Here is a 57,671-nt window from a genome sequence, read left to right as displayed (position 1 = left end):
TTTTCTTCGGCTGGTGGCTGTGCATCATGCATATTTTTGCCGGTATTGCACAGTGCATCACGATTATTGGTATTCCGGTGGGGATCGCGAACTTTAAGATCGCCGCTATCGCCCTTTGGCCCGTCGGTCGCAGGGTTGTTCCGGTAGAAGTGGCCCAGGCGGCGCGTGAAGCAAACGCTCGTCGTCGTTTTCAGTAAAATAAGGACTGGCCGCGTTTATGCTAAGCCCACTGCTTCGCCGTTATACCTGGAACAGCACCTGGCTTTATAACGTCAGGATATTCATCGCGCTTTGCGGCACGGTTGCTCTGCCCTGGTGGCTGAATGATGTCAAACTCACTATTCCGCTCACGCTGGGAGTGGTGGCCGGGGCGCTGGCGGACCTGGACGATCGTCTGGCCGGGCGTTTGCGTAATCTGGTCATTACGCTTGTCTGCTTTTTTATTGCGTCAGCGTCCGTTGAGCTGCTTTTCCCCTGGCCCTGGCTGTTTGCCCTGGGTCTTACCCTCTCAACCAGCGGGTTTATTTTGCTGGGTGGCCTTGGGCAGCGCTATGCCACCATCGCTTTTGGTGCATTGCTGATCGCCATCTACACTATGCTGGGCGTTTCCCTGTACGACCAGTGGTACCAGCAGCCGGTTCTGCTGTTGCTGGGTGCCATCTGGTATAACCTGCTGACGCTAACCGGTCATCTGATCTTCCCGGTTCGCCCTCTGCAGGATAATCTTGCCCGCAGCTTTGAGCAGTTAGCCCACTATCTGGAACTGAAATCCCGGCTGTTCGACCCGGATATCGAGGAAGAAAGCCAGGCGCCGCTCTACGATCTGGCGCTGGCAAACGGCCAGCTGGTTGCCACCCTTAACCAGACAAAAGCCTCTCTGCTTACCCGTCTGCGCGGCGATCGCGGTCAGCGCGGAACGCGAAGGACCTTACACTACTATTTTGCCGCCCAGGATATTCATGAACGCGCCAGCTCCTCGCACGTTCAGTATGCCGCCCTGCGCGAGAGGTTCCGCTACAGCGACGTGATGTTCCGCTTCCAGCGCCTGCTCTCCATGCAGTCTCAGGCGTGTCAGCGGCTCTCGCGCTCCATTCTGCTGCGCACGCCCTATCAGCATGATCCCCGCTTTGAACGCGTATTCAGCCACCTTGATGCGGCGCTCGACCGCGTTCAGGCCAGCGGAACGTCACCGGAACACATCAAAGCGCTGGGCTTTCTGCTGAACAACCTGCGGGCGATTGATGCACAGCTGGCAACCATTGAGTCCGAACAGGCGATGGCACTGCCGGGCAGTGAGGTGGACAATCAGCTTGCTGATGACAGCGTGCACAGCGTTAGCGATATGTGGCTACGCCTGAGCCGCAACTTTACGCCGGAGTCGGCTCTCTTTCGCCACGCGGTGAGAATGTCGCTGGTGCTGTGCGTGGGGTATGCCTTTATCCAGATAACCGGACTGCACCATGGCTACTGGATCCTGCTCACCAGCCTGTTCGTCTGCCAGCCGAACTATAACGCCACCCGACACCGACTTGCGCTGCGTATTATCGGTACGCTGGTTGGCGTCGCGATCGGCCTTCCGGTGCTCTATTTCGTGCCTTCCGTCGAAGGTCAATTGATTCTGATCGTCATTACCGGCGTGCTGTTCTTCGCGTTTCGCAACGTGCAGTATGCCCACGCCACCATGTTCATCACGCTGCTGGTACTGCTCTGCTTTAACCTGCTGGGTGAAGGCTTTGAAGTCGCCCTGCCCCGCGTGATCGATACCCTGATAGGCTGCGCGATTGCCTGGGCCGCGGTCAGCTTTATCTGGCCGGACTGGCGTTTCCGCAATTTGCCGCGGGTGGTCGACAGGGCGATGAACGCCAACTGTCGATACCTTGACGCTATCCTGGAGCAGTATCACCAGGGGCGCGATAACCGCCTGGCTTACCGGATAGCCCGTCGTGATGCGCACAACAGTGATGCAGAACTGGCCTCCGTTGTCTCTAACATGTCAACGGAGCCTCGCGCCACGGCGGAAATTCGTGAGACCGCGTTCCGCCTGCTCTGCCTGAACCATACGTTTACCAGCTATATTTCGACGCTGGGTGCCCACCGCGAGAAACTCACCAACCCGGGTATTCTCAACCTGCTCGATGACGCCGTCTGTTATGTCGATGACGCGCTTCATCACCGCCCAGCCGATGAACCGCGCGTACAACAGGCGCTGAATGAACTGGCGCAACGCATTGCGCATCTTGACCCGGGAAACGACAGCAAAGCGCCGCTGGTTCTTCAGCAGATAGGCCTGCTTATCGCTCTGCTGCCTGAAATTTGCCGGCTGCAACAGCAAATCGCTACCTGGAGGAGTGATTCTCCTGTGGCTCAGGCAGCGCATTAAACCACTCCGTTAGCTCCCGGCGAATGCCTGCCGGGAGTGCCGCCTCATGCAGCCCTTCAATAGCCCCTTCGAGCGCGAAGAGGACTTTAATACTGAGCGCTTTATTTTTCGCCCGCATCTTCAGCCAGCTGGCTCTGGCGCCCAGCGTCCGGAGTGTTTCTTCATTGGTAATTCCGGCTTCAAAGAGCAAGACTTCAAGCTGAAAGGTCAGGTTTGGCAGATCCTTGAGTCGATTTCGTTGATGGCGCTGATAGCGCTCTTTTCTTGCCGCACTGAGTGCAAACGAAGAGAGCTGAAGCAACCGCTCCCTGTCCTGCCATAATCCGTCATCCACACGATAATAGTTGAGCAGCACCGGGCGGCCTCGCTTCATCAATGTCAAAAATGAGGAGGCATTCTTTACGCAGTATTTCGCACTCTCCTCACAAGCCCGAAGATAAAGCTCGCCATCAGACACCATGGCAAAAACCGCATCATCCACCGCCAGGGTGTAGCCTCCAAACAGCGCACGATGATGAATCTCGCCCAACGGGGAGAGGTATTCCTGGGATTTATAAATCCGTTCATAAGATATCTTTTTCATGATATTTCCCTTCAAAATCATAAAGTAACAACGAAATTTCTTACTAGCGGATCCGTTAGCAGGAAAATAGGCAACTTATCGCCGTTGAGCAAGATGATTTTTCCAGGGGCATCAAGATTGAATGAATTTTGCGAGTCGCTTTCCGAAAATGAGGTTGATCTTTATGCATACAGGGGTTACTGTATATCCATACAGTAACTACAGGGCTGGAATGAATATGCACACTTCAGGCTATGCAAATCGCGCAATCTCTCTCTCTTCTGCCGCAGGCAATGTCGCGCAGAATTCCGTCGAGCGTGTTTCCACAGGGCTTATCAGTGAAGTGGTTTATCGTGAAGACCAGCCCCTGTTGACGCAACTTCTGTTGTTGCCGTTATTACAACAGCTTGGTCAGCAATCGCGCTGGCAGCTTTGGCTCACGCCTCAACAAAAACTGAGCCGTGAGTGGGTTCAGTCCGCTGGCCTTCCGCTGACCAAGGTCATGCAGATTAATCAGCTCTCGCCGTGCGATACCGTTGAGTCGATGATCCGCGCGTTACGCACCGGAAATTACAGCGTGGTAATTGGATGGTTACCCGAAGAATTGACGGAAGAGGAACATTTCCGTCTGACTGAAGCCGCTGAAGAAGGGAGTGCGATCGGGTTCATTATGCGTCCGGTTCGATCGGATTCTTACCGCAGAGGACAACTTTCTGGGCTAAAAATTCACTCAAATTTGTATCATTGAGTGAAATTAAGATTTTTCCTGGAATTTTTTTCGACCACAAGATGGCATTAAAGTTCCCGGTCTGAAAATTGCGGCAAGGCTTGTCTGGTGCGGTTCTCCTTCATTTTATTGCACAAAATTCGTTCTAAAAATGTTAAATAATCGGTATACGGAACTTTTTTTTTCATATGCCTGACAGACTTCACACTTGTAAGTTTTCAGCTACGTTGTAGACTTTACATCGCCAGGGGTGCTCGGCCTAAGCCGAAGATATCGGTAGATTTATATTTGACCACGCCCCCCGGTGAAGGATTTAACCGTGATTCTCTCTTGAGACTTTCATGGCGAATTTTGGATGATAACGAGGCGCAAAAAATGAAAAAGACAGCTATCGCGATTGCAGTGGCACTGGCTGGCTTCGCTACCGTAGCGCAGGCCGCTCCGAAAGATAATACCTGGTATGCAGGTGGTAAACTGGGCTGGTCTCAGTTCCACGACACCGGCTGGTACAACAAAGACCTGAACAACGATGGCCCGACTCACGAGAGCCAGCTTGGTGCAGGTGCGTTCGGTGGCTATCAGGTTAACCCGTATGTTGGTTTTGAAATGGGTTACGACTGGTTAGGTCGTATGCCATACAAAGGCGACACCGTAAACGGCGCTTTCAAAGCACAGGGCGTTCAGCTGACCGCTAAACTGGGTTACCCAGTAACTGACGATCTGGACGTGTACACCCGTCTGGGCGGCATGGTATGGCGCGCTGACTCCAGCAACAACCAGGTTGGTAGCGACCATGACACCGGTGTTTCCCCAGTATTCGCTGGTGGCGTTGAGTGGGCTATGACCCGTGACATCGCTACCCGTCTGGAATACCAGTGGGTTAACAACATCGGCGACGGCAACACCGTTGGTGTTCGTCCAGACAACGGCATGCTGAGCGTAGGTGTTTCCTACCGTTTCGGCCAGCAGGAAGAAGCAGCACCAGTTGTTGCTCCAGCGCCGGCTCCAGCTCCAGAAGTACAGACCAAGCACTTCACTCTGAAGTCTGACGTTCTGTTCAACTTCAACAAAGCAACTCTGAAACCAGAAGGTCAGCAGGCACTGGATCAGCTGTACTCTCAGCTGAGCAACCTGGATCCTAAAGACGGTTCTGTAGTGGTTCTGGGCTTCACCGACCGTATCGGTTCTGACGCTTACAACCAGAAACTGTCTGAGAAACGTGCTCAGTCTGTTGTTGATTACCTGATCTCTAAAGGTATCCCAGCTAACAAGATCTCCCCACGTGGTATGGGCGAATCTAACCCAGTTACTGGCAACACCTGTGACAACGTGAAAGCTCGCGCTGCACTGATCGACTGCCTGGCTCCAGATCGTCGCGTAGAGATCGAAGTTAAAGGCATCAAAGACGTTGTAACTCAGCCAGCGGCATAAGTTATCGTCTTATAAAAAAACCCCGCCATGCGGGGTTTTTTATTGTCTGAAGAAAAGTAAAAAAATCTACTTTTTACCCAACAGCGCCTGAAGGTCGTTCTTCAGCGTCGACATCTGGTTGGCGTACTTCTCTTTATGTTCGGCATCCTCAATCAACTGCACGATGGTTTCCGAAAGCGTTTTACCCCGTCGTTGTGCCAGCCCAGCCAGACGTTGCCAGACAACGAACTCAAGGTCGATTGATTTTTTGCGAGTGTGCTGATGCTCAGCATTAAAATGCCGTTTGCGTCGCGCACGGATAGTTTGCTTCATCCGGTTTAACAAGGCAGGATTGATGTGTTTCTCAATCCAGCCGTTAACCTGTACCGGTTCATTTTCGAGGGTCAGCAAAATATCCACGGCTTCTTGTGCAGCGCTGGCTTCGATGTAGCAGGTGATCAGCTCCCCTTCACGGTGCTTTTTGACCAGGTACTTCCATTTCCAGCCGCTTTCGAGATTTTCCAGTTGTTGATATTTCATTGCGATCTCAGTGTTACCACGTAACTCTGTTCAGAATATCAGTTTTTTAGCAATCTGCTGAAAAGAAATCATATCCTGTGAGTGAATGCAGCCAATCGCCCTGTCGAAATACCCGATCCTGCTTGGGTACAGCCCCCCGCTTACGGTATACTCCACGCTTTTACATCTGACTAAAAAACATCAACTTTGACCATTACGAAACTTGCATGGCGTGACCTTGTTCCGGATACCGAAAGTTATCAGGAACTGTTTGCACAGCCCGAACTCGCAAAAGAACACGAATTCATCCTTAGCGATACGCAGCCCCGTTTGCATTACGCGCTGGAGCAGGTCTTAAGCCCATGGGCAACTGCGCCTTTCATGCTGCTCAAAGCCCCGGAAGAAGCGGAATACCTGACGTTGTTCGGGGATGCCGTGCGTCAGTTAAAGCCGGAAGCGAACGCCGTTTTTGGCGGCCAGTATCGTATCGCGGGACACGATGTCACTTTCGAACCGGCGGCACAGGCCGACGGCCATTTTGCCGCTAAGGGTGAGGTGATTACCGCTAACTGGGTCGAGGCTGAACAACTCTTTGGTTGTCTGCGCCAGTTTAACGGCGAGCTTTCGCTGCAGCCTGGGCTGGTACATCGCGCAAATGGCGGTGTTCTGATCATCTCACTGCGCACCCTGCTCTCGCAGCCGCTGCTGTGGATGCGTCTGAAAACCATCGTGCACCAGCAGCGTTTCGACTGGGTCGGCTACGATGAGTCTCGTCCTCTGCCCGTCTCTGTTCCGTCTATGCCGCTGTCGCTGACCGTCGTGCTGACGGGCGACCGTGAATCGCTGGCGGACTTCCAGGAAATGGAGCCGGAACTGGCTGAGCAGGCCGTGTATAGCGAATACGAAGACAACATCCAGATTGCTGATGCCGACGATATGGCGCAGTGGTGCCAGTGGGTGATGGCCGTTGCTGAGCGTTCTGCGCTGCCAACCCCTGCGGCTGACGCATGGCCGGGCTTAATCCGCGAAGCGGTACGCTACACCGGTGACCAGGAAACGCTGCCGCTTTGCCCGCTCTGGATCGGCAAACAGCTGCGTGAAGTGGGGGTGATCAGCGGTGACGGGGCGTTCACCGGTGAACAGCTCACTCAGATGCTGGCTCAGCGTGAGTGGCGAGAAGGCTATCTTGCTGACCGTATGCAGGATGAAATTCTGCTCGAACAAATTCTGGTGGAAACCGAAGGCGAACGCGTCGGGCAGATTAACGCCCTGTCTGTGATTGAATTTCCAGGCCATCCGCGCGCATTCGGGGAGCCGTCCCGTATCAGCTGCGTTGTGCACATTGGCGATGGCGAGTTTACCGATATTGAACGGAAAGCCGAGCTGGGCGGCAACATACACGCCAAAGGCATGATGATCATGCAGGCGTTTTTGATGTCAGAGCTGCAGCTTGAGCAACAGATCCCCTTCTCCGCCTCGCTGACGTTTGAGCAGTCCTACAGCGAAGTGGATGGCGACAGCGCCTCTATGGCCGAGCTGTGCGCCTTAATCAGCGCCCTGGCGGAAGTGCCCATCAATCAGAACATCGCGATCACCGGTTCGGTGGACCAGTTTGGCCGCGCCCAGCCAGTGGGAGGCCTCAACGAGAAAATTGAAGGCTTCTTCTCTATCTGTCAGCAGCGCGGTTTAAACGGCAAGCAGGGTGTGATTATCCCGGCTCCCAACGCACGCCATTTAAGCCTCAGTCAGGAGATTCTGGATGCGGTGGAACAAGAGCAGTTCGCTATCTGGGCCATCGAAGGGATTGAGGATGCACTACCCTTACTGACAAACCTGGTATGGGACGGCGAAGGGCAAACCACCCTGATGCAGACTATCCAGGAGCGTATTGCTCAGGCGACACAGCAGGATGCTCGTCATCGTTATCCATGGCCGTTACGCTGGCTGGGCTGGTTTAGTTCGAACTGATCGGACTTGTTCAGCGTACACGTGTTAGCTATCCTGCGTCCTTCACTAAAATAAGGCTTACTGAGAACATGGTAGATAAACGCGAATCCTATACAAAAGAAGATCTTCTTGCCTCTGGTCGCGGTGAACTGTTTGGCGCGAAAGGCCCACAGTTACCGGCCCCGAACATGCTGATGATGGACCGTGTCGTGAAAATGACCGAAACCGGCGGCAACTTCGATAAGGGTTACGTAGAAGCAGAACTCGATATCAACCCGGACCTGTGGTTCTTCGGTTGCCACTTTATCGGCGATCCGGTAATGCCTGGCTGTCTGGGTCTGGATGCGATGTGGCAGCTGGTTGGCTTCTATCTGGGCTGGCTGGGTGGTGAAGGTAAAGGCCGCGCACTGGGCGTGGGCGAAGTCAAATTCACTGGCCAGGTTCTGCCTACAGCGAAGAAAGTGACCTATCGTATTCACTTCAAGCGCATCGTTAACCGCCGCCTGATTATGGGCCTGGCAGATGGCGAAGTGCTGGTAGACGGCCGTCTGATCTATAGCGCAAGCGACCTGAAAGTTGGCCTGTTCCAGGATACTTCTGCGTTCTGATTGTGCTTTTCGCACTCCCGGAAAGGCGAAACCTCCGCATTGCGGAGGTTTCTTTTTTGAAAGAGACGTTATCAGGCTATGAGTGCCCTGTCGCCGATGGCTTCTCGCCAGCCTCCAAGCCATTGTGACCTTTGATTTATCGTCTGATAAGGACACATTTCTTTAGAACGTCCAGCGATGCCGGCCTGATAACCACGTTGATGAGCCCGTTCCAGGCGATCTCGTTTCTGTCTCTTCATGCCTCGTTTCCCTCATTCTTTTGTCTGGTGGAAAGAAAACAGTGTCTGCACTCAATGTACAGGCACAGATAACGAATACCCCGAATTAGCCCCATCGTCAATGTTCAAAATTCATACGGGTGTCATATTTGTGAGCTACCTGGAAGTTCATTTGTACAAAAATTGTGACGCAGCACAAGTAACAAACTGAAGTGAAAACGAAAAAAAAACCGCAATCAGCGAGAGGCCAACTGCGGTTTTTGATGATGAATTTTACTTATGGCAGCCGGGAGATTTCCCTCGCGATGCTGGCCGACTCCTGTGCCCACCCCTGAGCCAGGACTTTCACCATTTCGTCATAGCCATCTTTCTGCTGCTTGAGCTCCAGATGGAAAGGACGCTTAATCAGCTGCCCCTGATGATTCAGCAACCACTCCCCGCTGATCACGACCGCACCATCATAACGGCCGTGGAAGCCCGTTACGGTGACGTTCAGCGTATCCTGGTCGTTACCCAACGGCTGCGACGCGACAACCCAACCCGGTAGCTGACTGCCCAGATTGGCCACCAGCGTGTTGCGCAGCTGTTGATCCAACGGGCTGGCCCACAGGTTGTTCGTCGCAATCACGTATTTAACGTCGCTGGTCTGATAGACCACGCCGTTTCCTGCCAGATAATCCGGCACCGCAACCTGCTCAACCCACAGCTGACGGTTTCCCTGACTGGCCGTGCTTTGCCCACCGCTGTGGGTCGCCACAGGCAGCTGATAGTAGCTTTTATTATCTACTCCTGAACTGCACGCCGTTAACAGCAGAGCACCAACCATCAATAGCCACTTTTTCATTCTTTTGCCCTCTTCGGCTCAGGATCCTTTTTATCTTTCGCTTCGAACACCAGCGCATTGCTCTTCTCGTTGAGCGTTTTCAGCACCGGCTGCAGTTCACGTAAGACCTGATCAAGACGCTGCATATCTGCCACCATCTTGTTGTAGGCCGCTGAACCCGGCTGGAAGCCCTGCATACTGCGGTTCAGCTCACGCAGCGTTTTCTGCATGTCCTGCGGAAGCTGCTGCATGCTCTGGCTCGCCGTAATCTTATTGATGTTATCCAGCGTGGTTTGCAGACGACGCATCGTTGCCTGGCTTTCGCTCAAAGAGTTCGTCGCCGCTTCAATCATCGGATTCAGTGGCAGATTGTTGATCTTATCCAGCGTCTCCATCAGACGCTGCTGGATCTGCGCCAGGCCGCTACTCACCGTTGGGATGATCTTATATCCACCGAATTCACGGATACCGGTAATCGGCGGTGCTTTCGGGTAGAAGTCCATATCCACATACAGCGCACCGGTCACCAGGTTACCCGTCTTCAACGATCCACGCAGGCCGCGTTCCATCAGTTGAGAGATATGGGCAGCAATATCCTGATTTTCGCCAATCTGGTTTAGCAGACGCTCCGGTTCGATGCGGATCAGCACCGGAATACGATAGTCATCATCCAGCATCTGGCTCAGGCCCGGGACGAAGAACGGAACTTGTCCAACCGTACCGAGACGAATACCGCGGAACTCAACAGGTGCCCCCGGCTGCAGACCGCGGACAGAATCTTTGAAGAACATCAGGAAGTCGACGTGATCGGTATAGAGCGCATCCTGAATACTTTTTTGATCGTCAAAGAGACGGAAAGCGGTGTTCTCTGCGACCGGCTGCCCTAAATCCAGGCCTTCCGGCACGTCAAAACTTACGCCGCCGCCAAACAGCGTGGTCAGCGACCCCATTTCAACGCGCATACCTGCCGAGGTCAGATCCACCGCGATCCCGCTGTCTTTCCAGAAACGGACATTGCTGGTGACCAGCCGATCGTTTGGCGCATTGATAAAGAGCTGATAGCTGATCGCGCGTTTCTGCGGATCAAACGTGCTTTTCTCAACCGATCCCACGCGGTAGCCGCGGAACAGGACCGGGTCGCCCGCCGTAAGCTGACCTGCTTTTTTACTGTCGAGGATCACGCGGATACCCTTGGCATCAGGTGGTGCAAGCGGCGGTGAATCCAGAAGCTGGTATTTGGCTGGCTGGTTACCCTTAGCGCCAGGCTGCAGCTCAATGTAGGCGCCCGAAAGCAGCGTCCCTAAGCCGCTGATTCCCTCACGCCCCACCTGCGGCTTAACGACCCAGAAAACGGAATCGCCGTGCAGCAGTTTTTCCATGCCGGCATTAAGGCGCGCCTTGATCTCCACATGGGTTAAATCGTCGGTCAGGGTTGCACTTTCCACCACGCCCACATCCACACTTCGGCTTTTGATAGTCGTTTTACCGCCCTCAATCCCCTCGGCATTGGTGGTTATCAGCGTGACTTCCGGTCCCTGATGGCTGTAATGATAAAACAGGATCCATGCACCGATCAGCGCAGTCACGATGGGAAAAATCCACACCGGCGACCAGTTTTTGACCTTCTGCACTTTCGCCTCTCCACTCTTATTTTCCATGCTCTTACTCTTCCTCATGGCTTGATTCAGGCTCACGATCCCACGATAAACGAGGGTCGAAGGTCATGGCCGCAAACATGGTCATAATCACGACCAGTGCAAACATTAAAGCCCCCATCGCGGGATAAATACTCATCAAACCGCCCATCCGCACCAGTGCAGAGAGAACGGCGATGACAAACACGTCAATCATTGACCAGCGTCCGACAAACTCGACCACTTCATAAATCAGGTGCATGCGTTCGCTATCGCGTTTTCCATGCCCTTTCGCATCCCAACAGAGCCAGGCAATGGCAATCATTTTTAAGGTGGGCACCATAATACTGGCGATAAAGATGACGCCGGCGACCGGATAAGAACCTTCGCCCCAGAGCAGTATCACCCCGGCGAGGATCGTCGAGGGCATTTTGTCACCGAGCAAATCGGTGATCATGATCGGCAGAATATTGGCTGGCAGATACAGCATGATGGATGTGACCAGCAGCGCCATCGTCCACTGAAGGCTATTTTTACGGCGTACGTGCCCTTTCGTTTCGCAGCGCGGACAAACGTCGAGATCGGCGGGCAGCACGGCGGTACAGCACGGGCACGAGCGAAGCCCCTGACGAATACCGGGCACCCCGACCTTCACCGTCTGTGCAAGCGTCGGCGCTGGCGCGATATCGTCCCACGCCCAGCGCCTGTCCACACACTGGAAGGCGCGCAGCTGCAGAACGCAGTACAGACACCAGGGAATAAAGCTGCTGCCAATCCCCACGTCGCCATATGCCATGAGCTTCACGAAGCTGACCAGAATCCCCGCCAGAAAGATCTCGGCCATCCCCCAGCTTTTGAGCTGAAAAAGGATACGCGCCAGTCGGATTTTCAGCGGTGCCGGCATCCTGACGCGGTTGACCAGCAAAAGGATAACGACCAGGCAAAAAGCCGGGACTATCTGGACAAACAGGAGAAAAAAGGTACCGAGGCTGGCGTAATCTTCCGAGAACATCACGCCCGGAATTTCAAGCAAATCTACCTGGCTGGTGATCCCCCCCACCTTCATATAGATGAAGGGGAAGAGATTGGAGAGCAGCAGCATGAACAATGCTGCCAGAGCGTAAGCAGTGGGACGCTGCCGCGGCGCGTCCCACTCGGTTGTCAACGTCGCACCGCAACGTGGACACAGGGCTTTATGTCCGTGACCAAGCTCTGGCAACGCCACGAGCATATCGCATTGCGAGCATAAAATATGCCTGTCGGCATGGTGCTGGTCACACATATGTTATCCCTGTTTATGCGCCGTTTTTCAGAGACTCAAGGTACTCCCAGCGCTCAAATGCTTCTTCCAGGGCTTTTTCAGCCGCGGACATTTCTGACAGTACTTTCTGAGTATAGTCATGCGATTGAGTAAAGAATGACGCATCAGCAACCTGTTTTTGCAGATCCTCAAGCGCGGCTTCCAGCTCTTCAAGACGCTGCGGTAGCCCCTCCAGTTCGCGCTGCAGGTTATAGCTTAGTTTAGCCGAGGTTTTCTTGACAGTTTCTGCTTTTGTTACAGCAGGTTCAGAACTTATTTTGGACTTTGACTGTTTCTGCGCCAGAGACTGCAATTGCTGCCCTTTTGCATCATGATAACCGCCTACGTATTGCCCAATTCGCCCTTCACCTTCGAAGATCCAGCACTCGGTCACGGTGTTATCCACGAACTGGCGATCGTGGCTGACCAGCATCACGGTACCCTGATAGCCGTCAATCAGTTCTTCGAGCAATTCCAGCGTTTCGACATCGAGGTCGTTCGTCGGTTCATCGAGGATCAGCAGGTTGCTTGGCTTAAGGAACAGGCGAGCCAGCAGCAGACGATTTCGCTCACCGCCGGACAGCGCGCGCACCGGCGTCATGGCGCGTTTCGGATGGAACAGGAAGTCCTGCAGGTAGCCCAGCACGTGACGCGGCTTGCCGTTTACCATCACCTCCTGCTTACCTTCGGCGAGGTTGTCCATCACCGTACGGTCCGGATCCAGCTCCGCGCGGTGCTGGTCGAAGTAGGCGACCTCCAGCTTGGTCCCGCAGTGAATACGTCCGCTGTCGGCCTTCAGCTGGCCCAGCATCAGTTTCAGCAGCGTGGTTTTACCGCAGCCGTTCGGGCCGATGAGCGCAATTTTGTCGCCACGCTGCACCTGCGCGGAGAAATCGTTCACCAGCACTTTACCGTCGACCTGATAGTTGACGTTTTCCATTTCGAAGACAATCTTGCCGGAACGGGACGCCTCTTCCACCTGCATTTTGGCGCTGCCCATCACTTCACGGCGTTCGCTGCGCTCGCGACGCATCGCCTTCAGGGCACGCACGCGGCCTTCGTTACGGGTACGGCGGGCTTTGATGCCCTGGCGGATCCAGACCTCTTCCTGCGCCAGCTTGCGGTCGAACTCGGCATTCTGCAGCTCTTCCACGCGCAGGTTTTCTTCTTTCTCCAGCAGATACGTATCGTAATCGCCGGGATAGGTCACCAGCTTGCCGCGGTCGAGGTCAACAATGCGCGTCGCCATATTGCGAATAAACGAACGGTCGTGCGAGATAAAGATGATGGTGCCGCTGAAGGTTTTCAGGAAACCTTCCAGCCAGTCGATCGCTTCGATATCCAGGTGGTTGGTCGGTTCGTCCAGCAGCAGCACCTTCGGTCCGCTGACCAGCGCGCGGCCCAGGGCCGCTTTACGCAGCCAGCCGCCGGAGAGCGCCGACAGTTCCATATCGGGTTCCAGACCGAGCTGCGCCAGTACTTCATTAATGCGGTTTTCAAGCTGCCACAGACCGTGGTGATCGAGCATCTCCTGCACTTTCGCCAGTTCGTTGAGGTTTTTGTCGCTCGGATCGGTCATCACCAGATGCGAAATCTCGTGATAGCGCTTCAGGTATTCAGCCTGCTCGGAGATCCCTTCCGCCACGAAATCGTAAACGCTGCCGGTCACGTGACGCGGTGGATCCTGCTGCAGGCGGGAGACAATCAGATCCTGCTCGTAAACAATACGCCCGTCATCCAGACCCTGTTCACGGTTGAGGATTTTCATCAGCGTGGATTTACCCGCGCCGTTACGGCCCACCAGACAGACGCGCTCGTTATCTTCGATATGCAGTTCTGCATTGTCGAGAAGCGGTGAGTCGCTGAAAGAGAGCCACGCGCCGTGCATACTAATTAAAGACATTTATTTTTCCTTTCAGACCGCGGTAATCAACCAGCAGTTATGGATTTGACGGTTACGGGCAAAGTCCTGAGACAGCGTTTTTTGGCTGATTTCTTGTGCTTTCAGTCCCAGGGCTGCTAAGCCGTCATGATCCATACGGAAGCCGCGTTTGTTGTTCGAGAACATAATGGTGCCGCCTTTGCGCAGCAGGCGCTTCAGGTCGGTCATCAGGCGCAGGTGATCGCGTTGTACATCAAAGCTATCTTCCATACGCTTGGAGTTGGAGAAGGTCGGCGGATCGATAAAGATCAGGTCAAACTGCTCGTCGGTGTCGCGCAGCCAGCCCAGCACGTCAGCCTGCATCAGGCGATGCTGACGTCCGGTTAAGCCGTTAAGACGAAGGTTGCGCTCCGCCCATTCCAGATAGGTGCGGGACATATCCACCGTGGTGGTGCTGCGCGCGCCCCCCAGACCGGCATGTACGCTGGCGCTGCCGGTATAGGAGAAGAGATTCAGGAAGTCCTTGCCTTTACTCATCTGGCCCAGCATGCGTCGGGCGATACGGTGGTCGAGGAACAGACCGGTATCCAGATAGTCGGTCAGGTTGACCCACAGGCGCGCGTTGTATTCGCCCACTTCGATAAAGTCGCCCTTCTCGCCCATCTTCTGATACTGGTTTTTCCCTTTCTGACGCTCGCGGGTTTTCAGCACCAGCTTGTTCGGCGCAATGCCGAGCACGGCGATGGTGGCCGCGATAACGTCCAGCATGCGCTGACGCGCTTTTTGCGCATCAATGGTTTTCGGTGGCGCATATTCCTGAATCACCACCCAGTCCGCGTAGCGGTCAACCGCCACGTTGTATTCCGGCAGGTCGGCATCGTACAGGCGATAGCATTCAATGCCCTCCTGCTTCGCCCACTTCTCAAATTTCTTCAGGTTCTTGCGCAGGCGGTTGGCGTAATCTTCCGCCACGCCGGACGGCTTGCTGTCGGCCGCCTTCTCCGCCAGATGGTAGTTCTTCTGCACGCAGTCCAGCGGGCCGTTTTTGGCCTTAAACTGGCGATCGGCGCGCAGCTGGAGGCAGCTCAGCAGCTCCGGCGAGGCGCTAAACAGAGACAGGTTCCAGCCGCCGAAGTGGTCCTTCATATTGCGGCCCAGCAGGCTGTGCAGGGCAATCAGCGCAGGCTCGCTGTCCAGACGCTCGCCGTATGGCGGGTTGCTGATCACGGTACCGTACGGGCCTTTTGGCAACGGGTTGGTCAGGTTCGCCACGTCTTTCACTTCGAAGGTGACCAGCTCGCCGATACCAGCGCGACGGGCGTTGCTGCGCGCGCGTTCAATGACGCGCGGGTCGCTGTCCGAACCATAAAAGTGGGAGGTGTACTCTGCCAGGCCTTTGCGTGCGCGGGTTTGCGCGTCGTCTTTGACCTCTTTCCAGAGCGCTTCATCGTGCTGTGCCCAGCCTTTAAAGCCCCAGTGACCGCGATGCAGGCCCGGCGCGCGATCGGTTGCCAGCATGGCCGCCTCAATCAGCAACGTACCGGAACCACACATCGGATCGAGCAGCGGCGTGCCCGGCTGCCAGCCGGAGCGCATGACAATGGCAGCCGCCAGCGTTTCTTTAATTGGCGCCATACCGGTACGATCGCGGTAGCCGCGCAGATGCAGGCCTGCACCGCTCAAATCAAGAGAGATGCTCGCCGTGTCACCGTTCAGCCAGACGTTAATACGCAGATCGGGGTTTTCACGATCGACGTTCGGACGTTCCTTATTTTTACGCGTGAAGCAGTCCACAATGGCGTCTTTTACGCGCAGGGCACCGTACTGGCTGTTGCGGATCTCGTCGTTCACGCCGTTAAAATGCACCGCAAAGGTGGCATTCGGGGTGAAGATCTCTGTCCAGTCGATCATCTGTACGCCGGTATAGAGGTCAAGGTCGCTATAAACCTTGCACTCCTTCATCGGCAGCATGATGCGCGACGCCAGACGGCTCCACATCAGGCTCTGGTAAATAAGCCGCGTGTCGCCCTCAAAATGGACACCACCCTGAACCACCTGGCACTCTTGTGCGCCCAGGCTTTCCAGTTCAGTTTTTAACAGCTCTTCCAGCCCACGGGCCGTACTGGCAAACAGAGAATTCATATCGTCACTTTTACTCTTAGAAAATTGTCGCGCATTATAGCTAATATGGCGTGTATGTCATAAAGTTGAAGGCTTATTTTCATTCGAGGGAGTGTGCAGTGGCGACGTTATCCAGGCTTTTTATTCATCCGGTGAAATCCATGCGCGGCATCGGCGTCTCTCACGCGCTGGCCGACATGAGCGGATTTGCATTCGATCGTATTTTTATGGTCACCGAGCCTGACGGTACGTTCATTACCGCACGCCAGTTCCCTCAGATGGTTCGCTTTACCCCTTCCCCGCTTCACGACGGTTTGCACCTTACCGCGCCGGACGGTTCCAGCGCGGTGATTCGCTTTGCTGATTTTGCGCCCGTCGATGCGCCAACGGAAGTGTGGGGTAACCATTTTACCGCGCGCATCGCCCCGGATGAGATTAACCGCTGGCTGAGCGGCTTCTTTTCCCGGGACGTGCAGTTGCGCTGGGTTGGGCCTGAACTGACGCGTCGCGTGAAGCGCCACGATGCCGTTCCCCTCTCCTTCGCCGATGGCTTCCCGTTCCTGCTGACCAACGAAGCCTCGCTGCGTGATCTACAAGCCCGCTGCAAAGCCAGCGTTCAGATGGAACAGTTCCGTCCGAACCTGGTGGTGACGGGTGCAGAGGCCTGGGACGAAGATACCTGGAAAGTGATCCGCATTGGCAGCGTCATTTTTGACGTGGTGAAGCCGTGCAGCCGCTGCATTTTCACGACGGTCAGCCCGGAGAAAGGCCAGAAGCACCCTTCCGGCGAACCGTTGAAGACGCTGCAGTCATTCCGCACCGCGCAGGATAACGGTGATGTCGATTTCGGCCAGAACCTGATCCCGCGCTCCAGCGGCGCGATCCGCGTTGGTGATGAGGTAGAAGTGCTCGCCCGTGGGCCAGCAAGGGTGTACGGCTCGGGTCAGGAAGAGGAGTTTGTCGACGTTGAGACAAACGTCGCCGCTGCGGTAGAGATTCACTGGCAGGGCAACGTGATCCGGGGTAATAACCAGCAGGTATTGCTTGAGCAGCTGGAACAAGCAGGGATCCGCATCCCCTATTCCTGTCGCGCGGGAATTTGCGGATGCTGCCGCATCAGGCTGGTGGATGGCGAAGTGAGTGCGTTGAAAAAATCGGCAATTGGAAATGACGGCACAATTCTGTGCTGTAGCTGCGTCCCGAAAACGTCCGTACAGCTGGAAGCTTAAACCGCCTGCTCGAGGCTGAAGGCATCCACGCGAAGCTGGGGCTTCAGCCTGTCGTTCATAACCTTAATGGCATCCCCAAGCTGCATTGTCCGCCCGGCAATCGTCACGCCGGGCTGGGCCAGCAAACAGAGCGCGGCATTTTCGCCGGGCTCCACCACCAGCAGGCTCACCTCTTCTGCGGTATCGCTCAGATTGACGCTGGCCGCATCAGCCGTTGCCGGGGTCCAGTTCATACCGTGCGGCAGGAAATGCCAGCTTTTCGGCATTTGCGGTTTCAGGAAGCGGATAGCCACCAGCGCATTTAATACCAGCTCGGCACGCTGCTCTTTAGAAAGCACCAGATCGCGGCATTTTTCTTCGAAAGAGAAATAAAGCGCCGCATCGTCAACGCAAAAGCCCGACGGGGAAAACGCGTCCGGGGTTAACATTCGGCGGGCGAAACGAGAGCGAAACAACATGCCATTGGCTAAATCGAGCATCATTCGATCATGCTCGTCGCAAAAATACCAGCGCCAGTTATCGTCAGGTTTAATTCGCATGTTTCTCTCCTGTCCCCGAAACGTCCTGTACTAAAAATGTCCTGATCGCCGCTTCGTTTATAACACCATTAATAAAAGACTATAATGTCTAAATAAGCAACAGTGACGGAATATAAAACAACCAGGGCTGGAAATAAAGCCCTGGTTGTCTGATTAAGAGAAAAGATTAGATATGAGTAACGATTTCTTTAATCAGCGGCGGTCCTTTAAAAATAAAGCCGGAATAGATTTGCACCAGTGACGCACCCGCCGCCATCTTCTCGCGCGCAGCAATCACGGAGTCGATGCCACCGACGCCAATAATCGGCAGGCGTCCTTTTAATTCCGCAGACAGGGCGCGAATAATCTCGGTGCTTTTTAATTGTACCGGACGTCCGCTTAACCCACCCGCTTCGTCACAGTTTTTCATTCCCTGCACGAGGGAGCGATCGAGGGTGGTATTGGTTGCAATCACACCATCAATATTATGGCGAACTAAACTGTCGGCAACCTGGATCAATTCTTCGACAGAAAGATCCGGGGCGATCTTAACCGCGACCGGAACATATTTATGGTGGATCGTCTGGAGTTCATTTTGCTTATTTTTAATGGCACTCAGAAGATCGTCCAGCGCTTCGCCATATTGTAAGGAGCGCAACCCCGGAGTATTGGGTGAAGAAATATTCACCGCAATATAACCGGCATAGGCGTAGACTTTTTCCATACAAATCAGATAGTCATCTTTACCCTGATCGACCGGCGTGTCTTTATTTTTGCCGATATTGATGCCCAGAATTCCGTCAAAGTGGGCTTTTTTAACGTTCTCAACAAGGTGATCAACGCCAAGGTTATTAAAGCCCATGCGGTTGATCAGCCCTTCGGCTTCAACCAGGCGGAACAGGCGCGGCTTGTCATTTCCCGGCTGCGGGCGCGGCGTGACGGTCCCGATTTCAATGGAGCCAAAGCCCATCGCGCCCAGGGCATCAATACACTCGCCATTTTTGTCCAGACCAGCCGCCAGACCCAGCGGATTTTTAAAGGTCAGACCCATGCACTGCACAGGTTTTTCCGGCACATTCTGACGCACAAGAGCGGCCAGCGGCGTTCCGGTAATACGACGTAATTGCTGCATTGTAAATTCATGAGCGCGCTCAGGGTCGAGCTGGAAAAGAGCTTTACGAACGAAGGGGTAGTACATGAACTCTCCTGGATTCCCGGTGTGCAAACCGGGAGGGGATTATGGGCGATCCACGCGCGAAAGGGAATTGACCTGCGGCAAAAAATCAGCGTAAAACGCAATCGTTTACCTCCCTGTCTATTTCTTATGCACTTTTTCGCATTTTAATTGCAGATAAATCATTTAGTGGAATAACCGCGCGGTGTCACACTCCTTAAAATTGTTATGAATGTTAGATAAAAGCAAACAATTAGTTATAAGGAGGAAGTATGCGCGTCATTACCCTGGCCGGAAGTCCACGATTCCCTTCGCGCTCCAGCGCCCTGCTGGAATATGCCCGCGAAAAACTCAATGCCCTGGATGTGGAAGTGTGCCACTGGAACCTGCATAACTTCGAACCTGAAGATCTGCTTTATGCCCGTTTCGACAGCCCTGCGCTTAAAACGCTCATCGAGCAGCTTAACGGCGCTGACGGCCTAATTGTGGCAACGCCCATTTATAAAGCCTCTTTTTCCGGGGCGCTGAAAACCCTGCTCGATCTGCTTCCGGAACGTGCCCTGGACGGCAAAGTCGTACTGCCGCTGGCAACGGGCGGTACGGTTGCCCATCTACTGGCCGTGGATTATGCCCTGAAGCCGGTGCTGAACGCGCTGAAAGCGCAGGAGATCCTCCACGGCGTTTTCGCCGATGACTCCCAGGTTATCGATTATCAACATAAACCTCATTTTACGCCGAACCTGCAAACCCGCCTCGATACTGCCCTGGAAACCTTCTGGCATGCTCTGCACCGCAGGGATATCCAGGCGCCGGCGTTTGGTCAGGCTCAAGGAGTCGCACATGTTTAAAACATTAACCCGTATCGGCCTGGCAGGTCTGATGGCGCTTTCCTCGCTGGCCCATGCCGCAGAAACGGCTCCGGAAAGTTTACGCATTGGCTATCAGAAAGGCAGCGTCAGCATGGTGCTGGCGAAAAGCCACCAGCTTCTGGAAAAACGCTTCCCGGACACCAAATTCTCCTGGGTGGAGTTCCCGGCTGGCCCGCAGATGCTGGAGGCCCTGAACGTCGGCAGTATCGATCTCGGCAGTACGGGTGATATTCCGCCGATATTCGCCCAGGCGGCGGGAGCGGATCTCGTCTATGTTGGCGTTGAGCCGCCCAAGCCGAAGGCCGAGGTGATCCTGGTGCCTGAAAACAGCGATATCAAAAGCGTCGCCGATCTTAAAGGGCATAAGGTCGCATTCCAGAAGGGTTCCAGCTCACACAACCTGCTGCTGCGTGCCCTGCAAGAAGCCGGACTCAAGTTCACTGACATTCAACCTGTTTACCTGACGCCTGCCGACGCGCGCGCCGCGTTCCAGCAGAAGAACGTTGATGCCTGGGCCATCTGGGATCCGTACTACTCCGCCGCATTGCTGCAGGGCGGCGTTCGCGTGCTGAAAGACGGCACCACGCTGAAGCAGACCGGTTCGTTCTATCTGGCCGCGCGTCCTTATGCGGAAAAGAACGGCGCATTTATTCAGGGCGTACTGGATACCTTTACCCAGGCCGATGCGCTGACCCAGACCCAGCGCCAGGAGAGCATTACCCTGCTGGCGAAAACCATGGGCTTACCTGAACCGGTGATCGCGAGCTATCTCAACCACCGTCCACCGACCACCATCACGCCCGTGGACGCCCACGTCGCCGCGCTTCAGCAACAAACGGCTGACCTTTTCTATCAAAACCACCTGGTGCCGAAACAGGTCACTATTCGCGAACGCATCTGGCAGCCCGCAGGCAAAGAAGGAGCTAAATCATGAGTCTGAATCTTTTCTGGTTTTTACCCACCCACGGTGACGGACACTATCTTGGTACAGAAGAGGGTTCGCGCCCGGTTGACCACGGCTACCTGCAGCAGATTGCGCAGGCGGCGGACCGAATCGGTTTCACCGGGGTGCTGATCCCGACCGGACGTTCATGTGAAGATGCCTGGCTCGTGGCCGCGTCGATGATCCCGGTCACCCAGCGTCTGAAGTTCCTGGTTGCGTTACGCCCGAGCGTTGTCTCCCCCACCGTGGCGGCGCGTCAGGCGGCAACGCTGGACAGACTGTCCAACGGCCGCGCCCTGTTTAACCTGGTGACGGGCAGCGATCCGCAGGAGCTGGCGGGCGATGGGGTATTTCTCGACCATACCGAGCGCTATGAAGCCTCCGCCGAGTTCACCCGCGTCTGGCGACGTCTGCTGGAAGGTGAAACCGTTACCTTTGAAGGCAAGCATATCCACGTTCGCGACGCGAAACTCTACTTCCCGCCGGTGCAGCAGCCGCGCCCGCCGCTCTATTTTGGCGGATCGTCGGATGTGGCCCAGGATCTGGCGGCAGAGCAGGTCGATCTCTATCTGACCTGGGGCGAACCGCCTGCGCTGGTGAAAGAAAAAATTGCCCAGGTCCGCGCTAAGGCGGCCGCCCATGGCCGCAAGGTGCGCTTCGGCATTCGCCTGCATGTGATTGTTCGCGAAACCAATGAAGAAGCCTGGCAGGCGGCGGACCGCCTGATTTCGCATCTGGATGATGAAACGATCGCCAGAGCCCAGGCCGCATTTGCCAAAACCGACTCCGTCGGACAGCACCGAATGGCGTCCCTGCACAACGGCAAGCGCGAGAACCTGGAGATCAGCCCGAACCTGTGGGCGGGCGTCGGCCTGGTACGTGGCGGTGCGGGCACAGCGCTGGTCGGCGACGGCCCGACCGTGGCCGCGCGAATTAATGAATACGCCGAGCTGGGCATCGACAGCTTTATTCTCTCCGGCTATCCGCATCTGGAAGAGGCGTACAAGGTGGGCGAGCTGTTATTCCCGCATCTGGATGTCGCGATTCCGGAAATTCCACAGCCGCAGCGGCTTCAGCTTCAGGGCGAAGCCGTGGCGAACGAGTTTATTCCACGCAAAGCCGCACAGAGCTAAGGAGTGACCATGTCTGCCACCTCACAAAAATGGCTGCTGCGCGCCGCGCCGTGGTTTTTACCCGTCGGCATTGTGGCACTCTGGCAGCTCGCGTCATCCACCGGCTGGCTGTCGAGCCGTATTCTGCCCTCCCCGGAGGGCGTCGTAGAAGCGTTCTGGTCGCTGAGCGTGAGCGGTGAGCTGTGGCAGCATCTGGCGATCAGCTCCTGGCGCGCCGTGATTGGGTTTTCCATCGGCGGCGGCATCGGTCTGGTTCTGGGCCTGATCAGTGGCCTTTCCCGCTGGGGCGAGCGGCTGCTGGATACCTCTATTCAGATGCTGCGCAACGTGCCGCATCTGGCGCTGATCCCGCTGGTTATCCTGTGGTTTGGGATTGATGAGAGCGCCAAGATCTTCCTCGTGGCGCTGGGCACATTGTTCCCGATCTACATCAACACCTGGCACGGGATCCGCAATATCGATCGCGGTCTGGTGGAGATGGCGCGCAGCTACGGCTTATCGGGTTTTTCTCTCTTTATACACGTGATCCTGCCGGGTGCCCTGCCCTCCATTATGGTCGGGGTGCGTTTTGCGCTCGGCCTGATGTGGCTGACGCTGATTGTGGCGGAAACCATCTCAGCCAACTCTGGTATTGGCTATCTGGCGATGAACGCCCGCGAATTCCTGCAAACGGACGTGGTGGTGGTTGCCATCATTCTGTATGCCCTGCTCGGCAAACTCGCCGACGTTAGCGCCCAGTGGCTGGAGCGCAGCTGGCTGCGCTGGAACCCGGCCTACACCCTTCAGGAGGCGAAAGCATGAATACTGCACGACTGAACCAGGGAACACCGTTACTGCTGAACGGCGTGACCAAACGCTACGGCGAAAACACCATTCTTAACGGACTGGATCTGCATATTCCCGCCGGACAATTTGTGGCCGTTGTCGGGCGCAGCGGCGGCGGCAAGAGTACCCTGCTAAGGCTGCTGGCCGGACTGGAAGCCCCCAACGGCGGTGACATTCTGGCAGGAACAACGCCGCTTTCGAATATTCAGGACGATACCCGCATGATGTTTCAGGACGCGCGGCTGCTGCCGTGGAAAACGGTTATCGACAATGTCGGGCTCGGTCTTAAGGGCAGCTGGCGGGATGAAGCCCGCCAGGCACTGGCCGCCGTTGGGCTGGAAAATCGAGCCGATGAATGGCCTGCCGCCCTCTCGGGTGGGCAGAAGCAGCGCGTGGCGCTGGCGCGGGCGTTGATTCACCGTCCTGGCCTGCTGCTGCTTGATGAACCGCTCGGCGCGCTGGACGCCCTGACGCGGATCGAAATGCAGGATTTGATTGGATCCCTGTGGCAGGCGCACGGCTTTACGGTACTGCTGGTGACGCATGACGTGAGCGAAGCCGTCGCGATGGCGGACCGGGTGCTGTTAATAGAGGACGGGAAAATCGGTCTGGATCTGACGGTGGATCTTCCGCGGCCTCGTCGCGTGGGCTCGGCAAGACTGGGGGAGCTCGAAGCTGAGGTATTAGATCGAGTGATGAAGCGCGGGAGCACGGAGTTACAGCGAGCTAAGGCTAATGCCTGATGCCCTCACCCCGGCCCTCTCCCACAGGGAGAGGGAGGGTTAACTTATATTACGCTAACGCTTTAGCAATCTTCTCGTACAAATCACCAGACAGATTTTCCAGCCCTTTCAGCTGCTCAAGCGCGGCACGCATCTTCGCCTGACGCTTCGCATCGTAACGCTTCAGACGGATCAGCGGCTCAATCAGGCGCGACGCCACCTGCGGGTTACGGCTGTTCAGCTCGGTCAGCATTTCCACCATGAACTGATAACCGCTGCCGTCTTCGGCGTGGAACGCCGCCGGGTTGCTGCTGGCAAACGCGCCAATCAGCGAACGCACGCGGTTTGGGTTGCTCAGGGTGAAAGAACGATGCTTCAGCAGGCTGCGTACGTTGCTGAGTGCATCGGTCGCCGGGCTGGTCGCCTGCAGGATGAACCACTTGTCCATCACCAGACCATCCTGATGCCACTTGTCGTCGTACTCCTGCATCAGCGCATCGCGGCAAGGCAGTTCAGCAGCAACGCTTGCGCCCAGCGCGGCCAGGGCGTCTGTCATGTTATCCGCCTCGTGATACTGCTTGCTCACCAGGGTGTTCGCCAGCTCGGTTTCACCAAACGCCAGATAGCGCAGGCAGGTGTTGCGCAGAGAACGTTTACCAATGTCCGCGTGCTCAACGCGATAAGCGTCAAGCTTGTTGGCGTTATAAATGGCGAGGAACTCGTCCGCCAGTTCAGTAGCCAGCGTACGGGTCAGCGCTTCACGCACCGCCACGATCGCGATCGGATCGATAATCTCGAACAACTCGGCGATTTCAGTCGCTGACGGCAGAGTCAGAATTTCAGCGGCCAATGCAGGGTCAATCTTCTCATCCAGCAGGATCGCGCGGAACGCGTCAGCCACATGGACAGGCAGCGACAGCGGCTGGCCCTGCTGATGACGGTTTACGTTGAGCTTGATGTAGGTCGCCAGCAGGCTTTGTGCGGCATCCCAGCGGGAGAAGTCGTTACGCGCGTGACGCATCAGGAACGTCAGCTGCTGATCGCTCCACTTGTACTCCAGCTTCACCGGCGCGGAGAATTCACACAGCAGCGCAGGCACCGGCTGGAAGTAGACGTTATCGAAGATAAAGGTCTGCTCGGCCTGGGTCACGTTCAGCACGCTGTGTACCGGGTGGCCGCCCTTCTGCAGCGGGATGACTTTGCCTTCGTTATCGTACAGCTCAATGCTGAACGGAATATGCAGCGGGTATTTCTCTTCCTGCTCTGCCGTCGGCGGCGTGCGCTGGCTGATGGTCAGCGTGTACTGCTCGGTTTCCGGATTATAGTCGTCTTTGACGGTAACAATCGGCGTACCGGCCTGGCTGTACCAGCGGCGGAAGTGAGAGAGATCGACATTAGAGGCATCTTCCATTGCCTGCACAAAATCGTCGCAGGTGGCCGCGCTGCCGTCATGACGCTCGAAGTAGAGCTGCATCCCTTTCTGGAAGTTCTCTTCCCCCAGCAGGGTGTGGATCATGCGGATAATTTCGGCGCCCTTCTCGTACACCGTCAGGGTGTAGAAGTTGTTCATTTCGATGACTTTATCCGGACGGATCGGGTGCGCCATTGGGCTGGCATCTTCCGCAAACTGCAGGCCGCGCATGGTACGCACGTTGTTGATGCGGTTTACCGCGCGTGAACCCAGATCGGAGCTGAACTCCTGGTCACGGAAGACGGTCAGGCCCTCTTTCAGGCTCAGCTGGAACCAGTCGCGGCAGGTGACGCGGTTGCCGGTCCAGTTGTGAAAATATTCGTGGCCGATGACGCGTTCGATATCGAGGTAGTCTTTGTCCGTTGCGGTATCGGTACGCGCCAGCACGTATTTGGAGTTAAAGACGTTCAGGCCTTTATTCTCCATTGCGCCCATGTTGAAGAAATCGACGGCGACAATCATATAGATGTCGAGATCATATTCGAGGCCGAAGCGCTCCTCGTCCCACTTCATGGAGTTGATGAGGGAGGTCATCGCCCACGGCGCGCGGTCAAGGTTGCCGCGGTCAACAAACAGCTCCAGCGCCACCTCACGGCCTGAGCGCGTTTTGAAGGTGTCGCGCAGCACGTCGAAGTCCCCCGCCACCAGCGCAAACAGGTAGCACGGTTTCGGGAACGGATCCTGCCACTGTACCCAGTGACGGCCGTTCTCCAGCTCGCCTTCACCTACGCGGTTACCGTTGGAGAGCAGGAAGGGATAGAGGGTTTTATCGGCGATGATTTTGGTGGTGAAGCGCGCCAGGACGTCCGGGCGGTCGAGATACCACGTAATGTGGCGGAACCCTTCCGCTTCACACTGGGTACACAGCGCCACGCCTGACTGATAAAGCCCTTCCAGCGCGGTGTTGGCAGCCGGGCTGATTTCATTCACGATGCGCAGCGTAAACTGTTCCGGCAGGTTGTCGATGACCAGCTGGTTGTTTTCTTCTTTATAGTCTGACCAGGCTTCATCATTAATATGCAGGGAGACCAGCGTCAGGTCTTCACCATCCAGACGCAGCGGCACCGCAGTTGCGCTGTGGCGCGTCACCTTGCTTACCGCCGTGACAACGGTTTTAGTGGCATCCAGGTCAAAAGTCAGATCGATTTCGCTAATCAGATAATCCGGCGCACGGTAGTCGTGGCGGTATTTGGCTTGTGGCTGTTGTGTCATAGAAAACCTTATGCATCGTTTGTCGAGTAACGTTTCAATATATTCCTGTTGCGCAAAACGCGCTATGCAGAATGTTCATCTTTTCAGGGTCAAAACCTTTTTTTGCTACATTTGTATAACACGGGGCACAAAATGCCCTCGACCATAAAACGCGCTTATGTTGTGATCGGGGTTCAATAAATCACTAAACAAGGTATACTCCGGAGTTGTTTATTGTACTAAACGCTCCTGTGAGAGGATGCTACTGCGCACCTATGACTCAATTCGCTTCTCCAGTTCTGCATACGTTGCTGGATACCGACGCGTATAAACTGCATATGCAGCAAGCCGTTTTCCACCATTACTATGACGTTCATGTCGCGGCGGAATTCCGCTGCCGTGGCGACGACTTGCTCGGTATCTACGCAGACGCCATTCGTGAACAGGTCAATGCTATGCAGCATCTGACGCTGCAGGACGAGGAATATCAGTGGCTTTCTGGCCTGCCTTTCTTCAAAGCCGACTACCTGAACTGGCTGCGCGATTTCCGCTATAAGCCGGAGCAGGTCACCGTGCTTAACGATAACGGCAAGCTGGATATTCGCCTTGAAGGTCCATGGCGGGAAGTGATCATGTGGGAAGTGCCGCTTCTGGCGGTGATCAGCGAACTGGCTCACCGCTACCGTTCGCCGGAAACGGGCGTCGAGCAGGCGGTCGCCGCGCTGGAAAATAAACTAGCTGCCTTCTCCACGCTGACCGAAGGGTTAGACATGTCCCGCTTCCGCCTGATGGACTTTGGCACCCGTCGTCGTTTCTCGCGCGACGTTCAGGAGGCCATCGTTAAACGTCTTCAGCAGGAGCCGTGGTTTGTAGGCACCAGTAACTACGATCTGGCACGTCGCCTTAGCCTGACGCCAATGGGTACCCAGGCGCACGAGTGGTTCCAGGCGCATCAGCAGATCAGCCCCGATCTGGCTAACAGCCAGCGCGCGGCACTGGCCGCATGGCTTGAGGAGTACCCGAATCAACTCGGGATCGCCCTCACCGACTGTATTACGATGGATGCCTTCCTGCGCGACTTTGGTCCCGAGTTCGCTGAACGTTACCAGGGATTACGCCACGACTCCGGGGATCCGGTTGAATGGGGCGAGAAGGCCATTGCCCATTACGAGAAACTCGGCATTGATCCGATGAGCAAGGTGCTGGTCTTCTCCGATAATCTCGACCTGGCGAAAGCGGTCGAACTCTATCGCCATTTCAACACCCGGGTGAACCTGAGCTTCGGGATCGGAACCCGTCTGACCTGCGATATTCCTCAGGTAAAACCTCTGAATATTGTCATCAAACTGGTGGAATGTAACGGCAAGCCGGTGGCGAAGCTCTCCGACAGCCCGGGCAAAACCATCTGCCATGACAAAGCGTTTGTTCGCGCGTTGCGCAAAGCCTTCGATCTTCCTCAGATCAAAAAAGCCAGTTAAGCGCTTACGGGAGCCTTTATGGCTCCCCTCTTCTTATTTATTTCTTAATTCTTCTCTTTTGACTGCGAAATTTACTTGTCTGATAGCGGATGGCAGGTAACATAGATATCCCCCCATAAGGGTGGACAAGTGTTTATTTTTTCCGACTATTAACAGAGAGAATATTATGAGCGTTGTGCCTGTAGCCGACGTACTCCAGGGCCGTGTCGCCGTTGACCAACAGGTCACCGTGCGCGGATGGGTGCGTACCCGCCGAGATTCTAAAGCTGGCATCTCCTTCCTTGCCGTCTATGACGGTTCCTGCTTTGATCCTGTACAGGCCGTCATTAATAATTCTCTGCCCAATTACAATGATGACGTTCTGCGCCTGACGACGGGCTGTTCCGTTATTGTCACCGGCGTGGTTGTGGCATCCCCGGGCCAGGGTCAGAGTTTCGAAATTCAGGCCTCAGCCATTGAAGTCACCGGCTGGGTTGAAGATCCGGATACCTACCCGATGGCAGCAAAACGTCACAGCATTGAATACCTGCGTGAAGTGGCGCACCTGCGTCCACGTACCAACCTGATTGGTGCGGTGGCGCGCGTGCGTCATACGCTGGCGCAGGCGCTGCATCGTTTCTTCGACGAGCAGGGTTACTTCTGGGTGTCTACCCCGCTGATCACCGCGTCCGACACAGAAGGTGCGGGTGAGATGTTCCGCGTCTCGACGCTGGACATGGAAAACCTGCCGCGCACGCCGGAAGGTAAAGTGGACTATGACAAAGACTTCTTTGGTAAAGAAGCTTTCCTGACGGTATCCGGTCAGCTCAACGGCGAAACGTACGCCTGTGCGCTGTCTAAGATCTACACCTTTGGCCCAACCTTCCGTGCCGAAAACTCCAACACCAGCCGTCACCTTGCGGAATTCTGGATGCTGGAGCCGGAAGTGGCGTTCGCCGACCTGGACGATGTTGCAGGTCTGGCGGAAGCGATGCTGAAGTATGTATTCAAAGCGGTGCTGGAAGAGCGTCCTGACGACATGAAATTCTTCGCAGAACGCGTAGACAGCGATGCTGTGGCGCGTCTGGAGCGTTTTGTGTCTGCCGACTTTGCGCAGGTGGACTATACCGACGCGGTGGCGATCCTCGAGAAATGCGGTGAGACGTTCGAGAACCCGGTTTACTGGGGCGTTGACCTGGCGTCTGAACACGAACGCTATCTGGCCGAGAAACATTTCAAAGCGCCGGTTGTCGTTAAAAACTACCCGAAAGACATTAAGGCCTTCTATATGCGCCTTAACGAAGACGGTAAAACCGTGGCAGCGATGGACGTCCTGGCGCCGGGCATCGGTGAAATCATCGGTGGCTCTCAGCGTGAAGAGCGTCTTGACGTGCTGGACGCGCGTATGGAAGAGATGGGGCTCAACCCAGCTGACTACAGCTGGTACCGCGATCTGCGTCGTTACGGTACCGTACCGCACGCCGGTTTTGGTCTCGGCTTCGAGCGTCTGATCGCCTACGTTACCGGTGTTCAGAACGTTCGCGACGTGATTCCATTCCCACGTACACCACGTAACGCCAGCTTCTAATCGGTAAAAACTAAAATGGCCAGCCTGTGCTGGCCATTATTTTATTCTGCATTGTCAGTTTTCGTCAGCGCAAAGTCAGCATCTTTAAACCTTCACCCCGTCACAACCACTACCTGTTACGTTTTGTTTCCGCGAAATATCCAGCCACAAAAAATAAACCCCATTCTTATTGCGATTATTACACCCTCAAGCGATAGCACAAATTTCAACCACTTTTTCAGCCATCCAGAAGTCTTTCTGGAGTCATAAGAAAAACTGAGTCGTTTAGCCTCTGTTTATATGAATCGCCGTTATCTCAATTAATCATAAGGAATTCATATATATAGGATATGTCCTGTCGCTTAATTCGCCAGGGCACTCTGAAGTTTGAGGTGGTTCACAAAGTTCCCAAAAATAAATATTTAGTTACACATATTTTCTTTCGGTTACTTAATCTTGAGAATTGTAGCACTTTCAGGCTAGCGAAACGCTTCGCCGAATGGAAAGATGCCTGTCAGATACATAAAGACACCAAACTCTCATCAATAGTTCCGGAAATATTTATTGACAGAATTTATTGACGGCAGTGGCGAGTGTCATAAAAAAACCAATGAGGGTAATAAATAATGATGAAGCGCAATATTCTGGCAGTGGTTATCCCTGCTCTGCTGGTAGCTGGTGCAGCTAACGCTGCAGAAATCTATAACAAAAACGCTAACAAGCTGGACTTCTACGGTAAAGCTGTAGGTGAGCATCAATGGACTACTAACGGTGCATCTAATAACAACGATACCACCTATGCCCGTATCGGTTTCAAAGGTGAAACCCAGGTTAACGACCAACTGGTAGGTTACGGCCAGTGGGAATACAACATGGACGCTTCCTCTCAGGAAGGTGCTCAGGGTACCAAAACCCGTCTGGCTTTCGCGGGTCTGAAAGCGGGTGAATACGGTTCATTTGATTACGGCCGTAACTACGGTGTGTTCTATGATGCGCTGGCTTCAACCGATATGCTGGTTATCTGGGGTGGCGACTCTCTGGCCGCAACTGATAACTTCATGACCTCACGTAGCACCGGTTTAGCTACCTACCGTAACTCTAACTTCTTCGGTCTGGTTGATGGTCTGGCACTGGGCCTGCAGTACCAGGGTAAAAATGAAAACGGCCACACCACTTCTCGCCAGAACGGCGATGGCGGCAGCTACTCTCTGGGTTATGACTTCGCAGACGGCTTCAACGTAACCGCGGCATACACCAACTCTGACCGTTCCACTAAGCAGACTGCCGATGGTAAAGGTGAACGTGCTGAAGGTTGGGCAACGTCACTGAAATATGATGCGAACAGCGTATACGCATCTGTTATGTACGGTGAATCCCGTAACATGACTCGTGAAAACGATGACGAATTCGCGAACAAAACGCAGAACTTCGAAGCTGTGGTTCAATACCAGTTCGACTTTGGTCTGCGTCCATCCATTGGCTATGTGCAGTCTAAGGGTAAAGACCTGACAGGCCGTACTGCTAACGGTGCTACTTTCGCAGGTGGCGATGCTGATCTGGTTAAATACATCGAAGTGGGTACCTGGTACTACTTCAACAAGAACATGAACGTTTATGCTGCGTACAAGTTCAACTTGCTGGATGAGAATGATTACACCCGTGCAACAGCTCTGTCTACCGACGACCAGGCTGGTGTTGGTATCGTTTACCAGTTCTAATCAGAACACCACTTTGTTATATGCTTAATGAACAGGGCTTCGGCCCTGTTTTTTTATGTGTGATAGAAAATAATGGCGACTTTTGAAAAGCCGCACGCTTTTCGTCGCAAACGGTTGGCATTTTGTAAATCTACCGTTAACCTGATAGCGGATTTCACTTCTGTAATCACAATGGAACTTCGTCATGTTTGAGAACATTACCGCCGCTCCTGCCGACCCGATTCTGGGCCTGGCCGATCTGTTTCGTGCCGACGACCGCCCTGGCAAAATCAACCTGGGTATTGGTGTATATAAAGATGAAACCGGCAAAACTCCGGTACTGACCAGCGTCAAGAAAGCTGAGCAGTATCTGCTGGAAAACGAAACCACCAAAAACTACCTCGGTATTGATGGTATCCCTGAATTTGGTCGCTGCACCCAGGAGCTGCTGTTCGGTAAAGGCAGTGCAATTGTGAGTGACAAACGTGCCCGCACAGCACAGACCCCAGGCGGTACCGGTGCGCTGCGAGTGGCGGCGGATTTCCTGGCGAAAAACACCTCTGTTAAGCGTGTCTGGGTGAGCAACCCAAGCTGGCCGAACCACAAGAGCGTGTTTAACTCTGCGGGTCTGGAAGTGCGTGAATACGCCTACTACGACGCGGCAAACCACTCTCTCGACTTTGACGGCCTGCTGGCGAGCCTGAGCGAAGCACAGGCGGGTGACGTGGTGCTGTTCCACGGCTGCTGCCATAACCCAACCGGTATCGATCCGACGCTTGAGCAGTGGCAACACCTGGCGAAGCTGTCCGTAGAAAACGGCTGGCTGCCGCTGTTTGACTTTGCCTACCAGGGCTTCGCCCGTGGTCTGGAAGAAGATGCCGAAGGCCTGCGCGCGTTCGCAGCCGTGCATCAGGAGCTGATTGTCGCTAGCTCCTATTCCAAGAACTTCGGTCTGTACAATGAGCGTGTGGGTGCCTGTACGCTGGTTGCTGCTAACGAAGAGACCGTCGATCGTGCGTTCAGCCAGATGAAATCGGTTATCCGCGCTAACTACTCTAACCCACCGGCACACGGTGCGTCTGTTGTTGCCACTATCCTGAGCAACGATGCGCTGCGCGCTATCTGGGAACAAGAGCTGAACGATATGCGTCAGCGTATTCAGCGCATGCGCCTGCTGTTTGTGAACACCCTGGCTGAGAAAGGCGCGGACCGCGACTTCAGCTTTATCATCAAACAGAACGGCATGTTCTCGTTCAGCGGCCTGACCAAAGAGCAGGTTCTGCGTCTGCGTGAAGAGTTTGGCGTGTACGCCGTGGCCTCTGGCCGCGTGAACGTTGCAGGCATGACGCCTGACAACATGGCGCCACTGTGCGAAGCGATTGTCGCCGTACTGTAATTTTCGCCCATAAAAAAAGCCTGCGTTATGCAGGCTTTTTTTTATTCGGGTTACCAGACAGGGATTTCATCCTGAAGGAACGGGTTATGGAGCCGTTCATAGCCCAGCGTCGACATCGGACCGTGTCCAGGAATAAACGTCACATCATCACCCAGCGGCAATAGCTTCTGTTTAATCGACTGAATCAGCTGCCCGTGATCGCCGCGAGGAAAATCACTGCGTCCTACGCCGCCTTTGAAAATCACATCGCCGGAAATCAGCAGACGAGACTGGTCATCAAAGAAGGCAATATGGCCTGGCGTATGTCCAGGACAATGCAACACCTGTAAAGTCACATTCCCTACGTTAACGCGTTCTCCTTCGTTCAGCCAGCGATCGGGCGTCAGGGGCTGACACTCATCAAGGCCAAACATGCGGCTTTGGGCGGGTAACCCCTGCAGCCAGAACTCATCTTCTTTTTCCGGACCAATCACCGGCACACCATAATGTTGTGCCAGTTCTGCCGCTGCGCCAACATGGTCAAGGTGACCATGCGTCAGCAATATTTGCATCAGCGTGGCACCGCTGTCGGCGACTTCCTGCTTGATCTTCTCAGCGTCACCGCCGGGATCGACAAGCGCGGCCAGTTTAGTCTGTTCGCACCAGATGAGTGAACAATTCTGGGAGAACGCGGTAACCGGAATAATACGATAGTTCATACTGCTCCTGTGTTTCGTTATTACCAGTGCCGAACCGGACCGGTATCAATATGCACAAAGTTGCTGCTGGGGTAATATCCTACACCACCTGCGCGCATAGATAACGCAGCTTTGCGAATATTGGCTAACGAAATGCCCTCAATATGGAAATCCATTGCCTGGCCCTTCGTGTGATAGCTTTTTTTCGCTACCCCGCGACTGTGGGCGCGCAGTTCATTGTTGGTATCAATCGAGCGATAGCCAGAAATGAGCTGCACCGGCTTGCTGGTGCCCAGCAGGCCCTGAAGGCGGAAAATCTGATCAAACAGTCCAGGATCGATGGCTTTTATTTTATTCGCGCGGAAATCACGGAAAAAATGGTTAAGTCTTGCTAATTCATCCTGAATATAGCCTCTGCCATCGAAAAACTCCGCTTTTAGCGACTCACCGGTATGAAGATTGTTGAGCGTTAAAACTCGCGGACGAGGTGTCGAGAGGGTGGCAAATGCTGGCGTCGGCAGGATGGCCGCTGCGCCGAGCGCAACGCCACCTAACGCCAGCAGTTTGCGGCGATTAGCGTCAAATTTGTCCATGATAATCAGGTCTACAGGTAAAAGAAATCGTAATATGCTTAGCGCACGAAGGGCACCATAACTGGCAAAACCAGGTACGTCAAGGCGCCCAACCCCAGTGAATACGCGGCTTGCAGCGATATAGCCCCTTATTCACCATAACTTACGACAATCATTTTTCCCGAACTGCTTCATTTACCTGATTAATTGTTCCGCTTTTGGCAAAATTTGTGCGCCGGATCGCGCGGTGAGATCATAATTGTAAATATCTGTACGATACTGGGTACGCCCGTCCTCGCCCACAAACGCCGTCAGATAGTAAAGATTGACCGGAATATTGTGGCGAATATTAACGTAACGCGTATCCCCCTGCTTCAGGGCATCCGAAATACGCGTATCGTTCCAGCCCGCATCCTGAAGCAGCATATTGGCCAGCTCCGAGGCTTTGTTCACGCGCACGCAGCCAGAACTCAGCGCGCGGGTATCTTTCTGGAACAGGTTGTGGTTCGGCGTATCGTGCAGATAGATAGCTTCTGAACTCGGCATATTGAATTTGTAGCGCCCTAAAGAGTTATGCGCCCCGGGAGCCTGCTGGAAACGGAACGGCAGATTTGACGCTGTGATCGTCGACCAGTCGACCATATAAGGATCGATGGCCTCTTTACTGTTCCATCCACGCATCACCGTATAGCCATGACGTTCCAGATAACCCGGGTCGTTCCACACCTTCGGCAGAATGTCTTTTCGCGCCAGAGTCGGCGGTACGTTCCACGGCGGGTTTACCACCACGTTATTCAGCGCGCTGCTCATCATCGGTGTTTTGCGATCCGGACGCCCGACAATCACGCGCGACGCCAGTTTTTCGCTACCGTCCTGGTAATAGACCAGGGAATACGCCGGGATGTTAACCATAATCCCGGTAGAGAGCGTTCCCGGCAGCAAGCGCAAACGCTGGATATTGAGCGCCAGTACCCCTGCCCGCTGCGCAGGCGATACGTTCAGCCAGTCACGCGTCGTCTGGCCAATGACGCCATCGGCCCCCAGCCCCTGAGCGGCCTGGAATTGCTTAACGGCCGCAACCAGCTCGCGATCGTAAGCCGCGGGTTTGTCGCTCAGGACAACGGCTTTCTTCTCTTTCACGGGAGCTGACGGGCTGACGGCGACGTTTTGTGGATCATCACCCGGGAGAGCAATCTTTGGCCCGCCTTCCAGAATACCGGAACGCACCAGGATCTCGCGCAGGGCGGGCACATCGCTGCTCCACTGCCCCGGACGCAGCGTCGCGGTACCGCGCATTTGCGGCCACGGACGCGTGTCACCCACCAGCGCGAGGAGCGACTGGTGCAGAGTGGCATATTGTGGGTGCGTCGGTGCCAGGCTGGCGATAAAGCGCGGCAGTTCGCCATTATCCAGAGCTAGCTGCCATTGATTAATCACCGACAGCGCTGGCGTCGCCAGTTTGTAAGGTTTATCGCTGTACAGCCAGCGGTTGCCATTGACAGGAATACCCGCCACGAACTGCAGGTAGCCCATCATGGCATCGGAAAGCACCACGTCCCGCGCCTGCCCGGTGACAGCAGGATCGGTTAACAGCTCAACCCATTTTGTAAACTGCGGCTGAAACCCTGCAATCGCGACCTCCGCCAGCTGTTGCTGGAAGGCGCGCACGGCATCGCGGTTTTCCCACATCGGTTTCATATCGCGGGCAGCATAGAGGAGCGTGAGCTGATTGATATAGACAGGCGTGTAGCCTGACGGTAGCCCCAACTGCAGCTGCTGACTGAGCGATTCGGCGTCGATGCCTTCCGGCAGCGGTTTAATACCGGCCATGACAGCCGTCGCAGGAGACTGGTCCAGCGGCTGGGACAACGACGTTGGCTGCGCGCCTGTCGTTGCCGAGCTGTCAGTCGGCACAATTTCAGGCTCGTCGGCCTGGGCGGTTAACAGCGGAGCAAACATCACTGCCAGGCACAAACTCAGCGCAGACAGCTGACGACCACATTCTTTCTTAAGCAACATCCCTTGCCCCCTGTTTTCACGACATGCCCATCACGTTGGGGCTTTCTTTCATTATAGGTAGACGGCTAAGCTGTTGCCTTACCTTATGTAAAGAAGTTTAAAGATAACGCAGCCCTAAGCACAAGTTAAGTTTAAAAAAAAAGCGGCGCCAGGGCGCCGCTTTGGGTCAGAAGATACTTCAGGAAGCGTCGGCTGTGGTTTCCGGCAATGACTCTGGCGGCTGCGGCGCAAAGCCACGCAGCCCCACAACGTGAACGTGTTCGCTGTTCTGGAACACTTTACGCACCAGCTTGTAGGTAGTGCCTTTCTCGGGGCTGATGTTCTCCGGCGCCGCAATAATGAGCTGCATATCGAGACGTTCGCAAAGTTCGAACAGCGTGGCAATGGAGCGGGCATCAAGACGCGCGGCCTCATCCAGGAACAGCAGTCGGCATGGCGAGATGTCTTTGCCGCGCAGACGGCGCGCTTCATCTTCCCAGCTCTGGACAACCATCACCAGAATTGACATCCCGGTACCGATCGCTTCACCGGTTGAGAGCGCCCCGGATTCCGCACGCAGCCAGCCGTCTGAGCCACGGTTTACCTCAACCTCCATTTCCAGGTAGTTACGGTAATCCAGCAGCTCTTCACCGATGGTTTGCGGCGTACGCTGGCCCATATCAATCTGCGGGTTCAGGCGCTGATACAGCTTCGCCAGCGCTTCGGAGAAGGTCAGACGGTTGCTGTTGAACAGATCCTGATGCTGCTCGTGCTGCTCAGACAGCACTTCCAGCAGCGTCGCGTGGGCTTCACGCACGTTGACGTTGAGGCGCACGCTGTTCACCTGGCCAAACGACACGCTCTGCAGGCCCTGGTTCAACTGGCGGATACGGTTCTGTTCACGCTGAATGGTTTTACGAATAATATTCGCTACGCTGCGGGAGCTGATCGCCAGCTTCTGCTCGCGGGAGGTCAGCTCCTCCGTCAGGCGACCCAGCTCGATTTCCATCTGTTCGATGGCTTCAACCGGATCGTCGGTACGGATGATGTCCTGACGAATACGTTCGCGCAGGTGCTGGTAAACCGCCACGAAGAACTGGATTTTACGTTCCGGACGTTTTGGATCCTCCGACATACGCAGCACGTCGCGCAGGTGTTCGTTATCCGCCACCGCCAGACGCAGCGCACCCAACGCCTTATCCGACATGGAACGCAGTTCGTCGGCTGAGAGATATGCCAGTTCACGGCGGTGCAGACGACGCTCAACGTTATTGTCTTTCACCATGCGCATCACCGCGCACCAGCCCGCCTTCGCGGTCACAACCTGCTCACGCATCTCAAAGTAGTCGCGCTCCAGCTTGCGCAGGCGACGGGTCAGGTTATCCATTTCCGCTTCGCAGAAGGTCAGCGCTTTTTCCAGCTGATTACGACGCGCACGGTTATTGCTGAGCTGTGCATGCAGCTCGTCACGACGAATACGCGCGCGCTCTTCTGCCCCGCTGTCGGCACGCACGCCGATGTCCTGAAGCTCTTTCTGCAGATCGTTTAACAGCTCTTTCTTGGTGTCGAAGGAGCTTTTCAGCGAGGCCAGCACCTGGTTGTACTGGTTCAGTTGAGCGGAGTGGCTGCGCATTGCTTCACGGGCGCGAGTACGTTCAGCTTCCGCCTGCTCAAGGCGCTGACGCAGTTTTTCGTTCAGGTCGCTGTTACCGCTCAGCATTTCAGCCGAATCGGAGTAGCCGAAGTGGGCGCGACGCTGCACCACCTCCGTCAGGGCAAACGCCTGCTGACGCGCCTCGCGCTGCACCTGCTGTGACCAGGCATAATCTTCTTTTAACTGCTCGAACTGTTCCGGGTCGCTCTGCAGTACAGATACGACGGGCTCCAGCTTCGCCAGCTGATTGCCGTGCTGCTGAACGAAACGCGCGGCTTCCTGCGCTTCATCCAGACGCTCCTGGATCTCGTCCACGCGATCGGCCAGCGTGTCATCCGCCAGCAGATTCAGGCGCGGCAGAATGCGGTTAAGGGCCGCGACGCCCTCTTTCGCCTGCTCGAACTGGACGCGGCTCTGCTGGTTGTCGCTTTCATGACTGGCAATGGCACGTTCCAGCTCGCCACGGCGGGTATTGAGCTTGCGAATTTCCGCTTCCGGGTCAGCTTCAAAGGCCACGGCCAGATGGCTGCCGATAAAGCGGCTGAACGCCTGATGCAGACGCTGGGTTTTCTGCACGTCAAACGACAGCGTCGCAAAACGTTCAGACAGCGTTTCACGCTCGGCGTGCAGGCTTTCGATGCGGCTTTCGCGCGCGGCGCGGCCAAACAGCGGCAGCTCAGGGAAGCGGGAATAACGCCACTGGCGATCGGCGATTTTCACCACCACCGCTTTTTCCAGCTCATCGACGCTGAAGACGCTGTCATCGAACGACTGCGGATCCCCTTCGATCAGATAGAGGTCTTCCGGGCAATCTTCCAGGCCGGCAAGCTGCTCAGAAATCAGCGACAGATCCGGGACCACAATCGCGTTACGGGATGGACCGTACAGCGCGGAGAAGTACGGGGCATCGTCAAGGCCAACGTCGTCATAAATCTCGGACAGCAGCACGCCGCCAAAACGCTCCGCCAGGGCATTGAGGCGCGGGTCTTCCGCACCGCCCGGCTGGCTTAAGCGTTCAATTTCTTCGTCGACTTCACGCTTGCGCGTGCCGACTTCGTCACGCTCAACAATGGCTTCGCGCTCGCGCTCCAGCAGCTGCTGCAGGTATTCGGTCACTTCCTGGCTGGATTCGAACTGCTCGCCGCACTGTTCGCTGAGCTGATTCAGGCTGCTTTGAGCCGCCAGCCAGACCGGCGCTCGTTGCAAGAGCGTCTTCGAACGGGACTGAATCTGCTCCAGCTCCTGACGCAGCGTCATACGCTGTTCGCTGGCGTTTGATACCGTATCGGACAGGGCCGCGATACGCGCTTCCAGCTCCTGATGCAGGGCCTCAAGCTCGTCGAAATCGTAATTTTTCCCCTGACGCTTGCAGAACTCCGCCAGAAGACGCTCGGCCTCCTGCTGCTCTCGCAGGCGCTGTTCCAGCTCGTTCAGACGCATGCGCAGCGGCTGAACCTGTTCGGCCAGATGGCGCTGGTTCACACCGTCGCGCAGCAGTTCACGGGCAACGTCCCAGGCTTCGTTACGCGCCAGCGGGCCGTTAATCGCGACGACCAGCTGATAAGCCTGCTCAAACTGGCTGTGCGCCGTTTGCGCGACGCTCATTTTCTGTTCGAGGGACAGCAGCTTCTCGGTGGCTTCCTGTTCTTTGGCCTGGAAGGTATCCAGCCACTCGTCGGCGCTATCCGGCGTCAGGTCAGGCAGATGGCACAGCTCTTTCGCACGCTGTAATGCCTGCAATGCCTGGGTGTACTGAATCGCTCGCGTCTGCTGCACGTCAAGTGCCTGCTGGTAATCGGCAAGCTGGCTTTTCAGCTCATCCACTTCCAGCTCGGCCGCTTCGGCGCGGGCTTCGTTCTCTTCCTGCATGTCGGCGGCTTCGGCCACCACTTCATTTTGCTCTTCGAGACGAATTTGCAGCTCGTCGAGATCCGCTTCATAGCGCTCGATTTTTTCCTGCTGACGCAGCGCGGTTTGCACCAGATTCAGGTGATCGCTGGCGGCCTGGTAATCGGCTTCCAGGTCGCCTTCTGCACCGTTGTGCTCACCCAGCTCGCGCGCCATTTCGACGTGCTTGTACTGCTCGGCCACCAGCTGTTTACGCGAGGTAAACAGCTCGCGGCGATATTCTAATGCCTGATCAAGATGCACGCGTCGCTCGTTGGCGTGACGCATGTAGTCCGCCGCCACATAGTTGGTGGCTTCGCTGATCAGGTGTTTAAACAGGTCGCGGTCGGACTGGGTAACGCGAATCGCTTCCAGCGTCATGCGGTTTTCACGCAGCGCCGCTTCCATATCCTGGAAGGCCTTACGTACGCCGCTGTTTTCCGGCAGCAGGTAGTCGCGCAGGGAGCGGGTGATGGCGCTGGAGATACCGCCATAAAGGGACGCTTCGATCAGGCGATAGTATTTGCTACGGTCTGATGCCGAGCGCAGACGACGCGCCACCACGCCCAGATCAAACATCAGCGCATGGTAGTCGGTAATCGAGTTGAACTGTTTGAACTGCACGCCTTCGATCGCTTCGAGCTTATCTTTCAGCTCCTGCAACGTCAGCACACGCGCCTGACGTTCGTTCAGGGTTTCCGTCAGCAGCGCCGTCGGCTGCACGGACGTTGGCAGCCCCTGGATCGCAAACGGTTTGATATCCACTTTACGGTCGCGGCCAGCAACCTGCTGCAGGCGTACGCCCACCACCACACGCTGATGACGGGAGTTAATGACGTCCAGAACCGAATAACAGACGCCGGCCTTCAGCTTCCCGTGCAGGCCTTTATCACGGGAACCGCTTGTGGCCCCCGCTTCGGTGGTGTTACGGAAGTGAAGCAGCGTCAGGTCAGGGATCAGCGCCGTGACAAAGGCCGCCATGGTGGTGGATTTACCCGCTCCGTTACCGCCGGAGAGCGTCGTGACCAGCTCATCCAGATCGAACGTTCGGGCAAAGAAGCCGTTCCAGTTAATCAGCGTCAGTGAGCGAAATTTACCGCGTTCAATCATTACTCTTCCTCCCCGCTATCCGGCAGATTCTCTTCATGCTCATCATTGAGCTGCAAATGGTTTTCCACCGGCATCGCTTCACCGTCGCGGATCATGCGAAGCTGCGCTTCACGCGCGTCATCGCCCGCACGCACGTCGGCGCCAAAGCGGAAGACAGATTCCGTGATGCGGAATTTGCTGCTGTCATGGCCCATAAACCAGACCATCCCCAGACGACGCAGACGGTTCAGGGAAGAGCGAACCTTTTCCTGTAATTTCTGACGGTCAAGATCCGACCCCGTGGAGCGGTTGTTCACCAGCTTGAGCAGTTTGCTCTCATCTGCCAGCGTCAACAGCTCGTCGTAAAGTTCCTGCTGGGTGAAGATCCCTTCATTCGCCAGACGTTCCGGGCTGAGATAGAGGTAGCAAAGAATTTTGCCGACCATCATATCCAGCTCCGAGAGCACGGAACGCGGAATCAGCGTCGTGGAGCGTGGACGCAGGTAGAAAAACCCTTCCGGCGCGCGAATAAGCTCCACGTTGTAGCGTGCGTAAAACTCTTCCAGGTACTCCTGGAAGTCCATCAAAAAGGCGTGATTATCCAGCTCGTCTAAGCCAATGTGACGACCGGCACGCAGCTGGCTGTCCAGCGCCGGAAATAACGGATTCGCCAGCGCCTGTGCCAGCTTAACCGGCATCACTTGTTCAATATTTGTCAATGACATGCGCCTGTACCTTGGCTCCGTAATCGTTAATTGGCTGCCACTTCGGCGGCAGTCCGGTGAAATCTGCTTGCGCGACGCCCAGGCGCACCGCCTGGTCTACCACAATGCGGGCAACGTCGAAGTGGCGCGCGCGCGGATATTGCGCCAGATAGTCGCGCACCACGAGCCCAAGATCCAGCGGCACTTGTCTGGTTTTGTAGACAGCGAGCTGTTCTTCGATCATCGCCGCAAGCTGCTCGCGAATTTCGTTAAATTCTTCGTATTCCAGATCCGGTGGCAGTTCACCGGTCACCTCTTCATCGCGCAGCGCCATCTCTTCGTCGCGCATATCCAGCAGACGATCGGCATTGGCGTAGGTCAGCGCCCACGGCGCATCGAAATAGGTCTGCACCGACTGACGCAGACGCTGGGCAAAGACGCGGTTTTTATCCATATCAATCGCGGTACGGATAAATTTATGCACGTGTCGGTCGTAGCCGATCCACAGGTCGATCGACTGCTGGCCCCAGCTGATGATACGGTCCAGCTTGCTCTGCAGGTCGAACACTAAACGATCGATAAAATGCAGATCGTCGTGCGCCAGCGTCGCGTCCTGGATGCGCAGCAGGTTCGCCTGCAGCTTATCCCCTGCGGCTTCCAGCGTATCCTGCAGCTCACGCAGCGTACCGGAGGTTTCTGACAGCAGAAGTTCACAGCTGGAGATGGCCGCTCGCCAGTCTTTATTCAGCAGCTGTGCGATATCGTCTTTCACCTGCTGCTGCTGTTCGTCCATCAGACGCTGGGTCAGATCGATACTGTCGAAGATTTCCGCCACCGAATATTTCAGCGGTGCATAGACGTTTCGGTGCCAGTGGAATTCGTCACCGTCTTCATCTGCCGCATCGGCGGCGCGCTTAAGCTCACCCGCCACGATCGACAGCTGCATGGAAAGACGCAGCGTGGAAAATTCACGCTGGCGGATATAATAATCGGTGATGCCGATGCCCAGCGGCGTCAGGCGATAGATGGCGTTTCCTTCCGCCTGCTCGCTGGTAAAGCGGTTCAGCAGACGTTGACGCACCATATCGTTGATCGCGTTGTTGGCACGCACGCTAATGGTTTCGCTGGTTTGCTCAAACGCATCACTGACGTGGCGGAACGCATCCACCAGTTCACCCTCGCTCATTTCACCATCCAGCCGCTCGCCATTCAGCGTGGCGACCGCCAGCAGGAAAGAGAGTCTGTCTACCGGCAGCGAGATGGAGAAATCGTTTTTCCTGGCCCAGGCAACCAGTTCGGGGACTGTCTGGGAAAATTCACTCATAGGTTATCCTTGCATCTGCGGCTTGTGCGCGGTGACGTGAATATAGCGGCCAAGGCTGACAAAAGGCTCCTGACGGCAATACCGCGTTTCCAATTCTGTTAAGGTGTCAAAACAGTCACGCTGTTTGTGTTTTTCACGCAGATAATCATGAAACACCCTGACGCCCGTCTTCCCGACAATCTGCCAGCCAATCGCTTCCAGCCAGCCATAAACCTGCTGTGGATCGCGCGGATAGTCCGGGGAAAGCGTGCGCTTTTTCTTTTTGGGCATCCCGACCTGAACATAGTCGAAGTTTCCCGCAACCATGTTGTGCATCAGGAAGCCGTTAGCATTGTAGAACATCAGCGACAGCGTGCCGCCCGGGCGCAACATCGACCACAGGGTTTGTAACACGCTTTGCGGATCGGCAACCCACTCCAGCACCGCATGAAACAATATCAGATCAACCTGGGTTTCCAAATGCTGCGCGATGTCCTGAGCGGCGCATTGTATAAAATGCATGTTGTCGCTCACACCTTTCTCTTCTGCCGCACGCGTCGCGCGGGCGACCATTTCAGCAGAAAGATCGCAAAGCGTGACGTGATGGCCGCGCTCGGCCATTTTTATCGCCGTCTGCCCTTCACCGCCACCGGCGTCCAGCACGCGCAACGTTTGACCGCCAAAGGTAGCCAGAATGGTGTCCAGATCCTGCCAGAGGATCGTCTGACGGAGCTGCCCTTTCGTGGTGCCATAAATGTTGCGCGAAAACTTTTCCGCGATGTCATCAAAATTGCGATCCCGCATTGGGAGAGTTCCACTCGCTAACTGCAAAACCGCTATTTTGTCACACCCGCGCGGAGAATGAACCTCTCTGGTGTAATATCACCGGTAATCACCTGCTATATGGTCAAAAAAGGAACCAAAAAGGATGCTTTTTACCCTTAAGAAATACATTGGAGGGATGATGCTTCCCCTTCCGCTGCTGCTCATCATCATCGCACTGGGGCTGGCGCTGGTGTGGTTCAGTCGCTTTCAGAAGAGTGGCAAAACGCTTATCACGCTCGGCTGGTTTATCCTGCTGCTGTTGAGCCTGCAACCGGTCGCGGATGGTTTGTTACGCCCCATCGAAAACAAGTACCCGACATGGCAGGGAAATCAGAGAGTGGCGTACATCGTGGTACTGGGAGGCGGATATACCTGGGATCCTGACTGGGCCCCCAGTTCAAACCTGATCAACAACAGCCTGCCACGGCTAAACGAAGGCATTCGCCTGTGGCTGGCGAATCCGGGATCAAAAATGATCTTCACCGGCGCGGCGGCCAAAACGAACCCGGTGAGTACGGCTGAAGCGGGCGCCAGAGTCGCGGAATCGCTCGGCGTACCGCGTTCCTCCATTATCACCCTGGACAGCCCAAAAGATACCGAAGAAGAGGCTGCCGCAGTGAAGCAGGCGATTGGCGATGTCCCGTTCTTGCTGGTGACCTCCGCCTCGCACCTGCCACGCGCGATGATTTTCTTTGAGAAGCAAGGCCTGCACCCGCTTCCCGCACCGGCAAACCAGATGGCTATCGACGCGCCGCTCAACCCGTGGGAACGGGCGATACCGTCCCCGGCGTGGCTGATGCATAGCGATCGCGTCGGTTATGAGACGCTCGGACGCCTCTGGCAGTGGCTGAAAGGATCGTCAGGCGAGCCAGGGCAGGAGTGATTTTGTTGCCAGATCGAAGTTTGCGCGATTAAAACGTCCGGTATTGACCAGCTGCGCAACTTCGTCCCAGAGCAGATAAAGCCAGCGCCGCCAGAGAAACGCTTCTGCAACGGGCGCGCGTTGAAGGTAATGCCACAGTAAACCTTCCGCCGCCCCGCTGTCGCTGAGCCTGAACAGCTCGTATTCGCGCGGAGCCCAGAGCATGATCCCCGGCCCCAGCATCGCCAGAAGCTGATCGCTGCGGGAGTCTTTGAGCATGCTGCGCAGGGTGAAATTACCGTGGATCAGCACGCAGTTGTCATTAAAACCGTCGAACAGCGCCGGTAAGCACTCGCGGGTACGAAACAGAATTCGCTTATCCTGCATGGTCAAACCGGTATTGTTGAACTGGTTAAGCGTCCCCCACAGAACCTCAACCCGCTGGCGATACCACAGCGGCCACAGGTTTTCCTGAGTGCTGTCGACCGGACCGACAAGTCCGCGGCTATCCTGACGGTGCCAGGCCAGCAGCGCCTCGACAATCTGGTCTTTTAACTGCTCCCAGCGCTCCGGCGTGCGCGCGGGCGCTTCAACGGGCACGCCGCGCAAGCGCTCAATCAGCAGTACATCCGGGCCGGGATGTTCCTCATGGGTCATCACGCCGTACACCGTCGGCATACGGACGGTTCCCTCCCGCGCCAGCATCGACATTTTCCAGGCAAGCTGCCTGGCCACACCCGGTGAGGTGAAACTTCTGGCCATCAGCGGCATTGGGTTGCCCTGACTGTCATACAACGACCAAAGCGCGGTATCGGCCTTTTCACTCACGCATTCGACACGGCTTAATTTCTCACCCAGCAGATGGCTAAGTTCGGCACGCAGCTGTTCCATATGAGATTACCCCCATTAAGACTACTGCTTTTATAATGAGCGTCCTGAAGGAAGATGTCACCCGGAAGAGATCAATTAGGGAAAAGAAAGGGAAATTAACGAGGAGAGGAACATCCCCCCGTCAGGAGGGATGCAGGCGGTATTAGCGCAACTCAGCGCGAACGCGCTCAAGATCTTCCGGCGTGTCAACGCCCGTACCAGGCACTTCGCTGGCAACGGCAACGTGAATTTTTTCGCCATACCAGAGCACGCGAAGCTGCTCCAGCATTTCGATATGCTCCAGCGGACTCGGCGCCCAGGTCACATATCGACGAATAAAACCGGCCCGATAGCCGTAGATCCCAATATGACGCAGGAAGGTATCGCCGATGGTCTCTTTAGAGAGCGCAAAGCGATCGCGATCCCACGGGATCGTGGCGCGGGAGAAATAGAGCGCATAGCCTTCGGCATCCATGACCACCTTCACCGCATTCGGGTTGAACGCCTCTTCCGCATGGTGAACAGGCACCGCGAGCGTCGCCATACCGACCTGACGCTGCGCCAGGTTTTCTGCCACCTGACGGATAATCACCGCCGGGATCATCGGCTCGTCACCCTGCACGTTAACGATGACCGTATCATCACTAAAACCACATTTCTCAACCACTTCCGCCAGACGTTCGGTCCCGGACTGGTGATCGGCGCGGGTCATGCATACCTCACCGCCTGCCGCCTCAACCGCACGGGCGACGTCGGGATGATCGGTAGCAACAATCACACGGTCGGCACCGGATTCCCTTGCACGCTCAAGGACATGCACAATCATTGGCTTGCCGTTGATATCTACCAGCGGTTTACCCGGCAGACGCGTAGACGCGTAGCGCGCAGGAATAATGACAACAAAACTCATGGTTTGCTCTCTTCTGCCACCAGGGAACGCGCTTCATTTTCCAGCAGTACCGGAATGCCGTCACGCAGCGGGAAAGCCAGGCTGTCCAGCTTGCAAATCAGCTCCTGTTTGTCCTGGCTGTAGTAGAGTTTGCCGTTGCATACCGGGCAGGCAATAATTTCAAGTAAACGGTGATCCATAGTTCCTCCGTATGGGTAATCGCTAAAGCTTAACACATTCCCTTTTCAGGGCGTGCCTGTTTCCCAGCCACTTCGACAGGATGTAAACAGTCCGTCGGGTACCCGGCCCAGCGTCACGTCGTCGGCACCCTGCCAGCGCGCGAATTCGCTAATGGCGGACGTTAACCCTTTTTCCAGGCTCGCCGTCACCCTGACGCCCTCTTGCAGATAAAGCGCAATGATTTCAAGCGTGCCGGTCTTGCGGTGCATTTTGGCGTCCATGCGCCCGACCAGCTGTCCCTTATGCAACAGCGGTAAAACAAAGTAACCATACTGGCGCTTTGGGGCCGGGGTATAACATTCCAGCCGGTAGCTGAAATCAAAGAGCTGCTCGGCGCGTTTTCTGTCCCAGACAACCGGGTCGAAAGGCGACAATACCGCGCTGTGGGTTGCCTGAAGTTTCCCCTCCAGAGCCTGAGGCAATAACGGGAGGAGATCCGCATGCAGCCACATTTCACCCAGCGTTTCCACGGTAACGGGAATGACGCGCTGTTCGCGTTGCCACATGTCCAGCAGCGGTTTTAGCGCGGGCTGACGCAGGCGATAATAATCTGCCAGCCACTGCGCGCGAAAAATCCCCAGGCTACGGGCGCTGTTCTCCAGCATAACGGCCTCGGCCGCCTCCTGGGTAAGCAGGTCGCGCTCGTCGTCCCAGTGCGGCATCACGCGATGCGTAAGGTCGTAGACGCGCTGAAAATTACGCCGTTCAATCACCATGACTTTGCCAGAGGTAAACAGCCCTTCGAGATGACGTTTGTGCGGCTTCCACTCCCACCAGCCGCTTGTAACCTTACGCGGGTGTTCAAAATCGGCGGAGCGTACGGGACCGTTTTCCTGAATATGCGCGATAAGCTGCTCAATTTCGGCCGCATGTTCCAGCATCCACGCCTGTCGGTATTTCCAGCCCATCTTTTCAGGGGCAAGCATACGGTGGCGAACCAGGGCAAAATCGCTGCGGGGCAGAAAGCAGGCTTCGTGCGCCCAGTACTCCATTAACTCCCCCTTGCTGAGCGCCTCATCCAGCCACTGAGAAGGATAACTCCCCAGGCGGCTAAACAGGACAAGGTAAGGGCTGCGGGCCACAATGTTAATGGTGTCGATTTGAAGTAGCGACATGCGCTGAACGGTCGAGAGAATATCGGCAGGCTGCGCGCGGCGGCGGGGCTTTTTGAGCAGCCCCTGCGCGGCAAGGTGTAAATGACGTGCAGCTGAAAGCGAGAGTTGCGGTAAAGACATGCGTTTTCCTGTCAGTCAAAGCGCCACCAGAACCGCGTAAGCCTTTACTGCACCAACGCAATCAGTTCCTTGAGCAATTGTTCCGGCTGCTCGCCGCTGAGTTCAGCGTCAACCGGCAGATACCACCAGTTATCTTTCGCAAAGGCACGGCATTTCACCGCATCTTTTTCGGTCATGATCAGCGCTTGTCCGGGTACGGTCAGGGCGTCTACCTGCCCTTCCACCAGCGCCTGATGGTCGGCCAGCGGAACGCGTTTTTCCAGCCGGGCACCACACTGTTCCAGCGTCGCGAAGAAGCGTGGCGGATGGCCAATCCCCGCCATCGCCACCAGTGAAGGCAGCTCCGCAACCGACCGGCGTTCCTCCGTCACCAGGTTGATCGCCAGACCCGGCTGAAGATGCATCGGGATTTCACCCGCATTTGCCTCACCACCGTTCACAATCACCGCATCGACGGACTTAAGACGCGAAGCGCGTTCGCGCATGGGCCCTGCAGGTAACCACCAGCCGTTACCAAAACGGCGAACGCCGTCGATAACCACAATCTCTTTATCACGCGCCAGGGCGTAATGCTGCAGGCCATCGTCAGTGATAATGATTTGCACCGCGTGTTCGGCAAGCAGTGCCTGAACGGCGTCGCTGCGCACCGGGGAGACCGCAACCGGTGCGCCGGTACGCTGGAAAATCAATACCGGTTCATCACCCGCTTCGGCGGTCGTGGTTTCCGCCATCAGCAGCAGCGGATAACGCGCCGCTTTGCCACCATATCCGCGCGATACCACCCCCGGGCGGATGCCGCGTTTTTGCAATTGCTCCACCAGCCAGATCACCACCGGCGTTTTACCGTTGCCACCCGCCGTAAGATTACCGACAACCACAACCGGAACCGGCGCGCGCCAGGCACGCTTCAGCCCCAGACGGTAAAGCAGACGGATTGTGCCGCTCACCAGGCCGTATAGCCAGGAGAGCGGCAAAAGCAGCAGCCACAGCGGGGATTCACCGGACCAGATGCGTGCAATCATTCGCCAAACTGCATCTTATGAAGCTGGGCGTAAACGCCGCGGTGTTCCAGCAGGTCAGCATGGCTTCCGCGTTCAACAATGATGCCGTCCTCAACCACGACGATTTCGTCAGCCTGCTCGATAGTCGACAGGCGGTGCGCAATCACCAGCGAGGTACGGTTCTTTTGCAGTTCATCCAGTGCCGACTGAATAGCGCGTTCAGATTCCGTATCCAGCGCAGAGGTCGCTTCGTCCAGGATCAGGATCGGGCTGTCACGCAGCAGCGCACGCGCAATGGCGATACGCTGACGCTGACCACCGGAGAGCAGTACCCCATTCTCACCGATTATCGTATCCAGACCGTTATCCATCTTGTTGATAAAGTCCATTGCGTAGGCCATCCGCGCGGCGTTCTCAATCTGCTCGCGGCTGTACTCATCCGTGCGCGCATAGGCAATGTTGTTAGCCACGGTATCGTTGAACAGGTGCACGTTCTGGGAAACCAGCGCCACCTGATTACGCAGCGACTGCAGGGTATATTCCCGCAGGTCATGACCGTCTAACAGGATCTCACCTTCGTTAATATCATAGAAACGGGTGATCAGGCTGGCAATGGTCGATTTACCCGAGCCGGAACGCCCCACCAGCGCCACAGTTTTACCCGCCGGAATGGACAGATTGATATTACGCAGCGCCGGCGTTTCACGACCAGGGTAGGCGAAGGTAACGTTGCGGAATTCGACATCGCCACGGGCGCGCTCAATTTCGCGTGTACCTTCGTCTTTTTCCTGCTCGGAATCCAGAATGCTGAACAACGTCTGGCAGGCGGCCATCCCGCGCTGGAACTGGGCGTTGACGTTCGTCAGTGATTTCAGCGGACGCATCAGGGCAATCATAGAGGAGAAGACCACTGTGATGGTACCCGCCGTCAGCGTCTCCATGACGCTCGGGAAGCTTGCTGCATACAGGACGAATGCCAGTGCCAGGGAGGCAATCAGCTGAATAATCGGATCTGAGATGGAAGAGGCCGAGACCATTTTCATCCCCTGCAGACGCATTTTGTTGCTGACTTTGTCAAAGCGGTGGGTTTCGACTTCCTGACCGCCAAAAATCAGGACTTCTTTGTGTCCTTTCAGCATCTGTTCCGCGCTGGTCGTTACCTGTCCCATCGTATTCTGCATATTCTTACTGATATTGCGGAAGCGCTTTGAAACGACACGGATGGCAATAGAAACCACCGGCGCCAGCACGATAAGGATGATTGACAGCTGCCAGCTGTAATAGAACATCATTGCGAACAGGCCAATGATCGACGCGCCCTCACGCACGACGGTGATCAGTGCGCTTGATGACGAGGAGGCAACCTGCTCTGAGTCGTAGGTAATACGGGACAGCAGCGTCCCGGTAGACTGCTTATCGAAGAATGAGACCGGCATCCCCATCATGTGACTGAACAGGCGACGGCGCATGGTCATCACCACTTTCCCGGATACCCAGGAAATACAGTAGCTGGAGATATAGCTGGTGATGCCGCGCAAGATCATCAGTCCGATAACCACCAGAGGCATCCATAGCAACACTGAGCGATCCGTTTTACCAAAACCGTCGTCCAGTAACGGTTTGAGAAGCGATAGCATAAAAGTATCGCTGGCTGCGTTGAGGATTAACGCTACTCCCGCCACGATCAGGCCTGTTTTAAAGGGCGCAATCATCGGCCAGAGTCGGCGGAAGGTTTGCCACGTGGAGAGATCTTTGTCGTTATGCATTCAAAAAACCAGCATTCGTTGAAATAGCCGCATATTCTACCCGTTATCGACGGGCGCGCCAAACCACTGATGATACCAAACGGGTAAATATTGTTCTCGCAAGCGCCGGATTTGCCAGTGATGTTGCGAGAATGTCACCGATATTTGTCCAGAATGAGGAGTATCATGCCAGATATACCCCTCTTTTCGATAACGTCGGACAACTTTTGTCGACGGGAATCGCCATGCGTTATAGCGGGCTGCTGAATCCAGGGCGATCTGACCTTCTACCCGCTGGACCAGCGGCAATGAAGACGAAGTGTTGCTGCCATGATGAGGCACCTGGATTAGCGTGGACGTCAGATAACGCCAGTAATGGCTAAGCATAGCCTGTTCCGCTTGTGCTTCAATATCCCCTGTTAGCAGCACGCTCTGCTTGCCGTCGCCCACCTTTACCACGCAGGAACGGTTGTTTCCCTGAGCCGGGTAATTTTCAGGGGGCCAGTGGACGCTGAAGGTAAGTCCCTGCCATTGCCATCTCTGCCCGCGAAAACAGGGGCGATGTCCCGCCTGGCGCAAGGGGCTTCTTACCCACACGTCAGGCCACGTTTTTTGCAACGATGCGAGGCCTCCCGCATGGTCGAGGTGTTCATGACTGAGAATTACGCCTTCAGGCCGCAGGTGATGCCAGCGCAGCCAGGGAATAATTAACCGCTGCGCGCTATCCCCGCCCGGCCAGGCGAGTCCGGTATCATAAAGAATGGCTTTTCCCTGTCGTTCAATGACCATGGCCAGCCCCTGCCCCACGTCCAGCATATGCAGCGTCCAGCTCTCGCTTTTTGCCGTTCGCCAGAGAGGAAATGCCAGTAAGACGCTTCCTGCAAGACAAACGGCAGGAAGGGTTTTCCATGCGCGAAAACGCCAGGCAATGATGCTCAACCACGGCAGTAATGTCATGTATTGCCAGCGTTGGTCGACATTCTGCCAGCCGTCAGGCAGGCGCATGAGGAGCCAGAACAACCCCGCTAGTGACTTATCTGCTGCGAACCAGACGACGCTTTCCAGTGCCGCCAGCGGCAGCAGATGAAGCAGCATACCGAGCAGGATCAGCGGCACGGAGACAAACGTCACCAGGGGAACGGCGAAGAGATTCGCGACCAGGGAGGAGATACTGAAGCCATGGAAAATCAGGACCTGTAACGGCATGAGCAGCATCAGCATGCCGACCTGCAGATGGAGCAGATTCAGTAGTGGCCTTATAGGTCGAGCTCGTTGCCAGTCAGGAAGAGGAAGCCACTGAAACCAGAAAATGAGCGCGGCGACGGCAAATGCGGACAGGGCCAGACTCTGCGAAAGTACGGCTAGGGGATCGCTTATGAGGATCGCCGCGATACAGCACACCCATACCTGCCAGGGAGACCATTGACGGGCCGCGATCCGCAATATGGCAAGCACAGCAAGCGCGATGACCGTTCGTAGCGCAGGAGGTTGCAGACCGGTAAGCCAGGCGTAGAAAGCGGCAAAGCACAACCCGGCCAGGAGAGGCATCTGCCAGTGGACCCGGTGGCTGGGTAATAAAAACTGGAGCCCACGTGCGAGTAACCAGACGAGGGATGCTGCCAGCGCGATATGCAGACCCGAAATCGCCATCAAATGCAGCGTGCCGGTTTCACGCATCAGGTCTTTTATTTCCCGGGGCACATCCAGACGTTCCCCCATTCCCAGTCCGAGGATAACCGCCCCCCAGCGGTAAGCCGAAAGTCGGTTTTGCAGTGACATCAGGTATTGCGCTCGCAGGCTGCAGCGCCCATCGACGAGTTCAGCACGGGTGAAGCGCCCGCTTAGGGTTTGATGTTGGGCAAAAGCGCTGCGCTGAGAATCATATCCGCCGTCGTTCAGTTCGCCATGAGCAGGCCTGAGCCTGAGCGTCATGGTCCAGCGCTGACCGGCGCACGATTTCTGGGGCAGATAATTGCCATACAGCGTTACGCCGGTGGAGGCCCACCAGCGCTTGCCATCGACGCTGCGAATGTTTCCCTGATGCAGAGTGGCGCCGTCGGTCGCGGTGAGCTCTACCTCGGCCTGCACGGCCCCCGTTGTTAAATGCTGCATCGGCCAGACGCTCTCCTGTGCGGCCAGAATGCCCCACGCACAAAATAACAGCGTAATACCAGCATACTTCACTCGATGGTTTTGCCATGCAGCAATCACTATCCCGCCAGCCACCATGACCCACACGGTGTAAGGTGATGGCAGTTCAGGTAACCAGAGTAACGGAACTATCGCCAGAATGGCGCAGACGCTAAGCGCGGGAATTCCCATTGCTACCTCCCTGTTTCAGGGTGGCAGTATGCAAGCAGGTTGAGCGGGTCGTCAGGTGTGAAGGATGCGATTTACAGCAAGCGCAGCAAGGTATTTAACGGGTTGCAGAAAACGAAACGAAAAATGCGGGGCACCTTCAGAATGAAAGCGACAGAGACAAAAAAAGCACCCGCAGGTGCTTTCTTTCGAACCCAGTTTAACCGGCTGGCTAAACTCAGTTGCCGTAAATATTGGCGCGATCGCGCAGTTCTTTACCCGGCTTAAAGTGTGGAACGTACTTACCTTCCAGCTCGACTTTATCGCCAGTTTTCGGGTTACGCCCGGTACGTGGAGCACGATAGTGCAGAGAAAAACTACCGAAACCGCGGATTTCAATGCGCTCGCCCTGGGCAAGAGTGGAGGCCATATGCTCCAGCATCTCTTTTACGGCATCTTCCACTGCCTTGGCAGGGATATGCGGTTGCTGACTGGCAAGTCTTTCAATCAATTCTGACTTGGTCATGATTCCTCCGGTTCCTTTCAAACCAATTAGCTGAACAGCTCATTAAACAAGGGCGGCCGTAGCCGCCCTTTGTTATTGATTACAGGACGAATCCTGCAATCTGTCAAGTTTGCTCCTCATCCTTCGCGCTGTAAATGCGTTACAGCGCAACTGATGCTGAGAACCTGATATTACTCGCCTTTAGCTGCTTTGAAAGCTTCAGCCATTGCGTTGTTAGAGAAGTTTGCATCTTCCTGTTTGTTAACAGTTGCGATTGCATCTTTCTCATCAGCTTCGTCTTTAGCACGAACAGACAGGCTGATTGCACGGTTCTTACGGTCAACACCGGTGAACTTAGCTTCAACGTCGTCGCCTACGTTCAGAACCAGAGTGGCATCTTCAACGCGGTCACGTGAAGCTTCAGAAGCGCGCAGGTAACCTTCAACGCCGTCAGCCAGTTCTACGGTTGCGCCTTTAGCGTCAACTGCAGTTACTTTACCGTTTACGATTGCGCCTTTCTTGTTCAGTGCAACCCAGTTGTTGAACGGATCTTCTGCGAGCTGTTTAACGCCCAGGGAGATACGCTCACGCTCTGCGTCAACCTGCAGAACAACTGCAGCGATTTCGTCGCCTTTTTTGTATTCACGAACTGCTTCTTCGCCTGCAACGTTCCAGGAGATGTCAGACAGGTGAACCAGGCCATCGATGCCGCCGTCCAGGCCGATGAAGATACCGAAGTCAGTGATAGACTTGATTTTACCTTCAACACGGTCGCCCTTGTTGTGGGTTTCCGCGAACTGCTGCCATGGGTTGTTTTTGCACTGTTTCAGGCCCAGGGAGATACGACGACGTTCTTCGTCGATATCCAGAACCATCACTTCCACTACATCACCAACGTTAACAACTTTGGATGGGTGGATGTTTTTGTTGGTCCAGTCCATTTCGGAAACGTGCACCAGACCTTCAACGCCTTCTTCGATTTCAACGAAGCAGCCGTAGTCAGTCAGGTTGGTTACGCGACCAGTCAGTTTAGTACCTTCTGGGTAACGCTTAGCGATAGCTACCCATGGATCTTCGCCCAGCTGTTTCAGGCCGAGGGATACACGAGTACGCTCGCGGTCGAACTTCAGCACTTTAACAGTGATTTCGTCGCCCACGTTCACGATTTCGCTTGGGTGCTTAACGCGTTTCCACGCCATGTCGGTGATGTGCAGCAGGCCATCAACGCCGCCCAGGTCAACGAATGCGCCGTAGTCAGTGAGGTTCTTAACGATACCTTTGACTTCCATGCCTTCCTGCAGGTTTTCCAGCAGCTGATCGCGTTCTGCGCTGTTTTCGGATTCGATAACGGCACGACGGGAAACAACAACGTTGTTACGCTTCTGGTCCAGCTTGATTACTTTGAACTCAAGCTCTTTGCCTTCCAGGTGCAGAGTGTCACGAACTGGACGAACGTCTACCAGAGAACCTGGCAGGAACGCACGAATACCATTCAGCTCAACAGTGAAGCCACCTTTAACTTTGCCGTTGATAACACCGACCACAGTTTCAGCTTCTTCGTAAGCTTTTTCCAGCGTGATCCATGCTTCGTGACGTTTCGCTTTCTCACGAGAAAGCAGGGTTTCACCGAAGCCGTCTTCTACTGCGTCCAGAGCAACGTCAACTTCGTCGCCAACCTGGATTTCCAGCTCGCCCTGGGCGTTTTTGAACTGCTCTGCCGGAATGGCGGACTCAGATTTCAGACCGGCGTCAACCAGTACTACGTCTTTGTCGATAGCAACAACAACACCGCGAACGATGGAACCCGGGCGGGTTTCGATTTCTTTTAAGGATTCTTCAAACAGTTGAGCAAAAGATTCAGTCATGTTTAATCTTCAGGTTAATATTAACGTCCACCTGGCTCCGTGCCGGATGGGGTTGTTTCACATACCCGCCGTCAATCCATTGCAGCGGGGGTACTGCTAAATCGGTCGCGATTACGCGAGTGCCAGTTTTTGGCGCGCATATTGTAGCGCTTTTTCAATCACTTGCTCAATAGTTAAACTGGTTGAATCCAGAACTAATGCATCTTCTGCTGGAACAAGTGGGGCGACGGCGCGGTTACGATCGCGGTCATCGCGCTCTTTTATCTCGGATAAAAGGCGATCAAAGTTAACACTAAACCCCTTTTCCTGCAACTGAAGCATGCGGCGTTGCGCACGTTCTTCCGAAGAGGCGTCAAGGAAAATTTTCACAGGTGCATCAGGGAAGACCACGGTTCCCATATCACGTCCGTCCGCGATCAGACCCGGGGCTTCACGAAACGCGCGCTGACGACGCAACAGCGCCTCGCGAACGCGCGGGAAGGCCGCGACCTGCGAGGCCGCATTCGCCACTTCCTGAGTACGTATTTCGCCGCTCACGTCTTCCCCTTCAAGGATGACTTCCAGGTTGCCATCGGTTGACACGAAGCGCACATCCAGATGCGCAGCCAGCGGAACCAGCGCCTCTTCAGACGCGACATCCACGTGATGATGCAGCGCGGCCAGCGCCAGCACGCGATAGATTGCTCCCGAATCTAAAAGATGCCATTGCAATGCTTCCGCCATCGCTTTGCACAGAGTCCCTTTCCCTGCGCCACTCGGCCCATCAATGGTGATTACCGGGGCAATTGCCGTCATCTTTTTCTCCTTAAATAAGGCATACCGTTTACATGAACGCCGCGCATTATACGCGCCAACGTGCGCAACTGTTACCTTTGCGTGCAAATTACGGAATGATTGAAGCAGAGTGTAGAAGAAATGAGCGGAGGTGTTCGTAATGAAGCGTAAGCAAAAGCCGCATCGGGCGATGCGGCAAGGCGTTATCAGGCCAGCGTACTAATGCGTGCCAGCTGTTCGAAGTAGTCCGGGAAGGTTTTCGCGGTACATTTCGGGTCAAGGATCGTGACAGGCGTATCTGACAGCGCCACCAGCGAGAAGCACATCGCCATACGGTGATCGTTGTAGGTTCCGATTTCCGCAAACTGCAGTTTTGCAGGAGGCGTGACGCGAATGTAGTCTTCGCCCTCTTCCACCTCGGCACCGACTTTTCGCAGCTCTGTCGCCATCGCGAACAGGCGGTCCGTCTCTTTTACGCGCCAGTTGTAGATGTTACGCAGCGTGGTCGTGCCTTTGGCGAACAGTGCCGCCGTGGCAATGGTCATCGCCGCATCCGGGATATGGTTCATGTCCATGTCGATGGCGTTCAGCTCACCGTGGGTACAGGAGATAAAGTCATCGCCCCAGGTGACAATGGCGCCCATTTTTTCCAGCACGTCCGCAAAACGGATATCGCCCTGCACGCTGTTACGGCCAATACCGGTCACTTTTACCGTTCCGCCCTTAATCGCACCCGCGGCCAGGAAGTAGGACGCGGATGACGCATCCCCTTCAACCAGGTAGTTGCCCGGAGACTGGTACTGCTGTGCCCCGCGCACCACGAAGCGCTGATAAGACTGGTTTTCCACCTCAACGCCGAAAGTTTTCATCAGGTGCAGCGTGATATCAATGTACGGTTTGGAGACCAGCTCGCCTTTAATCGTGATAACTGTATCCTGCGGGGCCAGCGGCGCGGTCATCAGCAGTGCCGTCAGGAACTGGCTGGAGACGCTGCCGTCAACCTCGACGTGACCGCCGGTAAAACCGCCGCGCAGACGCAGTGGCGGATAGTTTTCCTGCTCCAGATAGTCAATCTGCGCGCCGCCCTGACGCAGGGCATCCACCAGGTGACCAATCGGGCGCTCTTTCATGCGCGGCTCGCCGGTCAGCACAATATTGTTGCTTCCCAGGCACAGGGCCGCCGCCAGCGGGCGCATCGCGGTACCCGCGTTGCCCAGAAAAAGCTCAAGCTCTTCACCCGAGCGCAGCGCGCCGCCGTTGCCGGTCACTTCGCAGCGGGTACGATCGTCGGAGAGAGTGTAATGAACGCCCAACGCTTTCAGCGCATTGAGCATATGGCGCACGTCATCGCTGTCCAGCAGGTTTGTGAGGACGGTGGTGCCGTTTGCCAGAGCTGCCAGCAGCAGAGCGCGGTTCGAGACACTTTTTGAACCAGGCAGATTGATGGTGCCATCTACCCGCGCGATAGGTTGTAACGTCAGGGATTCCATGAAAACTAAACTCTCAACTCAACATAATAAAAACCCCGCAGGGGCGCTGCGGGGGTGAAAAACAGCAAATTAACCGTGACGACGTTCGAAGTCGATCATGAAATCCGTCAGGGCTTTAACGCCTTCCAGCGGCATCGCGTTATAGATGGAGGCACGCATGCCGCCCACGACACGGTGACCTTTGAGCGCGTGCAGACCTGCAGCGAAGGACTCTTCCAGGAACACTTTGTCCAGGTTGCTGTCCGCCAGCTGGAACGGTACATTCATGCGGGAACGGTTAGCGTTCGCTACATCGTTGCGGTAGAAATCGCTCTTGTCGATCACGCCATACAGCAGTTCAGCTTTCTGCTGATTCACCTTGTCCATCTGCGCCACGCCGCCGTTTTGCTTCAGCCATTTGAAGACCAGGCCGGAGAGATACCAGGCAAACGTGGGTGGGGTGTTGAACATAGAATCGTTATCGTTCAGCACGGTGTAATCGAGAATCGACGGGCAGGATGTATGTGCTTTACCCAGCAGGTCTTCACGCACGATAACAATCGTCAGGCCTGCAGGGCCGATATTTTTCTGTGCGCCCGCGTAGATCACGCCATAACGGCTGACGTCAATTGGCGCAGACAGAATGGTGGAGGAGAAGTCAGCGGCAACCACGACATCGCTGCCGAAGTCTGGCGTCTCGTCGATGGCAATCCCGTCAATGGTTTCGTTCGGGCAGTAGTGCAGATACGCTGCATTATCAGAAAGCTGCCACTCGCGCATTGGCTTCACGGCGCGCAGACCGTCAACGGTCACTTTGGCGTCGATCACATTCGGCGTGCAGTATTTATGCGCTTCTTTAATGGCGCTTGCTGCCCAGTAACCCGCA

General features: G+C 55.5%; 47 protein-coding genes (2 of these 47 running past the window's edge). 17 read left to right on the top strand and 30 right to left on the bottom strand.

What is annotated here, in order from left to right:
- Both GXP72_RS07785 and yccS read left to right on the top strand, forming a co-directional pair.
- On the top strand, window positions 1-197 hold the 3' portion of the coding sequence (locus tag GXP72_RS07785) for a YccF domain-containing protein (RefSeq protein WP_032649128.1). It extends 250 nt beyond the left edge of the window; only the last 197 of its 447 coding nucleotides appear in the window; the start codon falls outside the window, past its left edge; the stop codon is at window positions 195-197.
- 20 nt (window positions 198-217) lie between these two features.
- Window positions 218-2,380: a YccS family putative transporter gene (gene yccS / locus GXP72_RS07780; RefSeq protein ID WP_148769585.1), complete on the top strand. Its 2,163-nt coding sequence runs from the start codon at window positions 218-220 to the stop codon at window positions 2,378-2,380.
- Here yccS and GXP72_RS07775 read toward each other — a convergent pair.
- Entirely contained in the window at window positions 2,337-2,963 is a 627-nt protein-coding gene (locus GXP72_RS07775; RefSeq protein ID WP_208763699.1) for a TfoX/Sxy family DNA transformation protein, read from the bottom strand. The two genes, yccS and GXP72_RS07775, sit on opposite strands and share 44 nt — an antisense overlap.
- 217 nt (window positions 2,964-3,180) lie before the next feature.
- Here GXP72_RS07775 and sulA point away from each other — a divergent pair, with 217 nt between their 5' ends.
- A complete protein-coding gene (sulA, locus tag GXP72_RS07770) occupies window positions 3,181-3,690 on the top strand; it encodes an SOS-induced cell division inhibitor SulA (RefSeq protein ID WP_024907764.1) in 510 nt (169 codons plus the stop codon).
- 354 nt (window positions 3,691-4,044) lie between these two features.
- Window positions 4,045-5,100 carry a porin OmpA gene (gene ompA / locus GXP72_RS07765; protein WP_024907765.1) on the top strand — a complete coding sequence of 352 codons (1,056 nt, stop codon included), beginning with the start codon at window positions 4,045-4,047 and terminating at the stop codon, window positions 5,098-5,100.
- Window positions 5,101-5,166: 66 nt separating this feature from the next.
- On the opposite strand, the gene matP is transcribed toward ompA, so the two are convergent.
- Entirely contained in the window at window positions 5,167-5,619 is a 453-nt protein-coding gene (matP, locus tag GXP72_RS07760) for a macrodomain Ter protein MatP (RefSeq protein WP_008499929.1), read from the bottom strand.
- 186 nt (window positions 5,620-5,805) lie between these two features.
- Between matP and GXP72_RS07755 the strand changes: the two genes are divergently transcribed.
- Both GXP72_RS07755 and fabA read left to right on the top strand, forming a co-directional pair.
- The gene (locus GXP72_RS07755; protein ID WP_090417501.1) at window positions 5,806-7,566 is read left to right on the top strand and encodes a Lon protease family protein; all 1,761 of its coding nucleotides are present in this window, start codon (window positions 5,806-5,808) and stop codon (window positions 7,564-7,566) included.
- Window positions 7,567-7,634: 68 nt separating this feature from the next.
- Window positions 7,635-8,153 carry a 3-hydroxyacyl-[acyl-carrier-protein] dehydratase FabA gene (gene fabA, locus GXP72_RS07750; protein WP_008499931.1) on the top strand — a complete coding sequence of 173 codons (519 nt, stop codon included), beginning with the start codon at window positions 7,635-7,637 and terminating at the stop codon, window positions 8,151-8,153.
- A 71-nt stretch (window positions 8,154-8,224) separates the two neighbouring features.
- Here the strand turns inward: fabA and rmf are convergent, their stop codons facing one another.
- From rmf to rlmKL, 6 genes are all read right to left on the bottom strand, one after another.
- On the bottom strand, window positions 8,225-8,392 hold the full coding sequence (gene rmf / locus GXP72_RS07745) for a ribosome modulation factor (RefSeq protein ID WP_013097261.1): 168 nt from the start codon (window positions 8,390-8,392) through the stop codon (window positions 8,225-8,227).
- 256 nt (window positions 8,393-8,648) lie between these two features.
- A complete protein-coding gene (pqiC, locus tag GXP72_RS07740) occupies window positions 8,649-9,215 on the bottom strand; it encodes a membrane integrity-associated transporter subunit PqiC (RefSeq protein ID WP_024907767.1) in 567 nt (188 codons plus the stop codon).
- Window positions 9,212-10,852 (bottom strand): intermembrane transport protein PqiB, encoded by a 1,641-nt coding sequence (gene pqiB, locus GXP72_RS07735; protein WP_061715628.1) that lies wholly within the window; start codon window positions 10,850-10,852, stop codon window positions 9,212-9,214. Before pqiB ends, pqiC begins: the two co-directional genes overlap by 4 nt.
- 4 nt (window positions 10,853-10,856) lie before the next feature.
- A complete protein-coding gene (gene pqiA / locus GXP72_RS07730) occupies window positions 10,857-12,110 on the bottom strand; it encodes a membrane integrity-associated transporter subunit PqiA (RefSeq protein ID WP_024907769.1) in 1,254 nt (417 codons plus the stop codon).
- 13 nt (window positions 12,111-12,123) lie between these two features.
- The gene (locus GXP72_RS07725; RefSeq protein WP_208763698.1) at window positions 12,124-14,031 is read right to left on the bottom strand and encodes an ABC transporter ATP-binding protein; all 1,908 of its coding nucleotides are present in this window, start codon (window positions 14,029-14,031) and stop codon (window positions 12,124-12,126) included.
- A gap of 12 nt (window positions 14,032-14,043) precedes the next feature.
- Complete coding sequence (rlmKL, locus tag GXP72_RS07720) at window positions 14,044-16,152, bottom strand: bifunctional 23S rRNA (guanine(2069)-N(7))-methyltransferase RlmK/23S rRNA (guanine(2445)-N(2))-methyltransferase RlmL (protein WP_008499936.1); 2,109 nt, start codon at window positions 16,150-16,152, stop codon at window positions 14,044-14,046.
- A 98-nt stretch (window positions 16,153-16,250) separates the two neighbouring features.
- Here rlmKL and GXP72_RS07715 point away from each other — a divergent pair, with 98 nt between their 5' ends.
- Entirely contained in the window at window positions 16,251-17,360 is a 1,110-nt protein-coding gene (locus GXP72_RS07715) for a YcbX family protein (RefSeq protein WP_208763697.1), read from the top strand.
- Here the strand turns inward: GXP72_RS07715 and zapC are convergent.
- Window positions 17,357-17,899 carry a cell division protein ZapC gene (zapC, locus tag GXP72_RS07710; RefSeq protein WP_090417505.1) on the bottom strand — a complete coding sequence of 181 codons (543 nt, stop codon included), beginning with the start codon at window positions 17,897-17,899 and terminating at the stop codon, window positions 17,357-17,359. The two genes, GXP72_RS07715 and zapC, sit on opposite strands and share 4 nt — an antisense overlap.
- Before the next feature lie 166 nt (window positions 17,900-18,065).
- The gene (gene pyrD / locus GXP72_RS07705; protein WP_208763696.1) at window positions 18,066-19,076 is read right to left on the bottom strand and encodes a quinone-dependent dihydroorotate dehydrogenase; all 1,011 of its coding nucleotides are present in this window, start codon (window positions 19,074-19,076) and stop codon (window positions 18,066-18,068) included.
- Between the two features lie 248 nt (window positions 19,077-19,324).
- Here pyrD and ssuE point away from each other — a divergent pair, with 248 nt between their 5' ends.
- The 5 genes from ssuE to ssuB are packed head-to-tail and all read left to right on the top strand — an operon-like array spanning window position 19,325 to window position 23,565.
- Complete coding sequence (ssuE, locus tag GXP72_RS07700; protein WP_024907774.1) at window positions 19,325-19,900, top strand: NADPH-dependent FMN reductase; 576 nt, start codon at window positions 19,325-19,327, stop codon at window positions 19,898-19,900.
- The gene (locus tag GXP72_RS07695) at window positions 19,893-20,855 is read left to right on the top strand and encodes a sulfonate ABC transporter substrate-binding protein (protein ID WP_024907775.1); all 963 of its coding nucleotides are present in this window, start codon (window positions 19,893-19,895) and stop codon (window positions 20,853-20,855) included. The genes ssuE and GXP72_RS07695 overlap by 8 nt, the downstream gene beginning before the upstream one ends.
- Window positions 20,852-21,997 carry an FMNH2-dependent alkanesulfonate monooxygenase gene (gene ssuD, locus GXP72_RS07690; RefSeq protein WP_024907776.1) on the top strand — a complete coding sequence of 382 codons (1,146 nt, stop codon included), beginning with the start codon at window positions 20,852-20,854 and terminating at the stop codon, window positions 21,995-21,997. The genes GXP72_RS07695 and ssuD overlap by 4 nt, the downstream gene beginning before the upstream one ends.
- Before the next feature lie 9 nt (window positions 21,998-22,006).
- Window positions 22,007-22,798, top strand: coding sequence for an aliphatic sulfonate ABC transporter permease SsuC (gene ssuC / locus GXP72_RS07685; protein ID WP_090417509.1), 792 nt, complete (start codon window positions 22,007-22,009; stop codon window positions 22,796-22,798).
- Window positions 22,795-23,565, top strand: a complete 771-nt coding sequence (gene ssuB / locus GXP72_RS07680) for an aliphatic sulfonates ABC transporter ATP-binding protein (protein WP_090417511.1) — start codon at window positions 22,795-22,797, stop codon at window positions 23,563-23,565. The genes ssuC and ssuB overlap by 4 nt, the downstream gene beginning before the upstream one ends.
- A 49-nt stretch (window positions 23,566-23,614) precedes the next feature.
- Here ssuB and pepN read toward each other — a convergent pair whose 3' ends face one another.
- A complete protein-coding gene (pepN, locus tag GXP72_RS07675; protein WP_208763695.1) occupies window positions 23,615-26,227 on the bottom strand; it encodes an aminopeptidase N in 2,613 nt (870 codons plus the stop codon).
- 254 nt (window positions 26,228-26,481) lie between these two features.
- On the opposite strand from pepN, the gene pncB reads away from it, so the two are divergent.
- The 4 genes from pncB to aspC all read left to right on the top strand — a co-directional run bounded on the left by pncB (window position 26,482) and on the right by aspC (window position 32,323).
- The gene (pncB, locus tag GXP72_RS07670; protein WP_048991015.1) at window positions 26,482-27,684 is read left to right on the top strand and encodes a nicotinate phosphoribosyltransferase; all 1,203 of its coding nucleotides are present in this window, start codon (window positions 26,482-26,484) and stop codon (window positions 27,682-27,684) included.
- Between the two features lie 166 nt (window positions 27,685-27,850).
- Window positions 27,851-29,251 (top strand): asparagine--tRNA ligase, encoded by a 1,401-nt coding sequence (gene asnS, locus GXP72_RS07665; protein ID WP_024907781.1) that lies wholly within the window; start codon window positions 27,851-27,853, stop codon window positions 29,249-29,251.
- Between the two features lie 605 nt (window positions 29,252-29,856).
- The gene (locus GXP72_RS07660) at window positions 29,857-30,948 is read left to right on the top strand and encodes a porin (protein WP_023615888.1); all 1,092 of its coding nucleotides are present in this window, start codon (window positions 29,857-29,859) and stop codon (window positions 30,946-30,948) included.
- A 184-nt stretch (window positions 30,949-31,132) separates the two neighbouring features.
- Window positions 31,133-32,323 carry an aspartate transaminase gene (aspC, locus tag GXP72_RS07655; protein ID WP_024907783.1) on the top strand — a complete coding sequence of 397 codons (1,191 nt, stop codon included), beginning with the start codon at window positions 31,133-31,135 and terminating at the stop codon, window positions 32,321-32,323.
- A gap of 50 nt (window positions 32,324-32,373) precedes the next feature.
- On the opposite strand, the gene GXP72_RS07650 is transcribed toward aspC, so the two are convergent.
- From GXP72_RS07650 to cmoM, 7 genes are all read right to left on the bottom strand, one after another.
- Complete coding sequence (locus tag GXP72_RS07650; protein WP_208763694.1) at window positions 32,374-33,021, bottom strand: MBL fold metallo-hydrolase; 648 nt, start codon at window positions 33,019-33,021, stop codon at window positions 32,374-32,376.
- 20 nt (window positions 33,022-33,041) lie between these two features.
- A complete protein-coding gene (locus GXP72_RS07645; protein ID WP_208763693.1) occupies window positions 33,042-33,593 on the bottom strand; it encodes a YcbK family protein in 552 nt (183 codons plus the stop codon).
- 174 nt (window positions 33,594-33,767) lie between these two features.
- Complete coding sequence (gene ldtD, locus GXP72_RS07640; protein ID WP_024907785.1) at window positions 33,768-35,591, bottom strand: L,D-transpeptidase; 1,824 nt, start codon at window positions 35,589-35,591, stop codon at window positions 33,768-33,770.
- A 178-nt stretch (window positions 35,592-35,769) separates the two neighbouring features.
- Complete coding sequence (mukB, locus tag GXP72_RS07635; RefSeq protein ID WP_157188859.1) at window positions 35,770-40,221, bottom strand: chromosome partition protein MukB; 4,452 nt, start codon at window positions 40,219-40,221, stop codon at window positions 35,770-35,772.
- Window positions 40,221-40,925 (bottom strand): chromosome partition protein MukE, encoded by a 705-nt coding sequence (gene mukE, locus GXP72_RS07630; protein ID WP_008499954.1) that lies wholly within the window; start codon window positions 40,923-40,925, stop codon window positions 40,221-40,223. Before mukE ends, mukB begins: the two co-directional genes overlap by 1 nt.
- Window positions 40,906-42,228 carry a chromosome partition protein MukF gene (gene mukF / locus GXP72_RS07625; protein WP_208763692.1) on the bottom strand — a complete coding sequence of 441 codons (1,323 nt, stop codon included), beginning with the start codon at window positions 42,226-42,228 and terminating at the stop codon, window positions 40,906-40,908. Before mukF ends, mukE begins: the two co-directional genes overlap by 20 nt.
- 3 nt (window positions 42,229-42,231) lie before the next feature.
- Window positions 42,232-43,011: a tRNA uridine 5-oxyacetic acid(34) methyltransferase CmoM gene (gene cmoM / locus GXP72_RS07620; RefSeq protein WP_032649174.1), complete on the bottom strand. Its 780-nt coding sequence runs from the start codon at window positions 43,009-43,011 to the stop codon at window positions 42,232-42,234.
- A gap of 124 nt (window positions 43,012-43,135) precedes the next feature.
- On the opposite strand from cmoM, the gene elyC reads away from it, so the two are divergent.
- On the top strand, window positions 43,136-43,915 hold the full coding sequence (gene elyC / locus GXP72_RS07615; RefSeq protein WP_061715637.1) for an envelope biogenesis factor ElyC: 780 nt from the start codon (window positions 43,136-43,138) through the stop codon (window positions 43,913-43,915).
- Here elyC and GXP72_RS07610 read toward each other — a convergent pair.
- The 12 genes from GXP72_RS07610 to serC all read right to left on the bottom strand — a co-directional run.
- Entirely contained in the window at window positions 43,892-44,785 is an 894-nt protein-coding gene (locus GXP72_RS07610) for a YcbJ family phosphotransferase (protein ID WP_023311002.1), read from the bottom strand. The genes elyC and GXP72_RS07610 overlap by 24 nt on opposite strands.
- Before the next feature lie 142 nt (window positions 44,786-44,927).
- Window positions 44,928-45,674 carry a 3-deoxy-manno-octulosonate cytidylyltransferase gene (gene kdsB / locus GXP72_RS07605; protein ID WP_090417527.1) on the bottom strand — a complete coding sequence of 249 codons (747 nt, stop codon included), beginning with the start codon at window positions 45,672-45,674 and terminating at the stop codon, window positions 44,928-44,930.
- The gene (gene ycaR / locus GXP72_RS07600; RefSeq protein WP_006174474.1) at window positions 45,671-45,853 is read right to left on the bottom strand and encodes a protein YcaR; all 183 of its coding nucleotides are present in this window, start codon (window positions 45,851-45,853) and stop codon (window positions 45,671-45,673) included. Before ycaR ends, kdsB begins: the two co-directional genes overlap by 4 nt.
- 45 nt (window positions 45,854-45,898) lie before the next feature.
- Window positions 45,899-47,128 (bottom strand): winged helix-turn-helix domain-containing protein, encoded by a 1,230-nt coding sequence (locus GXP72_RS07595; RefSeq protein ID WP_208763691.1) that lies wholly within the window; start codon window positions 47,126-47,128, stop codon window positions 45,899-45,901.
- Window positions 47,129-47,172: 44 nt separating this feature from the next.
- The gene (gene lpxK, locus GXP72_RS07590; RefSeq protein ID WP_208763690.1) at window positions 47,173-48,150 is read right to left on the bottom strand and encodes a tetraacyldisaccharide 4'-kinase; all 978 of its coding nucleotides are present in this window, start codon (window positions 48,148-48,150) and stop codon (window positions 47,173-47,175) included.
- Window positions 48,147-49,895 carry a lipid A ABC transporter ATP-binding protein/permease MsbA gene (gene msbA, locus GXP72_RS07585; protein WP_024907792.1) on the bottom strand — a complete coding sequence of 583 codons (1,749 nt, stop codon included), beginning with the start codon at window positions 49,893-49,895 and terminating at the stop codon, window positions 48,147-48,149. The genes lpxK and msbA overlap by 4 nt, the downstream gene beginning before the upstream one ends.
- A gap of 36 nt (window positions 49,896-49,931) precedes the next feature.
- Complete coding sequence (locus tag GXP72_RS07580) at window positions 49,932-52,196, bottom strand: ComEC family protein (protein ID WP_090417531.1); 2,265 nt, start codon at window positions 52,194-52,196, stop codon at window positions 49,932-49,934.
- A 214-nt stretch (window positions 52,197-52,410) separates the two neighbouring features.
- Window positions 52,411-52,698 carry an integration host factor subunit beta gene (gene ihfB / locus GXP72_RS07575; protein WP_008499965.1) on the bottom strand — a complete coding sequence of 96 codons (288 nt, stop codon included), beginning with the start codon at window positions 52,696-52,698 and terminating at the stop codon, window positions 52,411-52,413.
- 170 nt (window positions 52,699-52,868) lie between these two features.
- Window positions 52,869-54,542 (bottom strand): 30S ribosomal protein S1, encoded by a 1,674-nt coding sequence (rpsA, locus tag GXP72_RS07570; RefSeq protein ID WP_008499966.1) that lies wholly within the window; start codon window positions 54,540-54,542, stop codon window positions 52,869-52,871.
- A gap of 111 nt (window positions 54,543-54,653) precedes the next feature.
- Window positions 54,654-55,337, bottom strand: a complete 684-nt coding sequence (cmk, locus tag GXP72_RS07565) for a (d)CMP kinase (protein WP_024907794.1) — start codon at window positions 55,335-55,337, stop codon at window positions 54,654-54,656.
- A 185-nt stretch (window positions 55,338-55,522) separates the two neighbouring features.
- Window positions 55,523-56,806 carry a 3-phosphoshikimate 1-carboxyvinyltransferase gene (gene aroA / locus GXP72_RS07560; RefSeq protein ID WP_024907795.1) on the bottom strand — a complete coding sequence of 428 codons (1,284 nt, stop codon included), beginning with the start codon at window positions 56,804-56,806 and terminating at the stop codon, window positions 55,523-55,525.
- A gap of 69 nt (window positions 56,807-56,875) precedes the next feature.
- Window positions 56,876-57,671 carry the 3' portion of a 3-phosphoserine/phosphohydroxythreonine transaminase gene (gene serC, locus GXP72_RS07555; RefSeq protein ID WP_024907796.1) on the bottom strand. Its footprint extends 293 nt past the window's final position, so the window shows 796 of its 1,089 coding nt (coding positions 294-1,089); its start codon lies beyond the right edge, outside the window — the gene reads right to left on this strand; the stop codon is at window positions 56,876-56,878.

The organism is Enterobacter sp. SES19 (genome assembly GCF_011765665.1).
GTDB classification, from domain to species: Bacteria; Pseudomonadota; Gammaproteobacteria; order Enterobacterales; family Enterobacteriaceae; genus Enterobacter; species Enterobacter pseudoroggenkampii.
The sequence above is the reverse complement of the archived record's forward strand: the minus strand, read 5'-3'. Positions and strand labels throughout refer to the sequence as shown.

What these genes read in the sequence shown, in the direction of transcription:
- fabA (WP_008499931.1), top strand. Translation starts at nt 7,635, where the DNA reads ATGGTAGATAAACGCGAATCCTATACAAAAGAAGATCTTCTTGCCTCT.
- pqiC (WP_024907767.1), bottom strand. Translation starts at nt 9,215, where the DNA reads ATGAAAAAGTGGCTATTGATGGTTGGTGCTCTGCTGTTAACGGCGTGC.
- ycaR (WP_006174474.1), bottom strand. Translation starts at nt 45,853, where the DNA reads ATGGATCACCGTTTACTTGAAATTATTGCCTGCCCGGTATGCAACGGC.
- kdsB (WP_090417527.1), bottom strand. Translation starts at nt 45,674, where the DNA reads ATGAGTTTTGTTGTCATTATTCCTGCGCGCTACGCGTCTACGCGTCTG.
- elyC (WP_061715637.1), top strand. Translation starts at nt 43,136, where the DNA reads ATGCTTTTTACCCTTAAGAAATACATTGGAGGGATGATGCTTCCCCTT.
- mukB (WP_157188859.1), bottom strand. Translation starts at nt 40,221, where the DNA reads ATGATTGAACGCGGTAAATTTCGCTCACTGACGCTGATTAACTGGAAC.
- ssuC (WP_090417509.1), top strand. Translation starts at nt 22,007, where the DNA reads ATGTCTGCCACCTCACAAAAATGGCTGCTGCGCGCCGCGCCGTGGTTT.
- rpsA (WP_008499966.1), bottom strand. Translation starts at nt 54,542, where the DNA reads ATGACTGAATCTTTTGCTCAACTGTTTGAAGAATCCTTAAAAGAAATC.
- pepN (WP_208763695.1), bottom strand. Translation starts at nt 26,227, where the DNA reads ATGACACAACAGCCACAAGCCAAATACCGCCACGACTACCGTGCGCCG.
- sulA (WP_024907764.1), top strand. Translation starts at nt 3,181, where the DNA reads ATGCACACTTCAGGCTATGCAAATCGCGCAATCTCTCTCTCTTCTGCC.
- pqiB (WP_061715628.1), bottom strand. Translation starts at nt 10,852, where the DNA reads ATGGAAAATAAGAGTGGAGAGGCGAAAGTGCAGAAGGTCAAAAACTGG.
- pyrD (WP_208763696.1), bottom strand. Translation starts at nt 19,076, where the DNA reads ATGTACTACCCCTTCGTTCGTAAAGCTCTTTTCCAGCTCGACCCTGAG.
- ihfB (WP_008499965.1), bottom strand. Translation starts at nt 52,698, where the DNA reads ATGACCAAGTCAGAATTGATTGAAAGACTTGCCAGTCAGCAACCGCAT.
- yccS (WP_148769585.1), top strand. Translation starts at nt 218, where the DNA reads ATGCTAAGCCCACTGCTTCGCCGTTATACCTGGAACAGCACCTGGCTT.
- aspC (WP_024907783.1), top strand. Translation starts at nt 31,133, where the DNA reads ATGTTTGAGAACATTACCGCCGCTCCTGCCGACCCGATTCTGGGCCTG.
- GXP72_RS07645 (WP_208763693.1), bottom strand. Translation starts at nt 33,593, where the DNA reads ATGGACAAATTTGACGCTAATCGCCGCAAACTGCTGGCGTTAGGTGGC.
- ssuB (WP_090417511.1), top strand. Translation starts at nt 22,795, where the DNA reads ATGAATACTGCACGACTGAACCAGGGAACACCGTTACTGCTGAACGGC.
- cmk (WP_024907794.1), bottom strand. Translation starts at nt 55,337, where the DNA reads ATGACGGCAATTGCCCCGGTAATCACCATTGATGGGCCGAGTGGCGCA.
- lpxK (WP_208763690.1), bottom strand. Translation starts at nt 48,150, where the DNA reads ATGATTGCACGCATCTGGTCCGGTGAATCCCCGCTGTGGCTGCTGCTT.
- GXP72_RS07660 (WP_023615888.1), top strand. Translation starts at nt 29,857, where the DNA reads ATGATGAAGCGCAATATTCTGGCAGTGGTTATCCCTGCTCTGCTGGTA.
- msbA (WP_024907792.1), bottom strand. Translation starts at nt 49,895, where the DNA reads ATGCATAACGACAAAGATCTCTCCACGTGGCAAACCTTCCGCCGACTC.
- GXP72_RS07580 (WP_090417531.1), bottom strand. Translation starts at nt 52,196, where the DNA reads ATGGGAATTCCCGCGCTTAGCGTCTGCGCCATTCTGGCGATAGTTCCG.
- GXP72_RS07595 (WP_208763691.1), bottom strand. Translation starts at nt 47,128, where the DNA reads ATGTCTTTACCGCAACTCTCGCTTTCAGCTGCACGTCATTTACACCTT.
- ssuD (WP_024907776.1), top strand. Translation starts at nt 20,852, where the DNA reads ATGAGTCTGAATCTTTTCTGGTTTTTACCCACCCACGGTGACGGACAC.
- GXP72_RS07610 (WP_023311002.1), bottom strand. Translation starts at nt 44,785, where the DNA reads ATGGAACAGCTGCGTGCCGAACTTAGCCATCTGCTGGGTGAGAAATTA.
- ssuE (WP_024907774.1), top strand. Translation starts at nt 19,325, where the DNA reads ATGCGCGTCATTACCCTGGCCGGAAGTCCACGATTCCCTTCGCGCTCC.
- pncB (WP_048991015.1), top strand. Translation starts at nt 26,482, where the DNA reads ATGACTCAATTCGCTTCTCCAGTTCTGCATACGTTGCTGGATACCGAC.
- matP (WP_008499929.1), bottom strand. Translation starts at nt 5,619, where the DNA reads ATGAAATATCAACAACTGGAAAATCTCGAAAGCGGCTGGAAATGGAAG.
- cmoM (WP_032649174.1), bottom strand. Translation starts at nt 43,011, where the DNA reads ATGCGGGATCGCAATTTTGATGACATCGCGGAAAAGTTTTCGCGCAAC.
- asnS (WP_024907781.1), top strand. Translation starts at nt 27,851, where the DNA reads ATGAGCGTTGTGCCTGTAGCCGACGTACTCCAGGGCCGTGTCGCCGTT.
- aroA (WP_024907795.1), bottom strand. Translation starts at nt 56,806, where the DNA reads ATGGAATCCCTGACGTTACAACCTATCGCGCGGGTAGATGGCACCATC.
- rmf (WP_013097261.1), bottom strand. Translation starts at nt 8,392, where the DNA reads ATGAAGAGACAGAAACGAGATCGCCTGGAACGGGCTCATCAACGTGGT.
- zapC (WP_090417505.1), bottom strand. Translation starts at nt 17,899, where the DNA reads ATGCGAATTAAACCTGACGATAACTGGCGCTGGTATTTTTGCGACGAG.
- ompA (WP_024907765.1), top strand. Translation starts at nt 4,045, where the DNA reads ATGAAAAAGACAGCTATCGCGATTGCAGTGGCACTGGCTGGCTTCGCT.
- GXP72_RS07650 (WP_208763694.1), bottom strand. Translation starts at nt 33,021, where the DNA reads ATGAACTATCGTATTATTCCGGTTACCGCGTTCTCCCAGAATTGTTCA.
- GXP72_RS07775 (WP_208763699.1), bottom strand. Translation starts at nt 2,963, where the DNA reads ATGAAAAAGATATCTTATGAACGGATTTATAAATCCCAGGAATACCTC.
- mukE (WP_008499954.1), bottom strand. Translation starts at nt 40,925, where the DNA reads ATGTCATTGACAAATATTGAACAAGTGATGCCGGTTAAGCTGGCACAG.
- GXP72_RS07725 (WP_208763698.1), bottom strand. Translation starts at nt 14,031, where the DNA reads ATGTCTTTAATTAGTATGCACGGCGCGTGGCTCTCTTTCAGCGACTCA.
- rlmKL (WP_008499936.1), bottom strand. Translation starts at nt 16,152, where the DNA reads ATGAATTCTCTGTTTGCCAGTACGGCCCGTGGGCTGGAAGAGCTGTTA.
- GXP72_RS07695 (WP_024907775.1), top strand. Translation starts at nt 19,893, where the DNA reads ATGTTTAAAACATTAACCCGTATCGGCCTGGCAGGTCTGATGGCGCTT.
- pqiA (WP_024907769.1), bottom strand. Translation starts at nt 12,110, where the DNA reads ATGTGTGACCAGCACCATGCCGACAGGCATATTTTATGCTCGCAATGC.
- ldtD (WP_024907785.1), bottom strand. Translation starts at nt 35,591, where the DNA reads ATGTTGCTTAAGAAAGAATGTGGTCGTCAGCTGTCTGCGCTGAGTTTG.
- mukF (WP_208763692.1), bottom strand. Translation starts at nt 42,228, where the DNA reads ATGAGTGAATTTTCCCAGACAGTCCCCGAACTGGTTGCCTGGGCCAGG.